General features: G+C 61.3%; 43 protein-coding genes (1 of these 43 only partly in view). 22 read left to right on the plus strand and 21 right to left on the minus strand.

Annotated features, from left to right (window positions below; all coding sequences use genetic code 11):
- Both F4Y38_07235 and F4Y38_07240 read left to right on the plus strand, forming a co-directional pair.
- On the plus strand, positions 1 to 2,106 hold the 3' portion of the coding sequence (locus F4Y38_07235; protein MXY49082.1) for an efflux RND transporter permease subunit. It extends 1,185 nt beyond the left edge of the window; 2,106 of the gene's 3,291 nt are visible here — the last part of the coding sequence; the start codon falls outside the window, past its left edge; the stop codon is at positions 2,104 to 2,106.
- Positions 2,103 to 5,183 (plus strand): efflux RND transporter permease subunit, encoded by a 3,081-nt coding sequence (locus F4Y38_07240; protein MXY49083.1) that lies wholly within the window; start codon positions 2,103 to 2,105, stop codon positions 5,181 to 5,183. Before F4Y38_07235 ends, F4Y38_07240 begins: the two co-directional genes overlap by 4 nt.
- A gap of 154 nt (positions 5,184 to 5,337) precedes the next feature.
- Here the strand turns inward: F4Y38_07240 and F4Y38_07245 are convergent, their stop codons facing one another.
- From F4Y38_07245 to glnA, 3 genes are all read right to left on the minus strand, one after another.
- The gene (locus F4Y38_07245) at positions 5,338 to 7,626 is read right to left on the minus strand and encodes a sigma-70 family RNA polymerase sigma factor (protein ID MXY49084.1); all 2,289 of its coding nucleotides are present in this window, start codon (positions 7,624 to 7,626) and stop codon (positions 5,338 to 5,340) included.
- Positions 7,627 to 7,693: 67 nt separating this feature from the next.
- Positions 7,694 to 9,271, minus strand: coding sequence for a hypothetical protein (locus tag F4Y38_07250; GenBank protein MXY49085.1), 1,578 nt, complete (start codon positions 9,269 to 9,271; stop codon positions 7,694 to 7,696).
- A 97-nt stretch (positions 9,272 to 9,368) separates the two neighbouring features.
- Positions 9,369 to 10,784 carry a type I glutamate--ammonia ligase gene (glnA, locus tag F4Y38_07255; GenBank protein ID MXY49086.1) on the minus strand — a complete coding sequence of 472 codons (1,416 nt, stop codon included), beginning with the start codon at positions 10,782 to 10,784 and terminating at the stop codon, positions 9,369 to 9,371.
- 502 nt (positions 10,785 to 11,286) lie between these two features.
- Between glnA and F4Y38_07260 the strand changes: the two genes are divergently transcribed.
- The 7 genes from F4Y38_07260 to gatB all read left to right on the plus strand — a co-directional run bounded on the left by F4Y38_07260 (position 11,287) and on the right by gatB (position 19,421).
- A complete protein-coding gene (locus tag F4Y38_07260) occupies positions 11,287 to 12,696 on the plus strand; it encodes a trypsin-like serine protease (protein MXY49087.1) in 1,410 nt (469 codons plus the stop codon).
- Positions 12,697 to 12,704: 8 nt separating this feature from the next.
- Entirely contained in the window at positions 12,705 to 13,346 is a 642-nt protein-coding gene (locus F4Y38_07265) for a phosphatidylserine decarboxylase (GenBank protein ID MXY49088.1), read from the plus strand.
- Positions 13,343 to 14,101, plus strand: coding sequence for a CDP-diacylglycerol--serine O-phosphatidyltransferase (gene pssA / locus F4Y38_07270; GenBank protein ID MXY49089.1), 759 nt, complete (start codon positions 13,343 to 13,345; stop codon positions 14,099 to 14,101). Before F4Y38_07265 ends, pssA begins: the two co-directional genes overlap by 4 nt.
- 12 nt (positions 14,102 to 14,113) lie before the next feature.
- A complete protein-coding gene (locus F4Y38_07275) occupies positions 14,114 to 14,389 on the plus strand; it encodes a DUF4321 domain-containing protein (protein ID MXY49090.1) in 276 nt (91 codons plus the stop codon).
- Positions 14,390 to 14,530: 141 nt separating this feature from the next.
- A complete protein-coding gene (locus F4Y38_07280; GenBank protein MXY49091.1) occupies positions 14,531 to 16,306 on the plus strand; it encodes a VCBS repeat-containing protein in 1,776 nt (591 codons plus the stop codon).
- Positions 16,307 to 16,335: 29 nt separating this feature from the next.
- Positions 16,336 to 17,892 carry an Asp-tRNA(Asn)/Glu-tRNA(Gln) amidotransferase subunit GatA gene (gatA, locus tag F4Y38_07285; protein ID MXY49092.1) on the plus strand — a complete coding sequence of 519 codons (1,557 nt, stop codon included), beginning with the start codon at positions 16,336 to 16,338 and terminating at the stop codon, positions 17,890 to 17,892.
- Positions 17,893 to 17,903: 11 nt separating this feature from the next.
- Positions 17,904 to 19,421 (plus strand): Asp-tRNA(Asn)/Glu-tRNA(Gln) amidotransferase subunit GatB, encoded by a 1,518-nt coding sequence (gene gatB / locus F4Y38_07290; GenBank protein ID MXY49093.1) that lies wholly within the window; start codon positions 17,904 to 17,906, stop codon positions 19,419 to 19,421.
- A 15-nt stretch (positions 19,422 to 19,436) separates the two neighbouring features.
- Here the strand turns inward: gatB and F4Y38_07295 are convergent, their stop codons facing one another.
- From F4Y38_07295 to F4Y38_07305, 3 genes are all read right to left on the minus strand, one after another.
- Positions 19,437 to 19,679, minus strand: a complete 243-nt coding sequence (locus F4Y38_07295; protein MXY49094.1) for a hypothetical protein — start codon at positions 19,677 to 19,679, stop codon at positions 19,437 to 19,439.
- An 88-nt stretch (positions 19,680 to 19,767) separates the two neighbouring features.
- Positions 19,768 to 20,070 (minus strand): hypothetical protein, encoded by a 303-nt coding sequence (locus tag F4Y38_07300; protein MXY49095.1) that lies wholly within the window; start codon positions 20,068 to 20,070, stop codon positions 19,768 to 19,770.
- Between the two features lie 85 nt (positions 20,071 to 20,155).
- Positions 20,156 to 20,392: a hypothetical protein gene (locus F4Y38_07305; protein MXY49096.1), complete on the minus strand. Its 237-nt coding sequence runs from the start codon at positions 20,390 to 20,392 to the stop codon at positions 20,156 to 20,158.
- Between the two features lie 370 nt (positions 20,393 to 20,762).
- Here F4Y38_07305 and F4Y38_07310 point away from each other — a divergent pair, with 370 nt between their 5' ends.
- The 5 genes from F4Y38_07310 (at position 20,763) to F4Y38_07330 (ending at position 25,971) form a co-directional block, all read left to right on the plus strand.
- Positions 20,763 to 21,548 (plus strand): phytanoyl-CoA dioxygenase family protein, encoded by a 786-nt coding sequence (locus tag F4Y38_07310; GenBank protein MXY49097.1) that lies wholly within the window; start codon positions 20,763 to 20,765, stop codon positions 21,546 to 21,548.
- 216 nt (positions 21,549 to 21,764) lie between these two features.
- On the plus strand, positions 21,765 to 22,646 hold the full coding sequence (locus F4Y38_07315) for a DUF3883 domain-containing protein (GenBank protein ID MXY49098.1): 882 nt from the start codon (positions 21,765 to 21,767) through the stop codon (positions 22,644 to 22,646).
- Positions 22,647 to 22,785: 139 nt separating this feature from the next.
- Positions 22,786 to 23,880, plus strand: coding sequence for an ABC transporter substrate-binding protein (locus tag F4Y38_07320; GenBank protein MXY49099.1), 1,095 nt, complete (start codon positions 22,786 to 22,788; stop codon positions 23,878 to 23,880).
- A gap of 32 nt (positions 23,881 to 23,912) precedes the next feature.
- Positions 23,913 to 25,007, plus strand: coding sequence for an ABC transporter substrate-binding protein (locus tag F4Y38_07325; protein ID MXY49100.1), 1,095 nt, complete (start codon positions 23,913 to 23,915; stop codon positions 25,005 to 25,007).
- 49 nt (positions 25,008 to 25,056) lie between these two features.
- The gene (locus F4Y38_07330) at positions 25,057 to 25,971 is read left to right on the plus strand and encodes a phytanoyl-CoA dioxygenase family protein (protein ID MXY49101.1); all 915 of its coding nucleotides are present in this window, start codon (positions 25,057 to 25,059) and stop codon (positions 25,969 to 25,971) included.
- Positions 25,972 to 26,049: 78 nt separating this feature from the next.
- On the opposite strand, the gene F4Y38_07335 is transcribed toward F4Y38_07330, so the two are convergent.
- On the minus strand, positions 26,050 to 27,510 hold the full coding sequence (locus F4Y38_07335) for a sulfatase-like hydrolase/transferase (protein MXY49102.1): 1,461 nt from the start codon (positions 27,508 to 27,510) through the stop codon (positions 26,050 to 26,052).
- Between the two features lie 236 nt (positions 27,511 to 27,746).
- Here F4Y38_07335 and F4Y38_07340 point away from each other — a divergent pair, with 236 nt between their 5' ends.
- Both F4Y38_07340 and F4Y38_07345 read left to right on the plus strand, forming a co-directional pair.
- On the plus strand, positions 27,747 to 28,850 hold the full coding sequence (locus F4Y38_07340; protein MXY49103.1) for an ABC transporter substrate-binding protein: 1,104 nt from the start codon (positions 27,747 to 27,749) through the stop codon (positions 28,848 to 28,850).
- Positions 28,851 to 28,873: 23 nt separating this feature from the next.
- Positions 28,874 to 29,236: a hypothetical protein gene (locus F4Y38_07345; protein MXY49104.1), complete on the plus strand. Its 363-nt coding sequence runs from the start codon at positions 28,874 to 28,876 to the stop codon at positions 29,234 to 29,236.
- A 17-nt stretch (positions 29,237 to 29,253) separates the two neighbouring features.
- Here the strand turns inward: F4Y38_07345 and F4Y38_07350 are convergent, their stop codons facing one another.
- Positions 29,254 to 30,375, minus strand: a complete 1,122-nt coding sequence (locus tag F4Y38_07350; protein ID MXY49105.1) for a DUF3500 domain-containing protein — start codon at positions 30,373 to 30,375, stop codon at positions 29,254 to 29,256.
- Positions 30,376 to 30,545: 170 nt separating this feature from the next.
- Between F4Y38_07350 and F4Y38_07355 the strand changes: the two genes are divergently transcribed.
- From F4Y38_07355 to F4Y38_07365, 3 genes are all read left to right on the plus strand, one after another.
- Positions 30,546 to 31,613, plus strand: a complete 1,068-nt coding sequence (locus F4Y38_07355; protein MXY49106.1) for a phosphotransferase — start codon at positions 30,546 to 30,548, stop codon at positions 31,611 to 31,613.
- A complete protein-coding gene (locus F4Y38_07360) occupies positions 31,610 to 32,176 on the plus strand; it encodes a hypothetical protein (protein MXY49107.1) in 567 nt (188 codons plus the stop codon). Before F4Y38_07355 ends, F4Y38_07360 begins: the two co-directional genes overlap by 4 nt.
- Before the next feature lie 252 nt (positions 32,177 to 32,428).
- Entirely contained in the window at positions 32,429 to 32,872 is a 444-nt protein-coding gene (locus F4Y38_07365) for a hypothetical protein (protein ID MXY49108.1), read from the plus strand.
- 111 nt (positions 32,873 to 32,983) lie between these two features.
- Here F4Y38_07365 and F4Y38_07370 read toward each other — a convergent pair whose 3' ends face one another.
- From F4Y38_07370 to F4Y38_07395, 6 genes are all read right to left on the minus strand, one after another.
- Positions 32,984 to 33,448 (minus strand): PEGA domain-containing protein, encoded by a 465-nt coding sequence (locus F4Y38_07370; protein ID MXY49109.1) that lies wholly within the window; start codon positions 33,446 to 33,448, stop codon positions 32,984 to 32,986.
- A gap of 121 nt (positions 33,449 to 33,569) precedes the next feature.
- Complete coding sequence (locus F4Y38_07375) at positions 33,570 to 34,706, minus strand: 5-(carboxyamino)imidazole ribonucleotide synthase (protein MXY49110.1); 1,137 nt, start codon at positions 34,704 to 34,706, stop codon at positions 33,570 to 33,572.
- Between the two features lie 67 nt (positions 34,707 to 34,773).
- Positions 34,774 to 35,277 carry a 5-(carboxyamino)imidazole ribonucleotide mutase gene (gene purE, locus F4Y38_07380; protein ID MXY49111.1) on the minus strand — a complete coding sequence of 168 codons (504 nt, stop codon included), beginning with the start codon at positions 35,275 to 35,277 and terminating at the stop codon, positions 34,774 to 34,776.
- Between the two features lie 123 nt (positions 35,278 to 35,400).
- On the minus strand, positions 35,401 to 35,715 hold the full coding sequence (locus F4Y38_07385; protein MXY49112.1) for a hypothetical protein: 315 nt from the start codon (positions 35,713 to 35,715) through the stop codon (positions 35,401 to 35,403).
- Positions 35,715 to 36,752 (minus strand): YpdA family putative bacillithiol disulfide reductase, encoded by a 1,038-nt coding sequence (gene ypdA, locus F4Y38_07390; GenBank protein MXY49113.1) that lies wholly within the window; start codon positions 36,750 to 36,752, stop codon positions 35,715 to 35,717. The genes F4Y38_07385 and ypdA overlap by 1 nt, the downstream gene beginning before the upstream one ends.
- Positions 36,706 to 38,661, minus strand: a complete 1,956-nt coding sequence (locus F4Y38_07395) for an ABC-F family ATP-binding cassette domain-containing protein (protein MXY49114.1) — start codon at positions 38,659 to 38,661, stop codon at positions 36,706 to 36,708. Before F4Y38_07395 ends, ypdA begins: the two co-directional genes overlap by 47 nt.
- Here F4Y38_07395 and F4Y38_07400 point away from each other — a divergent pair.
- Complete coding sequence (locus tag F4Y38_07400) at positions 38,660 to 38,911, plus strand: hypothetical protein (protein MXY49115.1); 252 nt, start codon at positions 38,660 to 38,662, stop codon at positions 38,909 to 38,911. The genes F4Y38_07395 and F4Y38_07400 overlap by 2 nt on opposite strands.
- 83 nt (positions 38,912 to 38,994) lie before the next feature.
- Here F4Y38_07400 and F4Y38_07405 read toward each other — a convergent pair whose 3' ends face one another.
- From F4Y38_07405 to F4Y38_07430, 6 genes are all read right to left on the minus strand, one after another.
- Positions 38,995 to 39,315 carry a hypothetical protein gene (locus F4Y38_07405; protein ID MXY49116.1) on the minus strand — a complete coding sequence of 107 codons (321 nt, stop codon included), beginning with the start codon at positions 39,313 to 39,315 and terminating at the stop codon, positions 38,995 to 38,997.
- Positions 39,316 to 39,392: 77 nt separating this feature from the next.
- Positions 39,393 to 40,172, minus strand: coding sequence for a hypothetical protein (locus tag F4Y38_07410; protein ID MXY49117.1), 780 nt, complete (start codon positions 40,170 to 40,172; stop codon positions 39,393 to 39,395).
- Positions 40,173 to 40,401: 229 nt separating this feature from the next.
- The gene (locus tag F4Y38_07415) at positions 40,402 to 41,502 is read right to left on the minus strand and encodes a D-TA family PLP-dependent enzyme (GenBank protein MXY49118.1); all 1,101 of its coding nucleotides are present in this window, start codon (positions 41,500 to 41,502) and stop codon (positions 40,402 to 40,404) included.
- An 8-nt stretch (positions 41,503 to 41,510) separates the two neighbouring features.
- A complete protein-coding gene (locus F4Y38_07420; protein ID MXY49119.1) occupies positions 41,511 to 42,599 on the minus strand; it encodes a DSD1 family PLP-dependent enzyme in 1,089 nt (362 codons plus the stop codon).
- Between the two features lie 176 nt (positions 42,600 to 42,775).
- Positions 42,776 to 43,912: a Gfo/Idh/MocA family oxidoreductase gene (locus tag F4Y38_07425; GenBank protein ID MXY49120.1), complete on the minus strand. Its 1,137-nt coding sequence runs from the start codon at positions 43,910 to 43,912 to the stop codon at positions 42,776 to 42,778.
- A 34-nt stretch (positions 43,913 to 43,946) separates the two neighbouring features.
- Positions 43,947 to 46,220 carry an MFS transporter gene (locus F4Y38_07430; GenBank protein MXY49121.1) on the minus strand — a complete coding sequence of 758 codons (2,274 nt, stop codon included), beginning with the start codon at positions 46,218 to 46,220 and terminating at the stop codon, positions 43,947 to 43,949.
- 269 nt (positions 46,221 to 46,489) lie between these two features.
- Here F4Y38_07430 and F4Y38_07435 point away from each other — a divergent pair, with 269 nt between their 5' ends.
- Both F4Y38_07435 and F4Y38_07440 read left to right on the plus strand, forming a co-directional pair.
- Complete coding sequence (locus tag F4Y38_07435) at positions 46,490 to 46,852, plus strand: hypothetical protein (GenBank protein MXY49122.1); 363 nt, start codon at positions 46,490 to 46,492, stop codon at positions 46,850 to 46,852.
- A gap of 273 nt (positions 46,853 to 47,125) precedes the next feature.
- Positions 47,126 to 47,620, plus strand: a complete 495-nt coding sequence (locus F4Y38_07440; GenBank protein ID MXY49123.1) for a cytochrome c-type biogenesis protein CcmH — start codon at positions 47,126 to 47,128, stop codon at positions 47,618 to 47,620.
- Here F4Y38_07440 and F4Y38_07445 read toward each other — a convergent pair.
- Positions 47,611 to 48,537: a LysR family transcriptional regulator gene (locus F4Y38_07445; GenBank protein MXY49124.1), complete on the minus strand. Its 927-nt coding sequence runs from the start codon at positions 48,535 to 48,537 to the stop codon at positions 47,611 to 47,613. The two genes, F4Y38_07440 and F4Y38_07445, sit on opposite strands and share 10 nt — an antisense overlap.
- Positions 48,538 to 48,593: the final 56 nt, after the last annotated feature.

Below are 48,593 nucleotides of genomic sequence, written 5' to 3' on the forward strand. Positions count from 1 at the left end.
ATGCTGGTGGACAACTCCATCGTGGTCCTGGAAGGCATCGACCGGCACCGGAGGCGAGGGGGCGACCAGCCCGTTGCGGAGCGGGTGCGCCTCGGCGCGTCCGAGGTTGGACAGGCCGTCGTAGCCGCAACGCTGACCACGGTGTGCGTGTTCGTGCCCATCGTCTTCGTGGAAGGCATCGCCGGGCAGTTGTTCCGGGACCTGGCGCTGGCCGTTACCTTTTCGCTCATCGTGGCCACCCTGGTGGCCGTCACCCTGATCCCGGTCATATCGTCGATCCTGCACCGCGACCGGGAAGCGCTCGCGGCCGACGGAGACGACCTGTCCGCGAAGGAACCGACCACGGCGATGGGCAGGATCCGGTCCGTGATCGGGACCGTCTGGACCGTATTCTCCCGTGGGCTGGGATACATCGTAACCGGCGTATTCTACCTCGTCAGGTGGGTGCTCTTCTCGGTCTGGGGACTGGTGCGCGTCGTGCTCTGGCCTGCGGGCTGGCTGTTCGACCGTATCTTCCCGATCATCCGCCGGGCCTACCCGCCTTTCCTGCGCTGGGCCCTGGCCAACCGCGTGCTTACGCTGTTTACCGGGACCGCCCTGCTGGCGGGCTCCCTTTATGTCGTCCCCACGATCGGCATCGAGCTGATCCCCCAGATGAGCCAGGGCGAGTTTTTCGTCAACGTGAAGCTGCCCGTGGGCACGCCGCTGCCCGTAACCGAGGACGCGTTGAATCGCATGTCGGAGATCGCCGGGGACTACCCTGAAGTAAGCACGGTGTACGTGCTGGCGGGAACCATGGGTCAATCCGGCGGAAACGCGGGCGAGGAGCGGGAGAACATCGGCCAGTTGCACATCCGGCTGGAACCAGGCCTACGCGGCGCGGTGGAAGAGGACGTCATGAACCGCCTGCGGGACAGCTTCGCGCCCATTCCGGGCATCGAAGCGCCCGAGTTCGCCCGTCCCGCGCTCTTCAGCTTCAAGAACCCGGTGGAGGTGGAAGTCAGCGGGTACAACCTCACCCGTCTCACGGAAGTCTCCGAGGAACTCGCGGCGGAGATGTCCACGGTACCCGGCCTGACCGACGTGAAAGCCAGCATGGAGGGCGGGAATCCCGAAGTGCAGATCCTCTTCGACCGCCGGAAGCTCGCCAACCTGGGACTCAATCTGGGCACGGTCACCCAGATCGTGCAGAACAAGGTCCAGGGCAACGTGGCCACGGAGCTCACCCGCCGCGACCGGAAGATCGACATCCGCGTGTGGGCGGAGGACGAGACCCGGCTGAGCCTGGACGCCATACGGCGGCTCGTGGTGAACCCGGAGGGCACGGTGCCGGTGCCGCTGGCGGCCGTGGCGGAAGTCCGCGTCGCCCAGGGTCCGAGCGAGATCCGGCGGGTCAACCAGCAGCGGGTGGCCATCGTGTCCGCGGGTCTTACGGAACGTTCGCTCGGTGACGCGGCCGAAGACATCCAGGGAATTATAGACGGCTTCATGCTGCCCATCGATTTTGTGGTGGGTATCAAGGGGCAGAACGAGGAAATGCAGGTGGCCTTCGCAAGCCTGCAGTTCGCCATTCTGCTCTCGATCTTTCTCGTCTACCTGGTCATGGCGTCCCAGTTCGAATCGTTGCTCCATCCCTTCGTGATCATGTTCACTTTCCCCTTCTCGATCATCGGCGTGGTCGCGACGCTGGTGCTCACGGGCCAGACGATCAGCGTCGTCGTGCTGATCGGGGTGATCATGCTTACCGGGATCGTGGTGAACAACGCCATCGTACTGGTGGACTATATCAACCAGCTGCGACGCAGGGGCACGGAACTGCAGGAGGCCATCGTCGAGGCGGCGCAGACGCGCCTCTGGCCCATTATGATGACGACGGCGACCACGGTCCTCGGTCTGCTTCCGATGGCCATCGGCGTCGGTGAAGGCGCCGAGTTGCGCGCGCCCATGGCCATCACCGTGATCGGCGGCCTGATCGCCGGAACGATGGTGACGCTGGTCCTGGTGCCGCTCATCTACATGACGATCGAGTCGGCCATGGCAAGAGTGTACGGGCTGTTTACAAGAACCGCCGGGCAACCGGTGTCCCAGGAGGTGGTAGAAGCATGAGCATTGCCGAATTTTCCGTAAACCGACCGGTGACGACGATCATGATCATCGTCAGTGTCGTCACCCTGGGCATGATTTCCTATACCAAGCTGCCGCTGATGTTCCTGCCGGACATGTCCTTCCCGTCCCTGAACGTCAGCGTGCCGTATCCTTCCTCGTCGCCCGAGGAAGTGGAACGGCTGATCACGCGGCCGCTGGAGGACGCCTTCGGCACACTGAGCAACATGAAGAGCATGGAGTCCCGTTCCAACGACGACAACGCGCGGGTCCGCATCGAGTTCGAGACGGGGACGGACATGAACATGGCGGCCATGGAGGTCCGGGACCGGATCGACCAGGTCCGGGGTGAACTGCCCGACGACGTCGAACGCATAACCATCCGGCGCTGGAACCCGAACGATATGCCCATCTACAACTTCAGCGTCGCATGGAGCGGGGACCCCGCCGAGTTCTACAACATCGTCACCAAGGTGATCCAGCCGCGCATCCAGCGCGTGGACGGCGTGGCGAACGTTGAAATCAGCGGGATGATCGACAAGCAGTTGCTCGTGCACGTGGACAGCGAGAAGCTGCAGTCCCACAACCTCGATCTGTTCAATCTCAGCCAGACCCTGACGCAGAACAACGTCACCATGACGGCCGGGACCGTCACCGAGGGCGGGAAGAAGTACTCGGTGCGTTCCGTGAACGAGTACCGGGCCGCCGAAGAGGTGGCGAACCTGCCCATACCGGGCACGACCCTTTCGCTCCGCGACGTGGCGGAGGTAAAGTACGACTATCCGGAAGACAACAGTTTCCAGCGCCTGAACGGGGTCGACGCGGTCACGATCCGGGTGTACAAGACGTCTACAGCCAACATCGTGGACGTGGCGCAGCGCACCCAGTCCGTGCTGGACGAACTCGTGACGCAGCCCCAGTTCGCGGACCTTGAAACGCGGGTCTTCTTCGACCAGTCGCAGAGCATATCGGACCGGCTTTCGGACCTGCGGAACACGGGACTGCTGGGTGGCATGCTGGCCGTCATCGTGCTGTTCCTCTTCTTGCGGAACGTGCGGAGCACCATGATCATCGGCCTGGCGATCCCCATATCGATCATCTGCACCTTCACCTTCATGTACCTGCTGCGCCAGGGCGCCGGGTCCACGGTTTCCATCAACCTGATCTCGCTCATGGGCCTGATGCTGGCGGTAGGCATGCTCGTGGACGCGGCCGTCGTGGTGCTCGAGAGCATCTACCGGCATCGCCAGGAGGGCAACCTGCCGGCTCGGATCGCGGCTGTCGTGGGTACCCGCGAGGTAACCATGGCCATCATCGCGGCCACGGCGACGACTCTTTGCGTGTTCATGCCCCTGGTCTTCCTGGGCGGCGGCAGCCGGTTCATGCTCTTCATGAAGGACTTCGTCGTCACCTTCTGCATCGTCATGGTCGCGGCCGTCTTCATCGCGCTGACGCTCATACCGCTGGTATCGTCGAGGCTGTTCAACCGGCCGTTGGGCAAGCCCTCGGCGTTCTTCGCGAGGCTGTCGGGCTTGTACACGACGGTCCTGGCCTGGAACCTCAAGCACCGTTTCGTCACGGTAGTTTCCTTCGCCGCGATCCTCTACGGCAGCTACTGGCTGTACCAGAACATCGAGACGGAGTTCCAGCCCATGGCGCCGACGCGGGACATCGCGATAGCCGCGGACCTGCCGGGCAGCTACAACATCGAGGACGTCAAGGCCGTATTCACGGACGTGGAGACGCTCCTGCTGGACCGCAAGGAGGACTTCCACATCGAATCCATTTCGTCCTACGGCAGCCTGCGCCGGGCCAATATCCGCATCGTGCTGACTCCGCCGGAGGAGCGGCAGGAGTCGGCCACGCAGCTTCAGACCCGGATCACCAGGGCGCTGCCTGAAATCGCCGGCGTACAGTGGAGACCCGGTCGCATGCGGCGTTACGGCGGCGGGCAGTCGGGTGTGGACGTCGAGCTGAAGGGCGACAACATGGCGGTGCTTTCCAACATCGCCCAGGATATCCGGACCCGGATGGAGGTCATCCCGGGCCTCAAGGACGTGGATACCAGCCTGGAGCGGGGCGACGAAGAGATCCAGGTACAGGTCGACCGGGCCGTGGCGCAGACGTACGGGATCTCGCCGAGGCAGGCTGCCCGTACGGTACAGGCGGCGCTGAGCAGCCGGGCGCGGGGCAAATTCAAGGCCGACGACCGCGAGGTGGATATCCTGCTGCACCTCGAGGAAGAGGACCGCGCCAGCATGCAGAAGCTGCAGAACATGACGTTCGAGCGGGCCGAAGGCGGCATGATCCCCGTGGGGAACCTGGCCAGTTTCTCCAGGCAGAAGGGACCCGACGCCATCGAGCGGAAGGACCGGGAATCACAAGTTGAAGTGGGCGGAAACACGACAGGGCCGGGCACGCGTGCCATAAACACCCAGGTGACGGAGATGATGGAAAGCATTGAACTGCCGCCGGGCTATTCGTGGAACATGGGGCGCAATTTCAACATGATGCGGGAGTCCCAGGGCGAGTTCCTCTTCGCCATCATGCTGTCCGTGGTCCTGATCTACCTGATCATGGCGGCCATATCGGAGTCCTTCATCCAGCCCTTCACGATCCTGTTGTCGGTGCTCTGCGGACTGGTGGGCGCCTTCATCGTGTTCTACCTGTCGGGGACGACGCTGAACACGAACTCGTACCTCGGGGTCATCGTGCTATCCGGACTGGCGGTCAACAATGCCATTGTGCTCATCGACCACGTGAACCATTTGCGCCGGGAGGGGATGACCCGCACGGAGGCCCTGCTCCTGGGCGGCCGGCACCGGTTGCGGCCGATCCTGATGACGTCGCTGACGACCATCTTCGGCCTGCTGCCCATGGTGGCCCCACTCCTCTTCCCCGAGTTCTTCGGTCCCGTGGAAGATCGCGGCGCCAACCAGTGGGGCCCGGTCAGCCTGGCCCTGGTGGGCGGCCTGACCACTTCCGGCATCCTGACGCTCATCCTGCTGCCGACGGTCTACACCATCTTCGAGGACCTGAGCAACTGGGTCACGTCGAGCGTCAAGCGGGCCTGGGCGTAGGAAAGGTAGGGTTGGCCGGAAGGGCAGCGCACTCGATACGAGGTTAGCATGAAAAACGCCCGTCTCCGGGAACGATCATTCCGGAGACGGGCATTTTTTGTGACCTCTTCAGGAAGAAGCATAGAGCGCGCTGTTCGCCGCAAGCCGTCCCGGTCTAGCCACCGTTCATGCGATCCCGCAGCAAAGCCACCACCTCCCCGTGGCCTTCCTTCTCGGCACCGTAGAGCGGTTGGGCCCAGACCGACTCGGCCGGTACGGTCGGATTGGCGCCCTGGCCCAGCAGGAAACGCACCATTTCCGTCTTCCCGCTGCGCGCCGCTGCCGCCAGGGGTGTTCCCCCGTATTCGAGCTCGATCGCATCGATGTCGGCACCGAGTTCCAGGAAAGCACGAGCCGCCGCGACATCGCCCTTTTCGGCACAGCCGTGCAGAAAGGTCCGGCCGATCCAGTTGGCGCGGCACAGGTCGAGGCCGTGGCCGGCCAGGGTGCGGATCATATCGGGATCCGAGGGGTAGTTTCCACCCCATATGTCCGTCAGACGGAAAAGATCGCCGACGTCCGGCGTGTTTTCCAGAAAGACGTTGATGAGTTCGGCATTGTTCCGTCCCATTAACTCATGCAGAAACTGAGGATGCGAAACGACGGCTCCTCCCTCGCGCACGGCCCGTTCCAGTTCCGAATCGTCCACCATGGCAAAGGGCGGCGTCACGGCGCCATACTCGTGCAACATGGCCTGCATCCGATGGCCGTCTGTGCCATGATTGTACTCGACAGTAGTCAAACAAGATCCGGATGAGTCCACCTCGGCGTTTGGATCGGCACCGCGTTCGAGCAGCAGTTTCGCCGTCTCAATGTGGTTGCCCGAGCAGGCGCCGAACAGTGCCCCGCCGCGCGGTGCGTTTTCTTCCGGCAGGTTGGGGTCGGCACCCAGGTCCAGCAGTTTTTCGACGATCTGTGTGTGTCCCCTGCCAGCGGCATAGGCAAGCGGACTGCGTCTGCCGGCATCGAGCGTGCGGGCCAGGACCGGGTTGGACGCCAGTACCGCATCGACCCGGTTCTCATCGCCGGCCGCACAGGCGACGCTCAGGGCGTATTCCGCGCCGCAGGCGAGAAGGTGCCGCGTGATGACCCAGGTATCTTTCGGGGCCTCCGCCGGCAGATCGCGCGATCGGAACCAGTAGTCCCCGTTGAGTGAGACCAGCAGTGGGGTCTGGCCGTCGGCGCGGCGGGCTTCCAGGTTGGCGCCCCGCGCGACGAAGAGATTCACCAGGTCGTTCTGCCGCGTGATCACCGCCCAGTGCAGGGGGCCGTTGCCCAATGCGTCTGATGCGTGTATCAAGTTGGCCCGGGCGGCCAGCACCACCTCCACACGCGCATGGTCACGGCTTTTTATCGCGTCCGCCAGCTCCTCGAAAGCTGGATCGTACCCGAATCGTTCCCGCATCGCCGCCTCGAGCAGCGCCTGTACACTGTTGAAGCCGCGCTCCTGCGAGATGTCCAGCAGCTTGTCCCACGAATTGTACGTATATCGCGACTGGCCCGGGTCGGCACCGGCCTGCAACAGCAGTTGGACCACCTCGGCATGGCCCTCGCGCACTGCCATGTGGATGGGAAACTGATACCAGTACTGGGCATTGACCAGCATGGGGTCGCGGTCCAGCATCGCGCTGACCCGCGCCAGGTCGCCTGCTCCGCTGGCGCAAAACAACGCCCAGGCCTGGTGGCCGTCTACGGCTTCGATCCCATACTGGTAGCGTTCGGTCTTCAGGTCATCGGGCTGGAGCAGACTTGCGATCCGTTGCGCGAAGCGATCGTCGCGCGAGGGTGCCTGTCCAGGTATTTCCCTTTCAGCCATTTTCATCATCTCCTTTCGTAGCCGTTTGCGAGCCGATCGCAGCCGGTTGTTGACCGTCGACGCCGACAGGCCCAAAAACGAGCCGACTTCCCGGTGCGAATACGTCGAAATGTAGAACAGCAGGACCGACATGCGCTCTTCGTCGGGCAACCGGCCTATCGCGGCCATGACCCGGGTTTTCTCATCACGCGACTCCAGTTCCTCTCCCGGGTCGGCCGTCACCAGCGATCCCACCGTCGCCAGCGATTGAGCCGCCACCAGCGTTTCCGCCGCCGCGTGTTCGATGGCCGCAGCATGCTCGATCGCGACGGGTTGCCGCTTGCGCAATACACGGCTGCAGCGCATGAAGACGATCCGCTTGAACCATCCTGGAAACGCAGCCGGTTCGTGCAGGCGCGGCAGTTCGGTCCAGGCGCCGACGAAGGCCTCCTGTGCGGCGTCTTCGGCCAGGTGGAAATCGCCCAGCAGGGCGGAGGCGTAGCCCACCGCCATGTCCTGGAACCGGAGGACGATGTCGTCGTAGGCCGCGCGGTCGCCGGTCTGGGCACGGACGACCAGTGAAGAGAGATTGGATTCGCTCATAGGCATTCACCCATAAGCACCGGCGACGAGGTTGTTCTGGTAGGTTTTTTCGAATTGGCGTGCGATCGTGCCGTCACATCGCCGAGTAGAAGACCCGGTCGTAGACCTGGTGGACACGAGCGGTGTGTTTTCCGTAGGCTTCGAGCATTCGTCCGGGGCCGGCTTCCCGCTCGTCGCGGGTGGGGCCGGACAGTCCCATCATGCCGGCCAGGACGGCCTGTGCGCCGTGTTCCCGGGGGATCTCATGGGTCTGGTGGCCCGATGTCATCTGGATGCGGTTCTCCAGGTCCCGCAGGAAGAGATAGGCTTCGTCCAGGTCGGACGCCTCTTCATCGGATAGATACCCCTTTTCCGCCAGCGCGGTCAGCATCCTTCGGGTGCCCCGTTCCCAGGGCCAGCCCTGGAACCCGGCGTACACCAGCTGGAATCCCTGGGCGATGAACTCGATCTCCCGGATGCCGCCCTTCCCCAGCTTGACGTGGTAGTCGCCGCTGCCCCGTTCGATCAGCGCCTTCGCGATACGTTCCCGCATATGGTTTATATCTTCCAGGATCAACGGCTGGTCGAGGGCGGGGTAGAACACGAAGGGCTGGATCGTGTCGAGAAACCGGCCTCCCACCTCGCTGCTCCCCGCTGAGTGCCGGGCCTTCAGGAGCGCCTGGCGCTGCCAGGCCTGTCCCTGGATCTCGTAGTGCCAGCGGTAGCCTTCGATCGAGTTGGCGATGTCGCCGGCCCTCCCCTCCGGACGCAGGCGCAGGTCGACGCGGAAAACCTGGCCGTCCGGCGTGAGCCGGCTGATGAGGTCGGTGATTGCCCGGGCGAGCTTCGGGTAGTACTCGTAGGTGGAGGTCCCGTCCTTCTCGGTGCGTCCGTTCGTGACATCGTAGACATAGAGCAGGTCGATGTCCGAGCTGAAGTTCAGGTCCCGGCCACCCAGCTTCCCCATGCCGATGACGGCGAAGCCGCTCGGCTTCGATCCCTCGAGCATCGGCCGGCCGTGACGGGCCTGCAGTTTCGCGCCGCACACGTCGTGGGCCGCCTGGAGGCAGAGGTCGGCCACGTCCGTGAGCCGTTCCAGGACCGCCGGCGTACCGGACTGCCGCATCAGGTCGCACACGGCGATGCGCAGGTAGGCCTGCTGCTTGAACGTGCGGAGGGGTTTCATGGCCTCGTCCGGCGTAGACACGCCGTCGAGCATGCCCGCCAGTACCGCGTCCAGTTCTTCCGCTGGCTGCAATGCGCGCCACGCATCGCCCGCGAAAGTGTCGAGCAGGAATCCCACGTCCTGGACGAGCGTCGTGGTGAGGTAAGGGCTGGCCGAAAGGATCGTGAGCAGCGCGTCCCGGGATTCCGACGGCGCGGCCAGAAGGTCCATCAGGGCCGGGACCTGCGTGTCACCGCTTCGCGTAATGAGCGCGTGCATGCTGATGAGGGCCCGGTCGGGTTGCAGGGAACTGCCCGCCGCCTCGGCCAGTGCCGGAATGAGGTGCTCCGGGGCGCTCACGCCAAGCGGGGCCAGCCGCGCATCGATCTGTCCCAGCATGCGCCAGGCGTCTTCCGGTTGCTCGAATCCAGAGGCGCGCAGTTGGTCGGATACTGCGGCCGGCAACGGCGAGGAAAGCGCGTCGCGGTTAAATGAGAGGGTCGTCATGGTCGTGGTCTGCCTGGCCTGAAAAAGACCGCGCCTCCCCGCGTCGAAACGGTGGAGGCGCGCGTTACGATGAAACGCTACTGCCCTGCGATCCGGACTAGATGTCGTAGTAGAGTCCGAACTCCCACGGGTGCGGACGCAGGCGAATCTGGTCCAGCTCGTTCTCCCGCTTGTAATCGAGATAGGTCTCGACCAGGTCGGGCGTGAACACGTCGCCCTTGAGGAGGTATTCGTGATCGTCCTCCAGGGCGTCCAGCGCCTCGCCGAGGTCCTGCGGCGTGTGGGACACTTCCGCGGCCTGTTCCGGCTCGAGATCGTAGAGGTCGAGGTCGATCGGCTCCGGCGGCTCGATCCGGTTCTCGATGCCGTCCAGGCCGGCCATCATCATGGCCGTGAACGCCAGGTAGGGATTGGCGCCCGGATCCGGCGTGCGGAACTCGATCCGCTTGGCCTTCTCGCTCTTCGAGTACATGGGGATCCGCACGCAGGCGCTTCGGTTGCGCTGCGAGTAGATCAGGTTGATCGGCGCTTCGTAACCCGGGACGAGTCTCCGGTAGGAGTTGGTCGTCGGCGCGGCGAAGGCCAGCACGGAGGCGCAGTGATGGAGCAGGCCGCCGATGTAGTGCCGGGCCATGTCGCTCAGGTCGGCGTACGTGCCGGCCTCGAAGAAGAGGTTCTTGCCTTCCTTCCAGAGGCTCTGGTGCACGTGCATGCCCGAACCGTTGTCCTCGAAGATCGGTTTCGGCATGAAGGTCACCGTCTTGCCAGCCTGCCGGGCGACGTTCTTGACGATGTACTTGTACATGAGCAGGTCGTCGGACATGCGCAGCAGCGTGTTGAAGCGGATGTCGATCTCGGCCTGCCCCGCCGTGCCCACCTCGTGGTGGTGCACTTCCGACTCGATGCCCATGCTCCGGAGCGTCAGCACCATGCGCGTGCGCAGGTCCTGGTGGGTGTCGTTGGGGGGCACGGGGAAATACCCGCGCTTGTAGGGGATCTTGTTGCCGAGGTTGGGGCTCTCGGCCCGTCCCGTGTTCCACCAGCCCTCGCCGGCGTCGACCCGGTGGAAGCTGGCGTTCGGCTTCTGGGCGAACCGCACGTCGTCGAAGATGTAGAACTCGGCTTCCGGACCGAAGTAGGCCGTGTCCGCGATGCCCACGGACTGCATGTAGGCCTCGGCCTTCTGGGCGACGTACCGCGGGTCGCGCGTGTACATTTCAAGCGTCACCGGGTCCTTGACGTTGCAGACCAGGATCAGCGTCTTCGCCTCCATGAAGGGATCGATCTTGGCCGACAGCGGGTCCGGGATCAGGATCATGTCGCTCTTGTCGATGGTCTGGAATCCCCGAACGCTCGAACCGTCGAACCCGACACCTTCTTCGAAAGTGTCTTCTTCCAGCGTTTCGATCGGCGCCGAGAAATGCTGCCAGGTTCCCGGTACGTCGATGAACCGGAAGTCGACCATTTCCGCGCCCTGGTCCCTAGCGAATGCGATTACGTCAATTGGGGTCACGAGTATAGCTCCTCCCTGTTGATTATACGATGAATCGATGACCGGGAAACCGGGTCCTGAAAGGACCGGCGTATCACCGCGTCGATTGGCACCTCTTCGTACACTTAGTCATTGGAACAACCTAGCGAATCTAATGTACACGGTCATTGTTTCGCAAGTGTTTCCCCGAGGTTAAATCCTTGTTAATTCGCGTTTTTTTTATTTTACACCTCGTGGATATTTCACCGTTGCCGGCCCGGTTCGGATACCGCCCATCATGCCGGTCTATGGCGCGGTATCATGCCGGTCGCGGCGCGGTTGACGGCGCTCCGGACCCCGGAAAAAGGTATTGACTCCTTACCCCTCCGCGCATATAATGAGGTAACTGTTTCAGGAGCCGGAAACCCGATTGGAGCATGGTGTTTCCGGGTCTTTCAGACGCACGACTTTTCCAGGCATTTCCGACTGAAATCAGCGTTGTTCAGCCCTGCATGGTTGCGGTGCGGATGCCCGGTGCCGATCGATGCAGAACTTGGGAGAACGCCATACGGGCTACGCGGCGGCCAGACGGACCCCGATGGCGGTGTGGTACATCCTGGCGGCCTTCGTTGGCGCGTTGTTGGGTATCGTCTTCCTGGTCGTGGCCTATCCCGATGCACTGAGCACGCTCGGCGGGGGGCCGGCCGGGAACGCGAACTCGGCGCAAACGTATATACCTGAAAGCCCGGCATCGTCCGGTCAGCCTGGATCGGATGGTCATTCTGGCCAGCCTGGCCAGCGCGGGACGGAGGGCCTGTCCGGTTCACTTGGGCGTAGCGGTGCGTTCGGGGCGCCGAGGGGTGGCGGAATCGCGGATCCCCGCGCGGAATCCCGGCGTTCGCCGGCGGGACTGATCGCCGCCAACGAAGCGATCAGCACGTCCCGGCGCACGTCCATCGTATCCGCGGTTGAACGGGCGGGACCGGCCGTCGTGAGCATCGTCGCGACGTTCCAGATGCGGCGGCGCGGATTCTCCCCGATGTTCGACGATCCCTTCTTCGGCCATTTCGTGGTGCCGCGGCTGTACACCCGCGAAGAGCCGAACACGGGTTCGGGCGTGATTATCGACGAAACGGGCTACATCGTCACCAACGCTCACGTGGTTCAGCTTGGCGACTATACGGCTCGGCGAATCCGGGCCGTCCTGACTGACGGCCGAAGCCTGGCCTGCACCCTGGTGGGCGTAGATGTCATGTCGGATCTGGCCGTGCTCCACGTGGAAGGCGAGGACCTCCCGGTGGCGGCGCTGGGCCGGTCCGACGACATCATGACCGGCGAGTGGGCCATCACCATCGGCAATCCGCTGGGCCTGGCCGTGGAGGACGCCCAGCCGGCCGTGGCGGTCGGCGTGGTCAGCGCGCTGGGACGGAACTTCCGCCGGCAGCAGAGGTCGAGGACGGTCTACCGGGACATGATCCAGACCGACGCGACCATCAATCCGGGCAACAGCGGCGGTCCGCTGGTCAATGCCTTCGGCGAGGTCATCGGCATCAACACGTTCATCCTGTCCGAAAGCGGCGGCTCGGAGGGCGTGGGTTTCGCCATACCCATCGATCGGGTCCGGCGCGTCGCGGACGAGTTGATCCAGTACGGCGGAACCAGACGGGGTTGGACGGGCCTGTCGGTGATCGACATCACGGAATACGTGGCCCAGGAGTTGAATATCGTCAATCGACAGGGCGTGCTGGTGAACGAGATCGATCCGGACAGCCCGGCGGACTTGGCCGGCATCCTGGTCATGGACGTGATCAGGAAGATCAACGGGGAAGCGATCGCCAGCTACCCCGAAGCGCGGGAAGCGCTGTACGGCAGCCTGGTGGGTGATTCCATCGAACTGGAGGTCGAGCGGGACGGCCGCCTCATGCCCCTGGTCCTGCATATCGCCGAGTTGTGAGGAACAGTATGGTACGCGACGGTTGGGTCATGGTCATCCCTCTGGCTGCGCTTGCGGCCGTCAGCGTGGTGATCGGCTACCTGGCCCCCGGTGCGGTCTGGATCATACTGGCGTCGGTTTTCGGCGGCCTGGCCCTGTTCGTCGCGTTCTTCTTCCGTGACCCGGTCAGGCAGGTGCCCCCGGGCGACGGACTGGTGATTTCCGGCGGCGACGGCAAGGTGGTGACCGTCGAGGAGATTGAGAACGACGCCTTTATCGGAGGACCGGCCACGCAGATCAGCGTGTTCCTGTCTATCGTGGACGTGCACGTCAACCGGATTCCCATCACCGGCGTGGTCAGACTGCGCCGGCGGATCGAAGGGAAGTTCAAACTCGCCTTCAAGGACGAGGCCTCGGGCGACAACGCCCAGATGGTCCTGGGCATCGAAGGAGAAAAGGGCCGGATCCTGATCAAGCAGATCGTCGGTTTCGTGGCCCGGCGTATCGTCTGCAACGTCAACGAGGGCGACGAGGTGCGTATAGGCGACCGGTTCGGCCTGATACGCTTCGGATCGAGAATAGACGTCATCGTGCCGGTCGGCGCCGAAATCCGGGTTAAGAACGGAGACCGGGTCCGGGGCGGCGAAACGATACTGGGAGTGCTTAAATGAAAACCTGGATGCGCGTCGCGTTACCGAACGTGTTCACGCTGGGCAGCATCTTCTGCGGGGTTTCCGCCATCTTCTATTGTATCGACGGGTTCAACGCCCTGACCGGCGACCCCGGTCGTGCGCCGTGGCTCATCATAGCCGCCGCCCTGCTGGATTGCATCGACGGAAAGGTCGCGCGCTTCAGCCAGGGGGCTACCCGGTTCGGCATCGAGTTGGATTCCCTCGCGGACGTGATTTCCTTCGGGGTCGCGCCCATGGTCCTCGTGTATACCCTGAAGCCCTTCGGCGAGATCACCTGGGTGCTCTGCCTCCTCTTCCTGATGTGCGGCGCCATCCGCCTGGCCCGGTACAACGTGATGACGCTGCGCCGCGTGGAGCGGATCAACCAGGAGAAGGATAACTTCATGGGCCTGCCGATTCCCGTGGCGGCCATCGCCGTGGCGTCCTACGTCATCTTCTGCTGGGACCGATGGGAGGAACTGCACCTGGAAGGCCCGTTCATGGGGTTCATGCTCGTACTGTCCATTCTCATGATCAGCCCCCTGTCCTACCGTACCCTGCCTTCCCTCGCCTTCAAGAGCAAGTGGTCCATCCTGAAGCTGATCGCCATCGCCGCGGCCCTGGCGGCCCTGGTCTGGAATCCGCAGCTCACGATCTTCCCCATCGTGCTGCTGTACATCCTCTCCGGCATCGCGGCCTGGGGCGTCCACATGGTCCGTCACGATGAGGACATGGCGCTATCCGTGGAAGAGTAAGGGAGTCCGGCCATGGCACAGCGTAAAGGGATGGGTCTGCTGGTGTTCTACATCCTGGTAGGCGCCATCGTCGGCGGGGTGGTCGGTGAGTTGATCGCACTCCTCTTCGGATACTTCATGCCCGGCAGCATGGTGGAGAAGTTCTTCCTGGAAGCCTTCGTCTACACTTTCCCGCCCGCCACACTGCCGCTCGTCATACTCTCCGTCACCTTCGGCTTCACGGTCAAGGTGAACCTCATCAGCCTCCTCGGGATCGGTTTCGCCACCTATTACTATCGCTGGTACTAGCACCCTGACGAGATGACGAAACCATTTTCAAGCGGCATCCATCCATTCCGAATTATCCTACCCTCGACACACAACCACCAGCGGCGGCCATACAGGAGGATAGAGCTGCGTTCGATCGTTAGGCTCGTCCAGCTGCCGATCGTGTTGGCGGTCGCGTTGTTTCTCACGGGCGGCTATGTTCACGCCGGCCAGGCAAATACCGCCGCGCAACCCGCCGGTTACGCATTCGACAGCTACGAAATCGACATCGGCCCGGCGGTCCGGCAGACGGTGCTGACGGGATACCTGCTGGGTGGTGAAACAGCGGAATTGGCCGTGGTGACGGTTGACGAGGACGGCAGCCGACGGTTGCGTATCTATGGTTACGAAGGAGAACCTAGTGAAGGCGGACCGGGAGAAGCTGAAACGCGTACGTCGTCCTCGGCGAACGGTACCTGGGCACTGCGGATGGATACGCGGCTGCGTCCCGGTGTGACCTTCGTCGACATTGCCCGCATAGATGGCCGCGATCGCCTGATTATCGGCGAACCGGGGCGGCTCAACGCGTGGGATCCCGGTTCGGACACGGAACACGAACTCGTGTCCGTCATGCCCGCCGCCACCGTCACGACCGTCAAGTCCGGCGCAACCGGCTTCCGTGCTCCCCATGAAGGTGAAGTGCCGCACGTGGACGTCACCCGGGACGTGAACGGCAATGGCCGGATGGACCTGGTCGTAACCGGCGACAATGGCTTCCAGATTTACGTCCAATTGGAAGACGGCGCCTTCGCCGATCCGTTTGAAACCGGCCCACCTCCCAACCTGGATCCGATCCTCGGCGCCGACGGTTACCGGTTCGACCCCTGGAGCGTGAGCCGGATCCACGAATTCGACTGTGACGGCGACGGCCGCGTCGACCTGGTGTCCTGGAACGGAAACCACTTCGAAGCGCATGTACAGGACGAACAGGGCCTCTACGACCCCGAACCATTGAATTTCACCACCGACGTGTCTTTCGATACCGATGATGTTACCTCGCTTGCCGAGGGGGAAATGACGGGCCGCGCGCTTCACTCGTTCGGCGACCTGAACAGCGACGGCATCGCCGACATGGTGGTCTACGTCCTCGAGGGAGCACGGATTAAGGACAAACGATCCGCTTACGAAGTGTATTTTGGGGCGCGCGGAGTCGAAGGCGCAGGCGGACCCGATGGAACGTTAGGGACTGGTGGCAACGGATCCGATGTGCTCGGTTCCGGCAGCCCCATCCAATTCGCGACCATGCCGGATGTCACGATACAGACCGAAAACCAGGTCCAGCTCGCTATGGAACGCCGCGATCTCGACGGGGACGGCGAAGACGACCTCGTCGTCACTTCGATCGAGAACAAGTATCTCGAAGGCGGCCTCTTCAAGCGGATCAAGGGCTTCATGGGAGATGACGTCTGGTTGAATGTCGCCTCCTACCACGTGCGCGACGGCCACATCCCGGACCGCGCCACGGCCACGCGGCGCATCCAGCTGGACGGCGCGCCGAGTCCTCGGGAGCCGGGTTGGGTTCCGTTGGAGGTCGTGCTCCAGGGCGGAAAACACGCACGACGAAGGGATCGCGAACAGTACTTGCGTGCGTTCAACAAGAACCTGTTCATTGGGGACGTGACGGGAAACGACCGCGCCGACCTGCTGATCGAGTGGACCCACCGGGAACTGCATATCTACGAGGGCGTGCCTGCCCCTGGCCTGTTTGCGGACGAGCCAAAGAAGGTGACGATCGAACTGCCCAACGACGAGGAATTCGCCTGGATGACGGACCTAAACCGGGACGGCCGCCAGGACATCGTCATGCACCATCCGTTTACGAAACGTGACGCGCACGGGGCGCCAATGGAACTGCCGGGCGCGGAGTCTCACCGCGTGACCCTGTTGATCGCGCGGTAAAAACGCCGACTATGCATTTGGAGTAACGCGTGGCAAACTTAATCGAAATGGCGGCCCACGAACTTGCGCCGCGGATCCAGTCCGGCGAGGTCACCGCGGAAGAGGTGGCCAGGGAAGTCCTCAGCCTTATCGAAGAAAAGGATCCCGCCATCAATGCCTATCTCGCAGTCGACCGGGAGGCGGTGATCGAAGACGCGCGGGACGTGGACCGTCGTATCGCTGCCGGCGAAACGACCGGACCTCTGGCCGGCGTGCCCATCGCCATCAAGGACGCCATCTGCACGAAGGACCTGGAAACCACCTGCGCTTCCCGTATCCTCGAGGGATTCGTGCCGCCCTACGACGCCACGGTCATCGCCCGGTTACGCGCGGCGGACGCCGTGATCGTCGGCAAGACCAACATGGACCAGTTCGGCATGGGGTCCTCCAACGAGAACTCCGGGTTCGACGTCTGCCGGAACCCCCTGGACACCTCCCGCGTACCGGGCGGTTCGAGCGGAGGTTCCGCCGCGGCCCTGGCGGCGGGCACGGCGGTCCTGGCCCTGGGCGAGGACACGGGCGGTTCGATCCGCCAGCCCGCGGCCTTCTGCGGCGTCGTGGGACTCAAGCCCACCTACGGACGGGTTTCCCGCTACGGCATCATCGCCTATGGTTCATCCTTCGACCAGGTCGGCCCCATGGCCCGGAACGTGGAAGACTGCGCACAGCTACTGGGCGTCATCGCCGGCCACGACCCCATGGATACCACGTCGGCATCGGAAGCGGTGCCGGACTACACGGCCACCCTAAAACAGGACATTGCCGGCCTGCGCATCGGCGTGCCCGAAGAATATCTGGCCGAGGGTCTCGACGCATCCGTGAAGGAAAGCGTAAGCCGGGCGATCGAACGCATGGAATCCCTGGGCGCCCGCGTGGAAAGCGTTCACCTGCCCCACACCGAATACGCCGTGGCCGCTTACTATATCCTGGTCACCGCGGAAGCCTCTTCCAACCTGGCCCGATATGACGGGGTAAAGTACGGGTTTCGGGGTGATCAGGATGGGGGGGCGTCGGCCACTGAAGCGCCGGCCGGAGGATCAGGGGTCGCGCCGGAGGCACCAGCGACGCCGGCCGACAGCGGAACCGGGGTCGGCGCGCCAGCGCTCGCGCCCGAAGACCGGCTGGACGCCATGTACGGATCGACCCGCAGCGGGGGGTTCGGCCTGGAGGTGAAACGCCGCATCATGCTCGGTACCTACGTGCTCAGCGCCGGCTACTACGACGCCTACTACGACAAGGCCCAGCGCGTGCGCACGCTCATCAAGGGCGACTTCGACCAGGCCTTCGAAAAGGTCGACCTTCTGGTGGCCCCCACCACGCCTACCACCGCCTTCCGCATCGGCGAGAAGATCGACGACCCGCTTCAGATGTACCTGTCCGACGTATATACCGTGCCCATCAACCTCGCCGGCGTGCCGGCCATCTCCCTGCCCTGCGGAACGGATCCCGGCGGCATGCCCATCGGCCTGCAGATCATCGGGCCCCATTTCGGCGAGGAGCGAATACTGCGGGCGGCCTTTGCCTTCGAGGAGGCGACGCGGTCATGAGCGACGCAGTGATGAAGTATGAGTCCGTGATCGGGCTGGAAGTGCACGCCCAGCTCTTGACCAACTCGAAGATCTTCTGTGGATGCCCGGTGGCCTTCGGCGGTGAGCCGAATACCCGCGTCTGCCCCATCTGCCTCGGCATGCCCGGCGTCCTGCCCGTCCTGAACCGCCGCGCCGTCGAATACACGATCCGCATGGCTCTGGCCGTGGACGGCCGTGTGGCCGAAACCAGCGCTTTTGCCCGCAAGAACTACTTCTATCCGGATCTGCCCAAGGGCTACCAGATCTCGCAGTACGACCGGGCGGGCGAGCCCATTTCCCTGGCCGGCGGCATCGAGATCGAGGGCGAAGACGGCCCCCGTTTCGTCCGGCTCCGGCGGATCCACCTGGAGGAAGAAGCCGGAAAGTCCATCCACAATGAACCCGGGTACGATCCCGACCTGAGCTACATCGATTTCAACCGGACGGGCGTGCCCCTCATGGAGATCGTCAGCGAACCCGACATCCGCAGCCCCCGCGAAGCCTCGGTCTACCTCGCCCGGCTGCGGCAGATCCTGCAGTACATCGGCGTCTGCGACGGCAACATGGATGAGGGAAGCCTGCGCTGCGACGCCAACGTGTCCATCCGCAAGCCCGGCGATCCCCTGGGCGAACTCGTCGAGATCAAGAACATGAACTCCATGCGCTCCATGGAACGGGCCCTGGAATTTGAAATCGCCAGGCAGTCCGAACTGCTCGATGACGGCGGCACCGTCGCACGCCAGACCCGCCTGTGGGACGAGGAGAAACGGGAGACCTTTCCCATGCGGTCGAAGGAAGAAGCCCACGACTACCGGTACTTCCCCGACCCCGATCTCGTCACCGTCGAGATCACCCGATCCTGGGTGGACGAGATCGGCGAAGACCTGCCCGAACTCCCCGATGTGCGCATGCAGCGTTTCGTCGAAGCGTACGAACTGCCGCAGGACATGGCGCGGCAACTGACGGAGAACCGGACCCGGGCCGACTACTTCGAGGCATGCGTCTCTCATGCGGTCGGCAAAGCAACGGGTGGAACGGCCGGCGAAGCATCAGATGAAGCAATGGAAGGATCGGCCGGCGACGCGCGCACCGTCAGCAACTGGATGCTCAGTGAACTCCTGCGTGTCCAGCACGAACGCCGCATGGACCAGGAGACCCTCGAAGCCCGCATTCCACCCGATCACCTGGCCCAGCTCCTCGGACAGATCAAGAAAGGCAAGATCAGCGGCAAGATCGGCAAGGACGTCCTCGACATCATGGCCGAAACCAGCAAGGCACCGGCCAAGGTCATCGAGGAACAGGGCCTCGTGCAGATCTCGGATACCGGCGAACTCGAAGGCGTCGTCGACGGTATCCTCGCCGAACATCCCGACGACGTGGCCGAATACCGGGCCGGCAAGACCAAGCTCCTCGGCTTCTTCATGGGCCAGGTCATGCGCGCGACCCAGGGCAAGGCGAATCCGAAGATGGTGAACGAGTTGCTCCGGAAGAAGCTGGCGGAAGGTTGAGACCGTTCGTAGGTATCAACCGGAATCCGTGATCTTCAGCAGGCCCTCGACGCGGCCGAGCCTACCGTTCATGTCGTGCATTTCCTCCCGGATGGCGGTAACTTCCGTGCGCACGGACGCGATCTCTCCCTTTAACTCCTCCTTCATTTCCTTCATATCGGACTTAAGTTCGTTGCTGATGGCCTTTGTCTGTTTCCAGATAAAGATAAAGGCCGTCAGCAGCGTGACCGGGGTGATGAGAAGTTGGGCAAGTTCCATCAGAGTCATTCCTCCTCTTAGATTGGGGGCGCAGTTTGGCGGTTATTCCAGGTCCGTTTGTCAGTACATTTTTCTTTGTTGACGTTTGTTACTCATTGCTTGATCGTGCGACGTCGGAGGTCATCAGCAGGCCTTCGACGCGGCTGAGACGTCCGTTCATGTCGTGCATTTCTACACGAATGGAAGCGACTTCCTTGCGAATCGATGTTGTTTCTTCCTTAAACTCCTCCTTCAGTTCTTTCATATCTGTTTTCAGTTCTGACTTCAAATCCCTCATATCTGCCTTCAATTCCCGCCTCAGTTCTTCCCTGCCGGTTTTGGCCTGCTTCCAGAAGAAGATGAATGCCATCAACAAGGTGGTTGGTGTGACAAGAAGCTGTGCAATTTCCATGATCTTCCCTCCAATCTGTGAGGGACACAGTCCGGCAATCGATCCAGCCATTCTCGTCCCGGCCATGGCGCGAGAAGGAATTCGACTACTTCTTACGTAGTTTTTCAAAGTCCAGGGTCATCAACAGACCCTCGACGCGGCCGAGACGTCCGTTCATGTCGTGCATTACTTCCCGGATGGATGAAACATCGTTACGAACGGCCTTGATGTCTTCCTTTAACTCTCTTTTCAGTTCGTTGCTGATAGCTTTGGTCTGTTTCCAAAAAAAGATAAAGGCCGTCAGCAATGTGACCGGGGTTATGAGCAACTGAGCAAGTTCCATGTTCAATATCCTCCCATGCAGTTTGGGTGAATGGTCTCATTCGGGCTTCGAATCGATGTGAGCGACCAACGCTCTTTTACGAATCAGTCGTAGAAATCGTAGCAAATCTGGAAACAATCGTGTGAAAATGAGGTTTTTGTGCGGGCTTGAGTAACCGAGGCGACTGTAGTGCGGATCCAGAAAGCGGATGAAGACGAGAGGTGTTTTGCGGGAGAAACAGGAGAGGAACAGGTCGATCCGGCGGTGGGAATCTCCGGTTGAGTCACTAGACGATCTTGTTTCGTGTATACTTTGTAGATACCTTGTTTACCGTATCCTAGGATGGGGTTGATCGAAAGTACCTGGCTTCACTTCACAGAATGAGGATCCCATGTTCCCCGAACAGGCCATTGAAAAACGCCAACAACTGCTGCGCGACGGCTTCTGCGTGGTCGACGATATCCTCGGCAGTGCTTTCCTTCAGGAGCTGCGTATCGAAACCGAGCGCATGATGGAAAACTGGGTGCCGCCACCCGATGTCAGGTACCAGGGCCAGCACGTCACCGCGCAGGGGACTGAGAACCCGACCATTCAGAAGCTGCTCGACTGGCCCGCCACGCGGCGCGCCCTTGAACAGATGGGTCTGGGCGACTTTGCCAGCACCGGTGGGGTCATCCTTCTCACCAAGGATCCGGGAGAACCGGCACTGTACTGGCACCAGGACTGGATGCAGTGGAACGATCCGATGAGTTGCTCTCCCTGGCCGCAGATCATCTTCGTATCGTATTACCTGAGCGATACGTCGCGAGAGAACGGATGCCTGAAGATCATACCGGGCACCCACCTGAAGCGCATCCCGCTGCACGACCAGCTGGTGCCGGCTCATGAGCAGGGCGCCCGCTTCATTGCCGAAGACCATCCCACCATGTTCAGCGACCACCCCGACCAGGTCGAGGTCTGCGTCAAGGCCGGTGACCTGGTACTGGCCGATGCCCGCGTGCTGCATTCGGCGCATCGGAACTTGACCGACGAGCGCCGTACTCTGGTACTGGCCTGGCACCGGCGCCCCGACACCGTGCCGGCCTATTGGACCGATCCGGTGCCGACCATCATCGCCGAGCGCGACCCTGAGATGGAGTATCCAGGATCCAGGATTCCGGGTGAACTTTTGCAGTAGGAGTGAGGTAAATCAGTTGGAAAGGCGTGGAAGTCGACTGAAGCAGATGTGAAATGAGTAAACCATGTTGTAAGATTTCAAAGTTTTTTGATGACATGGTATACATTTTTCATACAAACGAGCGCATAGTTAACATGGGCGCACCCTCAAGATTACAAACAGTTGCATTTGTTTGACAAAGGTGTTGCCTGGCAACTAAAGACACACAAAGCCCCCATGCCCCGTAACTGGTCTGAAAGCGAAATCGCCGCCATCGTAGAAGACTATTTCGAGATGCTCGCGCTCGAGCTCGAAGGGCGCCGTTACAACAAGACCGAGCATCGACGTGCGCTCATGCACACCATCGAACGTAACCATGGATCGATTGAGCGCAAGCACATGAACATCAGCGCGGTGTTGGCCGTTCTCGGTCTTCCCTATATCAATGGGTACAAACCTTACAGCAACTTTCAGCAGGCCTTGTTCGAGGCGGTGCAGGCACGACTTCATGATGACGCTGTTCTTTATGCGTCTCTGACGGGCGAGGCTGCCGCAGTAGGGGAACCTTTACCCGAGTTTCGCATTGATACGGAACAGATTGTAGACCCGGAACGAGTCTATGTAGACGCGCCGTTACCTCTGGAAGTCACAGATCCGCAATTGCCGGCAGACATCAGCAGGATTGTACGGAAGTTCGAACCTCCCGCCGAACGGGATGCCCGCAATCGAATGCTAGGAAAGGCAGGCGAGGAGTTCGTATTCGAATTGGAGAGGAAGAGGTTGTCCATGCTGGGCAGGCAGGACCTTGCGGACAATGTACGTTGGGTCGCCCGGGACGATGGGGATGGTTTCGGCTTCGACATCCTGTCTTTCCATGGTTCAGGCACAGGTTACAAGGCCAGCCGCGAGCGCTGGCTGGAGATCAAAACGACGAACGGTCCGAAGACCACCCCGTTTTTCATTACCAGGAACGAACTGAGCGTATCCGAGGAAAACCCGGAAATCTTCAGGGTCGTAAGGTTATACGATTTCCGGAGAAGGGCACGAGCCTACCGCCTGGAACCGCCGCTGGAGGATCGAGTTCGTCTTACGCCTGCAATTTACAGGGCTTACCCCTGAATCCTGCCCGTTTTGTATTGATAATCAGCCCAATTGACCTAACTTAGCGTCATCAGGTCAACCAACCGTCCATTCTACCGGCCATCGCGTTTCCATTCCGAACAACCGGGGATAAGTCCGTATGCCGAGTAATACCTTCATGGTCCGAATCCTACGTACATCCCTTGTGGCAGTGGCCTTACTCACTGCATATCCCCCGGACCAGGCATCGGCCCAGAACCAGACGATCACCGTCGTCAGCTTCGGCGGCTCCTACTCCCGCGCCTGCGAGAAGGGCTACCACGAGCGGTTCGAAGCGGAAACGGGTATCAAGATCAACTTCGAGGACTACAACGGCGGGCTGGCGCAGATCCGCGCGCAGGTGGACGTGGGAAATGTATACTGGGACGTAGTTGACATGAATATCGCCGATATCGTCCGGGGTTGCGATGAAGGACTGCTCGTTCCGATCAACATCGACGGTTTTTCTCCGGGCGCTGATGGCACGCCGGCCGTGGACGACTTCGTTGAAGGTACGATTTCGGAATGCGGCGTGACGACCCTGTTCTTTTCGACGGTTATTGCGTACAACGACAAACGCATCGGCGACATGAAGCCCAAGACCGTCGACGACTTCTTCGACCTGGAAAAGTTCCCGGGCCGCCGGGGCATGCGGCGCGTTCCGCGGGTCAATCTCGAATTCGCGCTGATGGCGGACGGGGTGCCGCTGGACAAGGTGTACGCCACGCTGGACACCGAGGAGGGCATCGCCCGGGCCTTCCGCAAGCTGGATACCATCAAGGAACACATCATATGGTGGGAGACCGGGGCCCATCCGCCGCAGTTGCTGGCCGACGGCGAGGTGGTGATGACCACGGCCTACAACGGGCGCATCTTCAACGCCCAGGTGCTGGAGGATCAGCCTTTTGTCATCGTTTGGGACGGGCAGGTCCTGGATACGAGCGGGTTCGGCATCGTCGAAGGCACGCGCAACCTTGAATCCGCGCTTCGGTTTTTCGACTTCGCCGCCACGGCGGAGTCCATGGCCGGCCTCGCCCGGTACATCGCCTACAGCCCGACGCGCCGTTCCGCCATGCCCCTGATCTCGACCCACGCCGAAAAGGGGGTGGACATGCGGCCGCACATGCCCACGACACCGGAGAACGCGGCGCGCGCCCTGCACAACGACTGGGAATGGTGGAGCGACAACGGCGAAGAGATGAACGAACGATTCAGCACGTGGCTGGCCCGGTGAAGAGAGAAGACCGTATACCGAGCAGTTGCCCCATGATTCGAATTGTCCTGTCGGCCCTGGTGGTATCGGCCTGGCTCTCTGCATATCCCCCGGGCCAGGTATCCGCACAGAACCAGACGATCACCGTCGTCAGCTTCGGCGGTTCTTACGCTCGGGCCTGCGATATAGCCTACCACGAACGGTTCGAGGCGGAAACAGGCATAGGCATAAACCTGGAGGACTACACCGGAGGATTGGCGCAGATCCGTGCCCAGGTGGAGATGGGTAACGTGTTCTGGGATGTTGTCGATCTGAATATGCCCGAACTCGTCCGGGGTTGCGACGAAGGGCTGCTCGTTCCCGTTAGTATCGACGACCTGCCAAAGGGCGCCGACGGCGCGTCCGCGGCGGATGATTTCGTCGAGGGTACGATCACCGAATGCGGCGTAACCAAGTTGTTCTTTTCGAGAATGATCGCGTACAACGACGCGCGAATTGGCGACGTGAAACCCACCACAATAGCCGACTTCTTCGATCTGGAAAAGTTTCCGGGCAGACGGGGAATGAAACGTTCGCCCGTGGCCAACCTCGAGTTTGCCCTAATGGCTGACGGCGTTCCGCGGGAGGATGTATATACCACGCTTGACACCGAGGAAGGGGTACGCCGTGCGTTCCGCAAACTGGACACGATCAAGGAACAGATCGTATGGTGGGAGACGGCGGCCCATCCCCCGCAGATGCTGGCCGACGGTGAGGTGACGATGACCACGGCAGCCAATGGACGTATTTTCAACGCCCAGGAGCTTGAGGGACAACCCTTCATCATACTCTGGGACAGCCAGATTCTGTATACGAGCGGGTACGGCATCGTCGAAGGCACGCGCAACCTCGAAGCCGCACGCCGGTTTCTCGACTTCGCCAGCCGGGCGGAGTCCATGGCCGGCCTCGCCCGGTACATCGCCTACAGCCCGACGCGCCGTTCCGCCATGCCGCTGATCTCGACCCACGCCGAGACGGGGGTGGACATGCGACCGCACATGCCCACGAGTCCGGAGAACGCGGCGCGCGCGCCGCACGACGACTGGGAATGGTGGAGCGACAACGGCGAAGAGATGAACGAGCGGTTCAGCACGTGGCTGGCGCGGTGATTTAACACTCCATCGCACGACCGGCCACCGGCCCGGTGAGGAGACCTAAATGCCCCTTGCAATGACGCCCCAGCAGGCCCAAGACTTTGACGAGAAGGGCTTTATAGTTCTCGAGGAATTCTTCGACCAGGCCGAACTCGACCGGTTGCTTGCGGCCATCGACGAGGTGGGCGACCGGATAAGATCAGAGAAGGAACTGGGCCCCGATGACCCCTATGCCGTGCGCAACGCATTGGCCCATCACGAGGCCTTTCTCGATCTCATCGACCACCCGCGCATGCTGCCCCTGGTGGTGGACGCCATCGGCTGTAACATCCAGATCCGTACTACGCACCTGGACTACCGGCCGCCCTATCCCGAGGACCTGAAGGGCCGCATTTCGGGCGTCGGCAAGGGCGAAGACCACCAGGCGGGGTACCGCAACGTCGGCTGGCATCCCGATCTGGCGAGCGACGACCTGTTCCTGGGGCCTTCCCTCGATGGACGCCTTCCGTTCATGGAGATCAAGGTCTTCTACGTGCTCTACGACATGACCGGATCCAACTGCGGCAACCTGTGGCTGGTGCCGGGCAGTCACCGGCGCAGGCCCGCGGAACTGCGGGAGCGGGAAAACGGGACGGATCCGGAAGGGGCGGTCGAACTCAGGCTGCCCATCGGTTCGGCCGTGTTGTGGCGCACCGCGGTGTGGCACTGCGTCGGCCCCAACCTCTCGCGGAAGACGCGCAAGATCATGCACGTGGGGTACCATTACCGCTGGCTTCGGCCGACCGACTACAACGAGCAGGACCCCGGGCTCATCGAACGAAGCTCGCCCGTCCGGCGGCAGCTGCTGGGCGCTCTTTCCCCGAAGGGCGATCCGATGGGACCGGACCCGGGCTACCATCCCGCGTCGCGGCATTGGATGTCGGAAGACAAAGACGACGTACCGCTCCGCGAATGGGCGGAGGCGAGGGAGCCGGGCTGAGCAACACGGGCACCGCCTGTGTCGACCTACTCTCCCCGAGCGCTCGACCCGTTCTACTTCGGCGGTCCTTACGACGCCTCAATACGCCCCCTTAACCTTCCCGAACCACCCCCGTAGCGGGTCTCCCAACTCCTCCATGTAGCGTTCCATCCGCCCTTTCAGGTCCCGGCGCACGGCGTCGTAGGCCGGATCGCCGTACACGTTGTCGAGCTGATAGGGGTCGCGCTTCAGATCGTACAACTCGCCGGGATCGGTGGCGTTGAAGGTGAACTGGTGGTTTCGGGTGCGGACCATCCGCTGGTTGGCGACGGTGAAATGGCGGTCGAACACGCAGTAGACTTCTTCGCGGCCGTTCGAAAAGGGACGTCCCTCGATGGCCTGGAGGAAGGACTGGCCGTCGAGATCCGCGGGCACATCGAGACCCGCGGCGTCGAGGGATGACTGCATGATTTCGTGGAGGTAGACGAACTCGCCGCAGGCCGTGCCGGGTGCCTGGCATTCGGGATGGGCGATGACGAGGGGAATGCGGTAGATCTCGTCGTACATGAACTCGCCCTTCTCGATCAGCTTGTGCGCGCCGAGGCAGTCCCCGTGATCGGACGTATATACAATGATGGTGTTGTCGAGCTCGCCCAGTTTCTCCAGGTGCGCCACGACCCGTCCCACCATGTCGTCGATGAGTGTGCAGTGCCCGAAGTAGCGCGCCGCGATTTCCTGGAATCCCTCCCAGCCGTAGTCGCCCAGCCCCCACATGTGTTCGATCAGCTGCTGGCGGTAGGGCTTATTCTCGAAGGTCTCGGCGTATCCCGGGTGTTCCGGTATAGCCTTCGGATCGTACATGGAAAAGTACGGCTCCGGGACCAGCGAAGGGCTGTGCGGTCCCCAGAAATTGGCCCACAGGTAGAAGGGCTCCTCGCCGGCGGCCACCTCGTCGAGCACGCGGATGGCTTCCTCGGCGACGTAATACTCGATGCACGACTCGACCGGCCCCTCGTGCAGGGCGAACATCTCCTGCCGCTGGTTCGCGGGATTGGTGCCGACGTAGCGGTGCGAAACCGTGGGCGGCGGGTCGAAACCGTGCTCTCTCAGAAAGTCGGCGTAATGGTTGTGACTGCTTAGGCTGCCGCCGAACTGCAGACCGGGCAGCAGATTCCCCCCGGGGAAGCCGTAACCCATGAAGTCCTTGCCCGTGAACCCGTAGCCCGTCGGACCGGTCTCCTGGTCCACGTGCCACTTGCCGGCGTATCCGCAGCGATAACCTGCATCCGACAGGTAGTGATTTATGCCCCGCACGCCCTCGCGTATACACAGTCCGTTGGCCGTCACCCCGTGATTGTGCGGATAGAGACCCGTGTAGAAGGAGGCGCGGGCCGGCGAGCAGATCGCCGTCGGCGTGAACGCCCAGTCGAAGCGCACGCCGCGCGCGGCCAGGGCGTCGATGTGCGGCGTCCGGCACACCTCGTTCAGCCCGTAGCAACTCACCGTGTCGAGCCGCTGCTGGTCGGACATCAGGACGACGATATTGGGTCGCTTTGGCAATGGGTGCTCCTCTCAACTAGCACGTCCATACATAAACAAACTCAGCAATGAAGTAATGAATCTAAACCTGATGTCCCGGTCAAGTTAACAAGTGCCATGTACTACTCGTAGGCCAAGATTGGAATTGAAGGCACACATTGCGCTCAATCAGGACACCATGTATAATCAGTCGCCAGCGTTTCCGACAAATTGTGTTAAGTAAAGAGTGCTTGTTCCTTGAACTTCAGGGCGTAGATATGTGTCTGATCCGAAAAAGAAGTAGAATTGCCTTCGCGGTTTTACTTGCTGCGGTTATGGCGGTATGCGGAATCGAACGCTCAGAAGCTCAGAAGCTGACGGTAGTAAGTTGGGGCGGTGCTTTTTCTCGTGCCAGTATCAAAGCCTATCACGAAAGGTTTACCCGGGAAACAGGTATTGCGATCGACTATGAAGACTACAACGGAGGACTGGCGCAGATCCGCAGCCAGGTTGCCGCAGGCAACGTATACTGGGACGTTGTAAATTTGGAAATATCGGATTTCGTAAGGGGTTGCGACGAAGGACTGCTGGTGCCCCTCTCTATAGAGGAGTTCCCTGATGGTGCGGATGGAACTCCAGCCAGAGAAGACTTCATGGACGGAACGATACTGGAATGTGGTGTGGGCATGCGTTTCGCGTCTACCGTGTACGCTTACAACGAACAGAGCATTCAAGGCGACAAGCCGACGACCATCGCCGACTTTTTCGACTTGGATCGTTTTCCGGGACGGCGGGGAATGCGTCGTTCGCCATTGGTGAATCTGGAATTCGCGCTTATGGCCGACGGTGTTCCCGTCAGCCAAGTCTATGAAGTCCTGGATACACCCGAGGGTGTAGAGCGTGCATTCCGCAAACTTGGCTCCATTAAAGACTACATAATTTGGTGGGAGACCGGCGCACAACCACCACAGTTACTGGCCGACGAAGAGGTAGTGATGACTACGGCCTACAATGGCCGGATTTTCAATGCCCAGATCCTGGAAAACCAGCCATTCGTTATTGTTTGGGACGGGCAGGTATTGGATTCGGGTGGTTTAGGCATCGTCGCGGGTACCAAAAATCTCGAATATGCAAAAGCTTTCGTTCATTTCGCGACCACGGCTCAATCCATGGCGGGTTTAACGAGGTACATTTCCTACAGTCCCACTCGCCGATCCGCCATACCCCTGATTACGACACATGCGGAATCAGGAGTGAACATGAGGCCACACATGCCGACAACTCCGGAGAACACAGCCCGGGCATTATTCAACGACTGGAATTGGTGGAGCGATAACGGCGAGGAATTGATCGAACGCTTCAGTACCTGGCTAGCGAGGTAGGCAATCAACCACCGAGGTTATAAATGACCAACCATGACCCGCATGTGACCTCCCTAGCATTTTACCTGGCGGACCACTACGGCCTGACTCAACCTGTCGATGTACGCGAACTGGAGCCCGGGGCCAATCGGAACTTCGTCGTTACTTCGCAGGGTCAGCTGTACGTCTACAGGATCTATACGGACCATGACTTCTACGTCCGTAATCCCGATGCCTACCGGTACAAACTCGACCTGCTGGCATTTCTGGGAGCATACAACCTGGCTGTACCCGAACCGGTCAAGCGGCTGGATGGACAAAAGCTGAGTGTTTCGGAGGCTATATTCGGCGCTCAAATCGGTGTTCAAATTGACAACCTGCCGGTTTTAGCGAACGCCTGGACGTAAGAACACGCTCGCAGGATTCATTCGGCCCCGATCCATGCGGTACCGTAGTCGTTATCCATCTCTCGATACATGCTGTGAACGTGATCTACGGTGTCCTCGCCGTTCTGAACCGCATATTCGAGTACGATGGACGTGCCGGTTACGCGGAAATACGCTGCGCCCGGGACATTCTGCCGTCCCCACCATCCAAAGTACGTGTCCTCGATATCGGCCTCCACGGCTTTCATTTTCTGTGCATAATCGTCATTGTTCATGAAACCCAGTCGGGCCTCAATGACATCCAGGAGCAACGTTTTCTGCATGGCGGTCAGTTCGCTTCCCCTGATGCCTTCCGGCGCAACGGTAACACCATACTTACCCGGCCCCAGCAGAAGGTCGATGGGCCGATCTGAACGCACGGCTTGTCCTTTCTGTTTGTCCGTAAGGCTCTCCATGAACACCTGTGCCGCCGCAGTTTCCTTTCGCGTAACGAAGATGTCGTCTCCGTCCAGGTGCAGGTGCAGCGGTTGGCCGCCTGTCAGCATAGGTGAAAAGGAAACGTTCGGTCCGAATACGGTGGCGTTTATGGCGAGATGATGCCCTCCGAACTGGAACATCCAGGGCTCAGTAGTGGACGGTTCACCGAGAAAAGCAGCGGTGAAATACCTGCTGCCGTACTTCATGACGCCGAGTACGTCTCCAGAGATCAGCAAGTCTTCCGCGGCCAGTTGATGCGTGATGTTCTCCATACCGGCTTCACTCAGCAGTTCCCCAAGAAGTTCATCCAGAATCGCCCGCTGTGCTTCAGAGAGCACACCGAGCATTACACCTCCTCGCGGAACCATGCCCTCGGGTAAGTTGGACCAGTTCGAGCGCTGTGCGTTATCGGTAAACCGGTATGTTGCCGCCTGTCTTTGACTGTCGTCCAGCGAATCCAGCAAGAGCCTTGCAGCTGCCACGATGGCCTCGGTTTTCTTGTCTGCAACAGGGACCTCGTAATCGTTTTTGAACTTGATTTCTACCGATGAGGGGCCCGTTCCAAAGAAAATCCGCGTCCCAACATCCGGGCGAAACAACAGATAGGCGAAAAACGCGGCAACGACCATCATTGCACCGAGAAGGCAAATCAACACACGATTCATGAATCCCGCCTTATTCATACATTCCTCAGAAAGATGTGCGGTGTCCGGCACATCTCGTTCAGTCCGAAGCAACTCACCAGGTCGAGCTGTTGCTGGCCGGACATCAGGACGATGATATTGGGTCGCTCAGGCAATGAAATTAAACTTGTTGCCCTGGTCAAGTTTGCAGACTAATATCTGCACCCATCATGAACAATACTTTCGACTCTTCCGCATCTGCCGGATCAACGGGGCAGTCCTGTGCCGCAGTCGCCACTTTCCTAGTGGAGCACTATGGCCTGGCTCCACCCGTCGACGTACGCGAACTGGAGCCCGGGGCCAACAGGAACTTTCTCGTCACCTCGCAGGATCAGCGATACGTCTACCGGATCTATACTGACCACACTTTCTACGTCCGCAATCCCGAGGCCTACCGTTACGAGCTCGACCTGCTGGATTACCTGGGGGAATACAACCTGGCCGTACCCGAACCGGTCAGGCGGCTGGATGGCCAACGGCTGAGTGTAATGGGCTCTGCGACCGATAATCCATCCGGTCCTTCTTCCGGACCATGGAGCGACGGGACCTGCGGCGCCCTGTTTCGCTTCTTTGAGGGAGAGGAACATGTAACCTGGTATCCTGAGGTGAAAGAACCTGTCGTAATCTCATTTGGTGCTTCCGTGGCCGAGATGCACCAGCGGGCGGACCAGTTTCAGAAACCATATTGCCGTCACCATTTCGATCTGCAATACCTGCTGGACGGTCCGCTGCAGACGCTGGAATCCATCCTGAAGGAGCGGCGCGGCGAGGACCTGTCTTTCTTCAAAGATTACGCCGATCACATGCGCCGACAGATCAACGCGCTGGGCAAGGGTAAGGACATCTACGGTCTCATCCATGCCGATCTGCACGTCGGAAACATCCTGTATCATCCCGACAACGGATACTGCATCCTGGATTTCGACCAGTGTGCCTTCGGCTGGCGGGCGTATGACGTGGCGACCTTCAAGTATAACATCATCGAGACGGTGCCGGATCATTTGACGGACGAAATCTGGCGTTGCTTCCTGGAAGGATACAACCGGGTACGTCCATTAACCAAGGCGGAACTGGACTGCCTGCCGGTCTTCGCGAACGCCTGGACGCTATGGGATATCGGCGAGACGTTGGTACTGGCAACGGAGTGGGGCGGTCACCGGCCGGACCTGGTCGAGGGAGATCTGACTCAGGACGAGTATTTGGACTGGGCGGTTGAGACTTTGCGGGGGATGGTGTGAGAAGGATACCGAAAACCGTATTCATTTTACTGCTTTCTGTGGGTTATCCGTCGTTTACTGAGGCACAGAGTGTGGGAGACAGGCTTCGCGTCACTACGCCGTATGCTCGTTATGATGGTTACCTATCGGCCCATGACTCAACCGGCTTTAGCTTGAGTCAGCGAGATGGTCATCATCTGCGGATTCGCCATGGCGAAATCGAATTGCTTGAGCGTCACGTGGGTACACAGTCATACAGGGCAGTAGGTTTCCTTGTTGGCGGGGGCATCGGGATCGCGGCAGGCATTGTGTTAAGTCAAATCGCAGATAACTCCTGTGACCAGGGTACGGTATCTGATGATTCCTGTGAAGGAAAACCCTGGATCGATGGAAAGCTGGCTGCTTCGATTGGCGGTTCCAGCCTTGCGATAACCGGGTATATGGTCGGCGTGCTGATCAGGAGGAATGTCTGGCAGCAGACTTCCGTCCCAACAGTCGGAAGTCTTCAGTTTTACCCTACAATAGAAGTCCAATTTGCCTATCAATCGGCCTGGGTAGGTATCGGTCTGGCTATGTCGTTCTAGTGTTTGTCTTGCGGCACAGCATTCAACCGATAGCACGCTTATGGCTTTGATGTCTCCAATGTCTGTAACTACAAAAGACTACCGAGATATGTGATTCCGAAGTACCCGTCTGAAGTAAGAGAGGTTCGAGTGATGCACATTTGCCGAGTCCTGTTCGGCCTGTTGATACTCATCATACAGCCCATTTCGACGGCACAGATCGTGGGAGACCGGCTAAGGGTCACGACCACAGAGGGACGTTTTGATGGGTACGTGACAGCAATTGATTCCACTGGTATCGATCTCGATTTACGGAATGATGGTTCACACTTGGTACCACATGCCGATATCGTACTACTTGAGCGATTTATGAGGACGCGGTCCTACAAGAAAGAAGGATTGCTGATCGGAGCAGGTGTGGGCGTCTCGGCAGGCATTATTGCGGGTTTGATTGTGGATGGCTCTTGTGAACAAGGAGTGAAATCCGATGGTTTATGTGACGTAAACGGCTGGGCTGATGGAAGATTGGCTGCTTCGATCTGGGGTACTGGTCTCGGATTGAGCGGTTTTATTATAGGCGCGTTGATTAGAAAAGACGAATGGCAGCAGATTGCCACCCCAACGCTCGGAAATCTTCGGTTTTACCCTTCGATCGATGTCCGTTTTAATAACCACACAGCCTGCGATGTGCGTGTTGGTTTTGCAGTAAAGTTCTAGTGGCTTGAAGGATCAATCCCTGTTTTAGCCCACCATCTGTTAAAAGAGGGTGTCACAAGCCTGACACCCCCCTTATAGGTTCTGCAATACAAGTGAAGAACCAATGTGATTCTACTTAATTTCCAGTTGACCTATTTTCACCCAGTCAATATTCGGGATTAATACTGTAACAATGTAAATACCTTCGTCTGATCTATTAACGGTGGATGACTGACTAACCAAAGTGGCACTTAACTGTGCAGGTTCAAATTTGTAGAGCCCGCCAGTGATCGCATCAACAGCTAGCCCGATAGCTGCACCGAAAATGATGTTTCCCCACATCCAGCCACTTACTTTACGTTGAAACGTAAGTCTTGCTGTGTGGTAACCATCTAGAGATATGTTTACTACATGCTGATCTTTACGTTTCATTTCAATAAACAGTGGCGTAATCCCCAAGTGTTGGTTGTTTACCGAAACTGTAGCACCTTCAGGCACACTCGATACCCCAACAGATTGAGTCTTTCCATGCATAATCGTCGCACACCCGATGGGTAATACAACCATTATTAATGGGAGCCACTGACGCAGTTTCATTCGTACTCCCTTAGCTAAAAGCGAATTTCATAGTGTCAATCTAACTATTACATCAGAGATTTGTATAGGACTGTCAAGAATCGATATCTGAGTTGGTGATTACTTGCCAAATGCTGGTTTATTATCCGCCCAACCCCCTCCTCGCCTCCACCACCCTTTCCACCGCCTGCTCCCGCGTGTCCGCCATAGCTGTCAAGTGCCCCATCTTTCTGCCTGGCCGGGCTTCCTGTTTCCCGTATAGATGTAATTTGATCTCCGGAATGGCCAGGACCGCCGCCCAGTCGGGCTCGCCATTCGCCCACAGATCTCCCAGCAAGTTGGCCATGGCCGCGGGCCGGGGCTGCTCGGTCGATCCGAGGGGCAGGCCGCAAACGGCTCGGACCTGTTGCTCGAACTGGCTGGTAACGCAGGCGTCGAAGGTGAAGTGACCCGAGTTGTGGACGCGGGGCGCGATCTCGTTGATGATGAGGTTCCCGGTGCGGTCGAGAAAGTACTCGACGCAGGCGACCCCGACGACGTCGAGGGCTTCGAATACCTTCCGCGTGAGGTTCACGGCGGTGACGTTTACCGCGCCGGACACGTCGGCTGGAGCGGTCGTAACGTCAAGTATGTGGCGACTGTGCTTGTTCTCGACGGCACCGTAGTGGGCGAAATCGGCGTTCAATCCTCTCGCGGCGACCACGGACAGTTCGAGTTCGAAATCGATAAACGCTTCTAGCACCGCTTCCTGCCCCGCCATGGTCGTCCAAGCGTCGCCCACGTCGTCAGCCGAATCGATCTTTACCTGACCCTTTCCGTCATATCCGAAACCGGCCGTCTTGAGCACGGCGGGCGTACCGATTTCCTCGACGGCCGCTGCCAGTTCCTTCCCCGACTTGACGTGACGAAACGGCGCGACCGGAAACCCGTGCTCCGCCAAAAAAGTCTTCTCCCGCAGGCGGTTCTGCGTCGTGTGGAGTACGCTGCCTTTGGGGCGAACCGGTGCGATGGGCGATGCGGCGTCGACGCATTCGGCGGATATGTTCTCGAACTCAAGGGTGATGACGTCCACATCGGCGGCGAAGCGCTTCACAGCTTCCACATCGTCATAGGCGGCCACGACTTCGCGGTCTGCGACGTGACCGGTAGGCGAGTCGGATTCTGGTGAGAGGGTGTGGATGCGATAGCCCATGCGCCGGGCGGCGATGGCGATCATGCGGCCGAGTTGGCCGCTTCCGAGGATACCGATGGTCGATCCTGGAAGGATTGGGTCGTTCATGTCGCGGAGCCGTCCGTTACGGTCCGGTCGTTTATAGCGCTCGCGACGGCCAGTTCGTGTGTTCCACTCACGTCAGCTCGTCCCCCATGACCTTCCCGGTCTGATCCTCCCGATACTTCCTCAGTTTCTCCCGCAGGTCCGGCCGCGAGTTGGCCAGGATGGCCACGGCGAGCAGGCCCGCGTTCACGGCGCCGGACTGGCCGATGGCCAGGGTGCCCACGGGGATGCCGCGGGGCATCTGGACGATGGAGAGCAGGGAGTCCATCCCATTGAGCGCCTTGCTTTCTACAGGCACGCCGAGTACGGGAAGGAGCGTCTGGGCAGCCATCATGCCGGGCAGGTGGGCTGCGCCGCCGGCGCCTGCGATGATGACTTCGAGGCCTCGTCCCTCGGCCTCGGCCGCGTACTCGGCCAGCCAGACGGGCGTGCGGTGGGCCGAGACGATCCGGCATTCGTGGGGCACGCCAAACTGCTCGAGCACCTCCTGGACGTTCCGCATGGTGTCCCAGTCGGACTTGCTGCCCATAACCACGCCGACGAGGGGATTGGAAGTGGGTTTGTTTACGTTCATGGATTCACCTCTTCAACGACAAGGGCATTGGCGTGTAGCAACTGAGCAACCTGATGAAATGTCGCCACGTACGGAAGGTCGCCACCCGCGGCATGGCACACCGCGGACAGTGAAACATTCGTCTCAAATCTTGCATGCGTCGCCGTTGCATCCCATTTTTCTTCGTCCCGCGATCTTCAGGACGGGCGGCAGGTACAGCAGCAGTCCGAAAGGAACCAACAGGGGAACCTGCAAGCACACTTTGCGAGCCGCATAGATCCCGGTGAAAGTCCGGTCCGTTCTGTTTTCGACCACGACGATTTCGCCTGCGGGAACTTCTCCAATCGGCGACCGGTCGGTCCGCAGCTCGACCCGGTCCAGCCAGTCCATGCGACCCGTGCGTGCCGCCTTTCGCGCGCAGTCGGGACAGTGCTCATTGAAATACAGTCTTACACTCACTACTTAACCCCGTCCTGCGCCAGAATATGCTCCACCACCTTCGGTCCATGCAAGCGGCTATTTTCGATGAAGATGTCGCTGCTTACGTTGCCGGCGGTGATGACGCCGATGATGTAGATACCGGGCACGTTGGATTCGAAGGTGTCGGGGTCGTGGACCGGAATGTTGTCTTCGGGCAGGACTACGACGCCTGTGCCGCTGAGAAAGGGCACGTCGGGGCCGTGGCCCGTCATGCAGAATACGAAGTCGTTCGGGATCACGCGCTTCGAGCCCGACACGTCCAGGACGACCTCGGTCTGCCGGATCTCCTTCAGCGTGGAGTCCATGATGGCCGTGATCGATCCCTCGGCGATGCGGTTCTCCAGGTCGGGCAGGACCCAGTACTTAATGCCCCGGAACGCGCCGCGGCGGTAGGACATGGTCACCCGCGCGCCGGCGCGGTAGAGGGTCAGGGCCGTCTCCACGGCCGAGCTCTTGCCGCCCACGACGAGGACGTCCCGGTCGAAGTAGGGGTGGCCCTCCTTGAAGTAGTGGAAGACCTTGGGCAGTTCCTCGCCCGGCACGCCGATCCGGTTGGCGCTGTCGAAGGCGCCGGTGGCCAGGATGACCTTCCGGGTGCGGTAGTGGCGGTCGCCCTCTCGCTGCGAGACCGATTCGATCTCGAAGTCTCCGTCCTGACCCGAGATGCGGGTGACCTCCTCGTAGGTGTTCACCTTGAGTCCCTGGGACTCGACGAATTTCAGGTAGTAGTTCAGCGCCTCTTCCCGGGTGGGCTTGAGCCCCTGGACGATCATGGGCACGTCGCCCAGCGAGATGAGTTCCGGGGTCGAGTAGAAGATCAGGCCCGTGGGGAACTGGTAGATGGTGTGGACGATGCACTGGCGCTCCACGACCACGTAGTCCAATCCGACCTGCCTGGCGGCGTAGGCCGCGGCGAGTCCGGCCGGTCCGGCTCCGATGATGACGGCGTCGTACAAGTTTCCTCCGATCCTAGTCTTCCAGTTCCATGGCGACGACCTCCCACTCCAGGTAGAGATTCTCCAGTTCCTGCCGGGCGCGTGCGTAGGCGCTGCCGACCCGTTCGACCTGCTCCCGGTCGGAGAAGGTCCCTTCCTCGCCGAGGTCGCCCTCGAGTCGGGCGATCTCCGCCTCCTTCTTCCGAATGGCCTCCTCCAGCGCTTCGGCCATCATCCGCTGCTCCTTGCGTTCCTTTTTCCGGGGATCGTAGGCCGTCCCGCCCGCCCCGCCCGTCGTCCCGCCAGCCGTTCCGGCACTATCGCCAGCCGTTCCGGCCCTGCGGCGTGGCTTCTTCTCCTTCGACCGCGCGGCTTCGAGGCGCTGCTCCTCCTTGTAAGCCCGGTACTCCGAGTAGGTGCCTTCCCAGTGGCGGACGCCGTCCTGTTCGAAGATCAACAGCGCGCCGACCATCTGGTCGAGGAAATACCGGTCGTGGGACGCCACCATGAGCGTGCCGGGGTAGTCGGCAAGGGCCTGCTCGAGGGCCTGCCTGGAGAGGATGTCGAGGTGGTTGGTCGGTTCGTCGAGGACCAGGAAGTTCGGTTCCTCCAGGATCAACTTGGCCAGCGCCAGGCGCCCCTGCTCCCCTCCACTCAGCAGGTTCACCTGCTTGAAGACGTCGTCTCCGCGGAAGAGGAAACGGCCGAGGAGGTTGCGCACCGTGCCCTCATTCAGGGCCGGCCTGACCGACCAGAGTTCGTTCAGCACGGACCGCTCGCCCGTCAGGCTGGCCCGTTCCTGGTCGTAGTAGCCGATGTCCACGCCCGTGCCCAGGCGGATGCGCCCGGACGTAGGCGTCTCCTGGCCCACGATCATGCGGAGCAGCGTGGTCTTGCCCGCGCCGTTGTACCCGATCAGGCCCACGCGGTCGCCCAGGTGCTGGGTGAAATGCAATTCCGAGAACAATGTCCGCGTGCCGTAGCTCTTGGATAGGTCATCGAGGGCGAGCACGTCCCGGCCGCTGCGCTTCATCGTCCCGAAGTTCAGAGAGGCCGACCGGTGCTTCGTCCGCGGCTTTTCGAGGCGGTTCAGGCGCGCCAGATGGCTCCGCCTTCCCTGGGCCTGCTTGGTCTTGACGCCCTCGATGGTCCGGCGTATGAATTCTTCCCGCTCCTTGATGAAGGCCTGCTGCTGGTCATACGCGCGCTGCCGCGCCTTGAGGCGTTCGGCCTTGACCTCCATGGCACGGGTGTAGTTGCCCGGGAAGTTCTGCAGCCCCAGGTCTTCCAGTTCGGCGATCCGGTTCACTGTCCGGTCGAGGAAGTAGCGGTCGTGGGAAACGAGCAGGATGGCCGCCGGGTGATCGGAGATGTAATCCTCCAGCCACTCCGTCGCGGCTACGTCCAGGTGGCTTTCCGGCTCGTCCAGCAGCAGCAGGTCCGCGTCCCCCAGCAGCAGCTTGCCCAGGCGCAGGCGCGTCTTCTGCCCGCCGCTGAGCACGTTGACCGGCAGGGGCAGATCCTCCTCTTTGAAACCCAGGCCGTGGAGCACGGTCTTTGCGCGGTGCGGGTAGGTGTAGCCACCGGCCCGTTCGAACTCCTCGGTCAGCCGGCCGTACAGCCCCAGCCGGCGCTCGGTTTCCTCGGCGTCGCCCTTCGCTTTCTCCAGCGCCGCTTCGGCCTCGCGCAGCTGCTTTTCCAGTTCATGAATGCGCTCGAAGCTGCTCAGCGCCTCGTCCAGGACCGAGTTGGTGGCTGTCAGGTGCGCGTCCTGGGTCAGGTAGCCGGTCCGGAGGTCCCGCCGGCGGGAGATCTCACCTTCGTCCGGCGACAGGTCGCCGGTGATGAGCTGCAGCATGGTCGTCTTGCCGGTCCCGTTGGAACCGATCAGGCCCACGTGCTGGCCGGGGTCGATGCCCCAGCTGATGCCCTGGAGGACACACTGCGCGCCATAGTGTTTCGTGACTTTGTGGAAGGATACGAGCGCCATGGGTCAAGCCGTGATTGAGGAAGTCGTGGTCGCCGAGGGCATGCTCACGCAAGTCGTGTTCGTGGTCGCCGTGTTCGTGTTCGCCGAAGGAAACCGGGTAATATCAAAAAACCATGGAAGGCTGGCCGATAGCTTCCATGGTTTCGTCGAGTGGGATGCACTCAGTACGGCATTTTGTATGCGTGCGACCCGGTCAGGCACAGGCCTGTCCAGGCAGTCCAGGCAGTCCAGGCACATCCGGGCCGGGTAGGTCTTTGTACGGATGCCGACTCGCAGGGGCGGCCCCTGAAAAGTGAGCGGGTGCCGCCGGGTCGGGTCAGACCGGCCCGTGAATCAGACGGCGGCTTCCTGGGCGGTGACTTCTCCGTCCGCGTACCATTCCACGAAGTTGTAGACCCCCTTGCGGATGATCCCGCGGGGATTCCCGTGTATGTCCACCCGGTCGCTGCGCACCGTGACGATCTTGGAGCGGGTATCGATCTCTTCGTCGGGCACGATGACCCGGGCTACGAAGAACTTGCCGTCCTGCTCGCAGACGCCGAATTCCATGTTCTTGCTGTTCAGATCCTGAACGCAGAACTCGATGGCTTCACGCTTTTCGAATTCGCCTGTTACCTGAATGTATTCGCCCTCGGTGGGTCCCAGTAGCTGCATACGATCGCTCTCTTCCTGCCGCGTGCCCATGGTTACCGATGAAATCCAGGTCGCTTAATGAGTGCGCACGCCTCGACTCAGCGACCCCGGAATGCCGCGGGACGTTTCTCGAGAAACGCCGCGATGCCTTCCGCCTTGTCCTCTGTGGAGCTCACCGCTCCGAATTCTCGGGCCTCCAGCGCCAGGGCTTCGTCCAGCCCCTGGTCCAGCCCTTCGTTGACGCAGGTCTTGATGGAAGCCAGCGCCACGCCGCCCTTGGCGGCCATGCGCCCGGCCAGTTCCCCGACCGTCTCCATCAAGTCCTCCGGCTCCGTAACGCGATTGACGAGCCCGAGGCGATGGGCCTCGGCGGCATCGAACATATCGCCCGTCATCATCAACTCGAGGGCCCGTCCCCGGCCGATGAGTCGCGGCAACCGCTGCGTGCCGCCCCATCCCGGGACCAGGCCGAGGTTGATTTCCGGCTGGCCGAACCGGGCTTTCTCCGAGGCGTACCGCAGATCGCACGCCATGGCCAGTTCGCATCCGCCTCCCAGCGCCACTCCGTTCACGGCGGCAATGACCGGCAATCTGAAACCTTCGATCCGCCGGAAGAGGCGATGCCAGCGATGGGTCATTTCCTCGGCGTCCGAACCCGACAGCCGCTGCAGTTCACGGATGTCGGCTCCGGCGGCAAAGGCCCGATCGCCGCTCCCCGTGAGAATCACCACGGAAGCAGCCGGGTCGTCGTCAATCTGGTCGAGCGCTTCACCGAGTTCGCGTCCGACCTGGGCGCTGAGCACGTTCAGGGGAGGATGGTCGATCGTGATCATGACCACCCCGCCGTCCTGCTCTTTGAGGATCTGCTCAAACGACATGCAAGCGCCTTGTCGACGTGCCTTAAAACAACCCATTTCACCGGGACGATTCCAATGGAAATCGACCCGGTTTCCGCGGAAAGCGCGAACAGTTTAAGATAATGTATTTACGTCACTTCGTCAATAGCAAAGTTTGAAATTGTAACAGGATCGTCACACAATCCAGGAGGGGTACCGCCAGGAAAATCCAGGTCGCCGGAGCGCGGGAAAGGCAGGGAAATCGCGGGCCCTATTCCCGGTCCCGCGCGTCGACCGTCCACTGCTCCCGGCAGCGGCCGTCGCCGTCGATTACGTACACCTGGCGATGCAGTGCGGAGCAGGGGCATACGTGGGTTGGGAAGACGTAGATGGGATCGCCGACCGACAGGCCGGAGCTGTCCACGCTGTCCATGACCCAGTGTTCCTCGTTGTGCTGGCCGGGTTCGGCACCGGGGAGGTTCCAGGGGATGCCGCGCTGTCCGGCCGGGTCCGAAGCGATGGACTTGTTGCCCAGGTCGAGGGTCACGCGCGTCGCCGTGGGAATGCTGATGATGCGGCTGAGGAGCAGGGCCGCGGCTTCGAAGGGCAGGTCGGGAAAGCGGCTGCCGTACCCCCAGTCCCAGAATACCGAGGTGCCGGGCGAGGGCTCCACGTCTTCGGCCGGGGCATAGCACGGGAAGGATATAGAACCGCCCATGACGCGCCTCGGCACGGGCAGTCCCCGGGACTCCAGCCGGGCCTGGAACGCCCGCACCTGGTCCAGTGCGCCGCCGCAGGCCAGCCGGCGTTCTTCGATGTCCACCTGGTGGTTATGGCCGTCGTAGCCGTGCAATCCGCCGGGTGTGATGCCGGGCAGGCGGTCGAGCAGCGCGTAGAGTTCGAGCGCTTCCGGGCCGGCCTCGATCCCGGTGCGGTGCTGGCCCACGTCGAAGTCCAGCAGCACGTCGATGGTCACGCCGGAGCCGGCCGCCGCCGCCGACAGCGCCTCTGCCGCGCCCGCATCGTCCACCATGCTGCGGAAAGTCGCCTCGGGATAACGGCCGGCCAGCTCGACCAGGCGTCCGATGTTGGGCCCGATCATCTGGTAGGCGACGAAGACGTCCTCCACGCCCATCTCCGCCAGCATCCGCGCCTCGTATATCGTGGCGCACTTGAACTTGCCGATCCCGGCCGCGCGCTGCATCTCGATGACGGCCCGCATCTTGTGGGTCTTTATGTGGGGACGGAGGCGTTCGGGGCCGCCCGCGATCTCCAGGGTCCGGTCGATGTTTTCCTTGAGCCGCTCCCGGTAGACAAGCATGGAGGGACTGGGTATCTCGTCGACGTTGGCTACGAGGTATCGGGGATCCATGGGTACTCCTACTGTAGTTTACCGCGCGCCGCGATGTCCCACACGGACTCAACCGTACCGCCGCGCACGCCGTAGAACCGGTCGTGGAGGTTGATGGTCGTGCAGCAGTGGCTCGGGACGATGTGGAACTTGTCGCCCGGCCTGAGCGTGCAGGACGCGCCGGGCAGCTCGATCTTGACGTGTTCCTCGGACTGGCGCAGGATCGACGCGCCGTCCACGCCGCGGACGGTCTGCAGTCCCATGTCGTTCGTCATGGTCTTCAGGCCCGCGTCGGCGACGGCGAGTTCGTCGCCGGGCCGGCTGACGATGGTGGCGTAGATGGTGAGTGAACAATCGAATTCGGGGATGCGTTTCCGGTAGGTGCCGTCCATCAGGATGTAGGATCCCGCCTGCACTTCGTTCACGCCCGGAAACGTCCCGGTGACCTTGTACGTCCCCGTGCCGCCGCCGCTGACCAGGTCCACGGCCAGACCCCGCTCGCGTATGTAGTCGGCCGTCTGGGTAAGCATGGTCATGGACGCCCGGCAGCCGGCGTATCGCTCCTCGTCGTTCGGGTTGCCGATGATGTGGCCCTCGTAGCCCATCACCCCGCGAAAGATGACGCCGGGATGCTTGTCGATGGCCTGGGCGAGTCGCCAGGCGGGTTCGCCGGGCGGCACGCCGCAGCGCTCCATGCCGACGTCGACCTCGATGATCATGTTCACCCGGGTGCCGGCGGCCAGCGCCGCGTCGGAGATCTCCCGGACGTTTTCCTCGTGGTCCGAGGCGACGATGACGTCCGAATGGCGCGCGAGGGCGACGAGCCGGTCGATCTTGACCCGCCCGACGACCTGGTTGGCCACGAGGATGTCGCGAATGCCCGCCGCCGCCATAACCTCGGCCTCGCCCAGCTTGGCGCAGGTGACGCCCCGGGCGCCGGCCTCGATCTGCCGGTGGGCCAGGACCGGCGTCTTGTGCGTCTTGGTGTGGGGCCGCAAGTAGGCGTCCTTGTCGGCGAAGAACGCCGCCATGCGGGCGATGTTGCCTTCCATCAGGTCCAGGTCGATCACCAGGGCCGGGGTGTCGATGTCTTCGATCGGACTGCCGGGACGGGCCATGAGGCGTACTCCAGAATACTCGATAGATGCAAGCAGTTAAGTGTATAAACTTAGCGTATAAACAATGTATAGCCGTCCGCGCCTACCGCTTAAAGTATCTTCAGTGTATAGACGGGACGGCGAGGTAAAGAGTATGTTCAATGTATAGCCGACGGAAGGGCGAGGTACATTTTAATCTACCAATCCCGCGAATTCGGCACGGGCAGCGAACTGCCGTTCTCGGCGATGGACTGCTGGCTGACGAGGCCGGGCAGGGTCATGTCCATGGCCTCGTGCAGGCCGATGGACGGTTTGCGCCGGCCTTCCGCAGCTTCGATGAATTCGACCAGTTCATGGTAGTCGCTCCCGCCGTGCCCGGCGCCTTTCGCGGCCGCCGCCCTCATCCAGTCGGGCAGGAACTCCTCCTCCAGTTCGTGAAGGTCCATCCACGTGTTTTCGTCCGCGCACCGGGACCGCAGCCAGACGCGGTACGGCTGTCCCTTGCCCCGGGCCGATTCGTAGCAGCCGTCGGTCCCCTGGAGCTGGTAGTTGGTCAGTGCATGAGGGCGGTCGGAGGTAAGGTCCATCCGGATCTTGGCCAGGCCGCCGCCCGCCATCTTGCAGAGCATGACGCTCGTGTCCTGGGCGTAGGGCCTGCCCTCCGCGTCCAGGTAGTGATGGCCGCTGCCGTGGCATGATACGTACGCCACGCGGTCGTCGAACCACTGGAGGATGGGTCCCAGGCTGTGGGTCCCGTAGGTGATGCCGTCGATGCCGGACTGCCAGTGGCGGCGCCAGACCTGCTCGGGCGGCAGTCCCCGGGCCGCCAGGCGATGCTCGTCGTACCCCTTGAGCTCGTGGAGGTACTCCCCCTCGGCATAGTAGGGCGTGCCGAAATGCCCCGCCTTCACGAGCGCCTTCACCAGCACGTTCTCCCGGATGTAGGTGTAGTTCTCGCCCATCATGTACACGCGGCCGGAGGCCCCGGCCGCCCGGACGATCCCCCGGCACTCCTCGACCGAAACCGCCGCCGGGACCTCGCTGAATACGTGCAGCCCCCGGTCCAGTGCGGCGATGGCCTGCGGCGCATGCAGCGGCATGGGCGTGGCGATGATCACGCCGTCCAGGTCGGACCGTTCGAGCATTTCATCGTAGTCAGTGTACCGCTCCGAGGCGCCGAGCAGCTCGGCGGTGGCGGGCAGCGCACCGGCGTCGACGTCGCACACGGCGTGTACGCGGACCCGCGGGAGGGCATCGCAGGCGGCGCGGAAGCTCATGCCCCGGCCGCATGCCCCGGCGATGCCCAGGTGGAACTGTTCGTGACGAGGGTTCATAGCCGATCTCTTTCAGGTTCGTCGGGCCGGCCGGTCAACTCACCAGCGTGGCGATCCGTCTCATGCACACCGCCAGGAAGATCTCCTGCGCGCCGGGCAGGTCCTGGTGGGCATCGCTGTCGATGAAGTGGTTCATGGTCATGATAATGAGATACACCGACAGGGTGTCAAGGGGACTCTGTTCCACGACGGGGTGGCTGTCGCGGATGAGCGCCGCGAGCAACCGGGCCTGTTCCATCATGGCCGGCACGTCGTTGCGTTCATAGGCCTGGATGAATAGGGCGAAGAGGCTTTCCACGCTCCGGCGGGTGTCTTCGGGAACCGCCTTCGATTCGGTAAACCGGGAAACGGTCCGCTTGATCATGCGTTCCAGTTCGCCATAGCGTTCGTTTTCCTCCATGGACAACAGCTTGTAGAAGCGGTCTCCGGCGCCCAGCGTGTGGCAGATATTGTTGAGCAGCTGCAGCCGCACCGCGGGCGATGTGAAGGATCCGAGCCGGTCGAAGGTCGGCTTGATGATGCGGTAGTCCTCGCGGTGGCTCAGGGCCTCCACGAGCGTGGGGAAGGTCAACGGATCCACGTTGTTCGAGAATTGCCAGAACAGCAGTTCCTGCACGTCGTCGCCCTCCATCTGTCCCAGCCCGGAAATGGCACTGATCCGCACCCTGGGATCTTCGTCTTCCAGGGCCTCGACCAGCGGGTCCACCGCTTTGGCGTGTTTCAGCTGGCCCAGGGCCTCGGCCGCCTCGCTGCGGATGTCCGATGAAGGACTCTCCAGTTCCCGTATGAGCGAGTTCACCGCCACCTCCGAGCCGGTTTCCCCCAGCGCCCGCGCCGCCTGCCGGCGCACCTTGCCGCTGGCGTCGGACAGGGCCTGGACAAGGTGGTCGATGGCCATGGGATTCCGGGACCGACCCAGCCGGTAAGCCGCCCGCGCGCGCCGGTCTTCGGCCGTGGCCACGTTGAACACGATGTAGTTGAAGGTGTAGCTCAGCAGGTTGCCGCGGAACATGTTCGAAAGGAGCTGCTGGGACGAGATGGAGCGGGCGTCGCGTACCGGCCGGAGCAGGAACAGCGGCACGAAACGCATGATCCCGCTCAGGAAGAACAGGAGATTGATGTCCTGGATCAGGAACCCGGCCACGGTGAAGCGGACCCCGGCCAGCGAAGCCACCAGAATGCCGCCCAGGAGCGGACCGGCGGCGTAGAGCAGGTTGATCGACGTGGACCACGAGGCCATGTAGGCGACCCGCTCGTCCTGGTTCTCCTTCGGAAGCAGCGCGTACTGCAGGGGCGTGACCGCCAGGTTGATGCCGCCCATGATGAGGCCGGAGAGCAACATGGCGACGGCGACCATGGCGTGGTTGCCGGGCTGGCACAGCCCCCACAGAAAGGCGTTCAACGCGCCGGGAATGATGAGGATCTGGAGGACCGGCTTGCTGCCGAAGCGGTCGATGATCACGCTCCAGGCGCGGTAACCTGCTATAGTGGCGAGCGTGCCCAGGGCGCTCAGCAGGGAGATGGCGGTATAGCCGAACCCCAGCCGGTCGAGCATAAACACGCTGAAGAGCGGACCGGAGAGTCCCAGGGCGAACTGCCAGGACGCGTAGAATGTAACCAGCCGGCGGAAGTTCCCGTCGCGAAAGGGCTGCAGCAGGTGGCGCAGGGGATTCCGGGTCTCGGTCTCGTCGACACGGGACGGGTAGGGCGTGCGCCTGAGAAACAACGGCCCGGCGGCGCCGCAGAGGGTCCCCACAACGAAGACCACCACGAAGGCCATGAGCTTTTCGTCACCGGGAAACCAGTCCACGAATCGGCCCGTCATGACGCCCACCGCGGCGCCCACCAGGCTGTTGACGATGGTCTGGCGGCTCGTGAAGCGGGCGCGGATGTTCTCCGGGACGGTGCCGGCGACCCAGTTCGAGTAGAAGGGCGTGTAGATGTATCCCGCGGTCAGCCCGGCGACCAGGAAGATGAGCAGCATCCGCTGGTGCAGCGATTCGACGAAGAGGAAGGGGATCGTGATCATGAGCCCCCGGAACAGCGCCTCCAGCACGCCGTTCCATACGACCCAGCGCTTCTTGTTCTCGATGGTCTTGCTGAAGAGGGAGGAAATGATCTGCACCGGCGCGAGGATCGATGCGATCGCGGAGTAGAAGGCGATGTCCGACGCGTCCGCGCCGAGTGACAGCACGAAACCCGCGAAGACGGCCGTATTCGTGCCGACCATCTGGCCCCAGGCGCCCCAGAGTCCTCTCACGACGATAAAGGATCGAAGCGATCGGTTGACTTCGCCCCGTGAAAGCATGTTGGATTGCTCCGTTGGCCTGTCCGAATCAGCCGTATCACGGCCCCGCAATATCAAGTGCCGACTTCGATTGACTACACGGTCCCTCGGTCACGCTAAAAATGCACGGTCCGCCATATGCCGCGCTTCCCGCGAAACGCGCCACAGAATAGGAGCGCTGTACCGGTAACGTCAAGAATATAAAAAGAAAAAGCGAGAATCGTGGCCGGCATTTCCACTATTCCGTTAATAATCACAATGGAATCGGATCATTTAAAAGGAGCATGGAAATGGAAACCATATCAATCTGGATCCAGCCAGCCGTATTGGTGACAGCCTTTATCTTCTTCTGGCGGGAGGCCAGGGGGAGCAGGCGGGAAATCAAGGCCGACATGCTTGAAACAGAATCCAGGATTCTCGACGGGATTGACGAGAAAATTAAAGTCGTGGACGTGCGGTTTGATGCCGTGGAAAGGCGATTCGACGAAGTGGACCGGCGGTTCGATGCCGTTGACCGGCGGTTTGACGCTGTTGACCGGCGGTTCGATCGGATGGAGGAACGAATGTCCTCAGTCGAAATCCACCAGGGCAGACTGAACGAGAGGATGACGGCCACGGAAGGACGGGTGAATGAAATGGACGCCAATAACTGAGCGAACGGGCCCTGAAATTGAAGAAATGGCGCTAAATCGTGAGGCTAAGTGCGGATGTCAACGAGTTGAAGCAGGGCAGAACGGCTTCCAGAACAGGTCGGGCTTCTGTTGGCTGATTCCGTGAGCTGATTCCGAAAGCTGGTCTCGTAAGCTGGTTGTATAAATCAAATCAAATCAGATCAAATCAAATTGACAGTCGAGCCAATTGGCGTACATTATAATCATAATAGTAAAGGACTGCTACCTCAACCTACAGCCAGCCTGACAGGATCCATGCGACGCACCGCACTCTTCTTCATACTTCCGGTACTGGTGTTTCTGGCAACCCACGGCACGGCCGTTGCGCAAGTTGAAGCTGTCGTGGACGAAGGCCGGGAACAGATCGCCGCGTCCGTCGAGGAGTTGTTGATCGCGCCGTGCTGCTGGCGCGCCCCGCTGAGCCAGCACTACTCGGGTACCGCGGAACGGATGAAAGAGGATCTTCGGGAAATGCTCGCCAACGGGCAGACGCAAGAGGAGATCCTTGATCATTACAAGGCCATGTACGGCGAACGCATCCTTTCCTCCCCGCCCAATGCCGGGTTCAACCGTCTGGCCTATCTTTTCACGCCGCTCATGTTCCTCATCGGCGGCGGGGTCATCTTCATCACGCTGCGCCGTTGGCGGTCCGGACGGCTAAGCCGCGGTGACGCCCAGGTCGTCGCAGGTACAGGCACCGGTCCCCGTCACAGAGACCGCATCGACGCGGAACTGAACGCCTACGACTGATCCCTTTTCTGCCGCTCCGTCCAGGCCTCGCCCTCGCCGTAACTTTCGAAGATATCCTCCAACAGCACTTCCAGCACGGGGCTGAAGTACCGTCCGCGCCGCCAGGCCACGCCGATATCCCGGCTGAATTCGAAGCCCTCGACGGCAACCTCGCGAAGCGTGCCGGCCGCGATGGATTCCCGGACCGTCAGTGAAGGCAGGAAGGAAATCCCCACGCCCGCCTCCACGAGTTTCCGCATGGCCTCCGGACTGCGCATTTCCATGACGACGCGCGGCGACACGCCCACCTCGGTGAATCGTTCGTCCACGATCCGCCGCGACACGGAATCCTCGTGAAAGAGGATCAGCGGCTGTTCCGCCACCTCCGTCAGCGCGACCGACTTCCGGCCGGCGAAGGGATGGCCGCCGCCGACCACGAGCGGCATGGCATCGTGGTAGATGGACATGGTCTCGATCCGGGGATGGGCGTACGGCAGGGTGATCAGGGCGAATTCCGACCGGTTGGCCAGGAGTTCCTCCACCAGGTAATGGGAGGGCGAGACGTGCACGGACAGTTCCAGTTCCGGATACCGTTCCACGTAGCGCTTGAGGATGTCGGTGAGCAGGTAGGTCACCGCGGCGTCGGTGGCGCCGAAGGCGAAGCCCTCGCCCGGCAGTACGTCCCCGCTGGCCAGGCGGTTCTCCGCCTCCTCGGCCAGATCCTGGATGCGCACGGCGTAGTCGACCAGCGTCCGGCCTTCCATGGTCAGCGATACGTGGCGGCTGCCCCGGTTGAACAACTTCACGCCCAGCGTCTCTTCCAGTTCCCGCACGCCGTTGCTCACCGTGGGCTGCGTCACGTGCATGTCCCGGGCCGCCCGGGAGAAACTCTCGCGCCGCGCGACGGCAAGGAAGTATTGCAGGTAGTACAGGTTCATGGCGTTTGCTCCTTTAACTATAGATAGCGTCTATAGATAATATAACAATAATTAAT

It is taken from the genome of Gemmatimonadota bacterium, assembly GCA_009838645.1.
Lineage (GTDB): Bacteria > JAAXHH01 > JAAXHH01 > JAAXHH01 > JAAXHH01 > JAAXHH01.

Coding starts and splice junctions, on each gene's coding strand:
- pssA (MXY49089.1), top strand. CDS start 13,343: ATGAAAACCTGGATGCGCGTCGCGTTACCGAACGTGTTCACGCTGGGC.
- F4Y38_07240 (MXY49083.1), top strand. CDS start 2,103: ATGAGCATTGCCGAATTTTCCGTAAACCGACCGGTGACGACGATCATG.
- F4Y38_07320 (MXY49099.1), top strand. CDS start 22,786: ATGGTCCGAATCCTACGTACATCCCTTGTGGCAGTGGCCTTACTCACT.
- F4Y38_07275 (MXY49090.1), top strand. CDS start 14,114: ATGGCACAGCGTAAAGGGATGGGTCTGCTGGTGTTCTACATCCTGGTA.
- purE (MXY49111.1), bottom strand. CDS start 35,277: ATGAACGTAAACAAACCCACTTCCAATCCCCTCGTCGGCGTGGTTATG.
- F4Y38_07345 (MXY49104.1), top strand. CDS start 28,874: ATGACCAACCATGACCCGCATGTGACCTCCCTAGCATTTTACCTGGCG.
- F4Y38_07410 (MXY49117.1), bottom strand. CDS start 40,172: ATGTCGTTTGAGCAGATCCTCAAAGAGCAGGACGGCGGGGTGGTCATG.
- F4Y38_07445 (MXY49124.1), bottom strand. CDS start 48,537: ATGAACCTGTACTACCTGCAATACTTCCTTGCCGTCGCGCGGCGCGAG.
- F4Y38_07260 (MXY49087.1), top strand. CDS start 11,287: ATGCAGAACTTGGGAGAACGCCATACGGGCTACGCGGCGGCCAGACGG.
- F4Y38_07350 (MXY49105.1), bottom strand. CDS start 30,375: ATGAATAAGGCGGGATTCATGAATCGTGTGTTGATTTGCCTTCTCGGT.
- F4Y38_07415 (MXY49118.1), bottom strand. CDS start 41,502: ATGGATCCCCGATACCTCGTAGCCAACGTCGACGAGATACCCAGTCCC.
- F4Y38_07325 (MXY49100.1), top strand. CDS start 23,913: ATGATTCGAATTGTCCTGTCGGCCCTGGTGGTATCGGCCTGGCTCTCT.
- F4Y38_07435 (MXY49122.1), top strand. CDS start 46,490: ATGGAAACCATATCAATCTGGATCCAGCCAGCCGTATTGGTGACAGCC.
- F4Y38_07400 (MXY49115.1), top strand. CDS start 38,660: ATGGGTCAAGCCGTGATTGAGGAAGTCGTGGTCGCCGAGGGCATGCTC.
- F4Y38_07295 (MXY49094.1), bottom strand. CDS start 19,679: ATGGAACTTGCCCAACTTCTCATCACCCCGGTCACGCTGCTGACGGCC.
- F4Y38_07405 (MXY49116.1), bottom strand. CDS start 39,315: ATGCAGCTACTGGGACCCACCGAGGGCGAATACATTCAGGTAACAGGC.
- F4Y38_07310 (MXY49097.1), top strand. CDS start 20,763: ATGTTCCCCGAACAGGCCATTGAAAAACGCCAACAACTGCTGCGCGAC.
- gatB (MXY49093.1), top strand. CDS start 17,904: ATGAAGTATGAGTCCGTGATCGGGCTGGAAGTGCACGCCCAGCTCTTG.
- F4Y38_07340 (MXY49103.1), top strand. CDS start 27,747: ATGTGTCTGATCCGAAAAAGAAGTAGAATTGCCTTCGCGGTTTTACTT.
- F4Y38_07425 (MXY49120.1), bottom strand. CDS start 43,912: ATGAACCCTCGTCACGAACAGTTCCACCTGGGCATCGCCGGGGCATGC.
- F4Y38_07355 (MXY49106.1), top strand. CDS start 30,546: ATGAACAATACTTTCGACTCTTCCGCATCTGCCGGATCAACGGGGCAG.
- F4Y38_07300 (MXY49095.1), bottom strand. CDS start 20,070: ATGGAAATTGCACAGCTTCTTGTCACACCAACCACCTTGTTGATGGCA.
- F4Y38_07265 (MXY49088.1), top strand. CDS start 12,705: ATGGTACGCGACGGTTGGGTCATGGTCATCCCTCTGGCTGCGCTTGCG.
- F4Y38_07440 (MXY49123.1), top strand. CDS start 47,126: ATGCGACGCACCGCACTCTTCTTCATACTTCCGGTACTGGTGTTTCTG.
- F4Y38_07430 (MXY49121.1), bottom strand. CDS start 46,220: ATGCTTTCACGGGGCGAAGTCAACCGATCGCTTCGATCCTTTATCGTC.
- F4Y38_07250 (MXY49085.1), bottom strand. CDS start 9,271: ATGACGACCCTCTCATTTAACCGCGACGCGCTTTCCTCGCCGTTGCCG.
- F4Y38_07370 (MXY49109.1), bottom strand. CDS start 33,448: ATGAAACTGCGTCAGTGGCTCCCATTAATAATGGTTGTATTACCCATC.
- F4Y38_07395 (MXY49114.1), bottom strand. CDS start 38,661: ATGGCGCTCGTATCCTTCCACAAAGTCACGAAACACTATGGCGCGCAG.
- F4Y38_07305 (MXY49096.1), bottom strand. CDS start 20,392: ATGGAACTTGCTCAGTTGCTCATAACCCCGGTCACATTGCTGACGGCC.
- F4Y38_07245 (MXY49084.1), bottom strand. CDS start 7,626: ATGCCTATGAGCGAATCCAATCTCTCTTCACTGGTCGTCCGTGCCCAG.
- F4Y38_07375 (MXY49110.1), bottom strand. CDS start 34,706: ATGAACGACCCAATCCTTCCAGGATCGACCATCGGTATCCTCGGAAGC.
- F4Y38_07315 (MXY49098.1), top strand. CDS start 21,765: ATGCCCCGTAACTGGTCTGAAAGCGAAATCGCCGCCATCGTAGAAGAC.
- F4Y38_07420 (MXY49119.1), bottom strand. CDS start 42,599: ATGGCCCGTCCCGGCAGTCCGATCGAAGACATCGACACCCCGGCCCTG.
- F4Y38_07330 (MXY49101.1), top strand. CDS start 25,057: ATGCCCCTTGCAATGACGCCCCAGCAGGCCCAAGACTTTGACGAGAAG.